General features: G+C 63.0%; 56 protein-coding genes and 4 pseudogenes (2 of these 60 cut by a window edge). 29 read left to right on the forward strand and 31 right to left on the reverse strand.

The window, feature by feature from the left end; translation table 11 throughout:
- Positions 1-160, forward strand: partial view of an NUDIX hydrolase gene (locus tag ETW23_RS13285; protein WP_129370267.1) — the end only. It extends 299 nt beyond the left edge of the window; only the last 160 of its 459 coding nucleotides appear in the window; the start codon falls outside the window, past its left edge; it ends in the stop codon at positions 158-160.
- A gap of 90 nt (positions 161-250) precedes the next feature.
- Positions 251-1732, forward strand: a complete 1482-nt coding sequence (locus ETW23_RS13290; protein ID WP_129370266.1) for an inorganic phosphate transporter — start codon at positions 251-253, stop codon at positions 1730-1732.
- A gap of 66 nt (positions 1733-1798) precedes the next feature.
- Here ETW23_RS13290 and ETW23_RS13295 read toward each other — a convergent pair whose 3' ends face one another.
- The 4 genes from ETW23_RS13295 to ETW23_RS13310 all read right to left on the reverse strand — a co-directional run bounded on the left by ETW23_RS13295 (position 1799) and on the right by ETW23_RS13310 (position 5588).
- Entirely contained in the window at positions 1799-2518 is a 720-nt protein-coding gene (locus ETW23_RS13295; RefSeq protein WP_134830262.1) for an SDR family NAD(P)-dependent oxidoreductase, read from the reverse strand.
- A 96-nt stretch (positions 2519-2614) separates the two neighbouring features.
- On the reverse strand, positions 2615-3190 hold the full coding sequence (locus tag ETW23_RS13300; RefSeq protein WP_134830263.1) for an isochorismatase family protein: 576 nt from the start codon (positions 3188-3190) through the stop codon (positions 2615-2617).
- Positions 3191-3406: 216 nt separating this feature from the next.
- Complete coding sequence (gene argF / locus ETW23_RS13305) at positions 3407-4333, reverse strand: ornithine carbamoyltransferase (RefSeq protein WP_134830264.1); 927 nt, start codon at positions 4331-4333, stop codon at positions 3407-3409.
- Between the two features lie 79 nt (positions 4334-4412).
- Positions 4413-5588, reverse strand: a complete 1176-nt coding sequence (locus ETW23_RS13310; RefSeq protein ID WP_134830265.1) for an aspartate aminotransferase family protein — start codon at positions 5586-5588, stop codon at positions 4413-4415.
- Between the two features lie 403 nt (positions 5589-5991).
- Here ETW23_RS13310 and ETW23_RS13315 point away from each other — a divergent pair.
- Together ETW23_RS13315 and ETW23_RS13320 are read left to right on the forward strand one after the other, a co-directional pair.
- A pseudogene (locus tag ETW23_RS13315) lies at positions 5992-6908 on the forward strand (DMT family transporter).
- Between the two features lie 124 nt (positions 6909-7032).
- Positions 7033-8271, forward strand: coding sequence for an MFS transporter (locus ETW23_RS13320; protein WP_134830266.1), 1239 nt, complete (start codon positions 7033-7035; stop codon positions 8269-8271).
- A 5-nt stretch (positions 8272-8276) separates the two neighbouring features.
- On the opposite strand, the gene ETW23_RS13325 is transcribed toward ETW23_RS13320, so the two are convergent.
- A complete protein-coding gene (locus ETW23_RS13325) occupies positions 8277-9089 on the reverse strand; it encodes an ABC transporter permease (protein ID WP_134830267.1) in 813 nt (270 codons plus the stop codon).
- Between the two features lie 160 nt (positions 9090-9249).
- Between ETW23_RS13325 and ETW23_RS13330 the strand changes: the two genes are divergently transcribed.
- Positions 9250-9849: a GcrA family cell cycle regulator gene (locus tag ETW23_RS13330; RefSeq protein ID WP_134830268.1), complete on the forward strand. Its 600-nt coding sequence runs from the start codon at positions 9250-9252 to the stop codon at positions 9847-9849.
- Positions 9850-9989: 140 nt separating this feature from the next.
- Here ETW23_RS13330 and ETW23_RS13335 read toward each other — a convergent pair whose 3' ends face one another.
- Positions 9990-10508, reverse strand: a complete 519-nt coding sequence (locus ETW23_RS13335; RefSeq protein WP_129370257.1) for a YHS domain-containing (seleno)protein — start codon at positions 10506-10508, stop codon at positions 9990-9992.
- A gap of 273 nt (positions 10509-10781) precedes the next feature.
- On the opposite strand from ETW23_RS13335, the gene yghU reads away from it, so the two are divergent.
- Positions 10782-11657 (forward strand): glutathione-dependent disulfide-bond oxidoreductase, encoded by an 876-nt coding sequence (yghU, locus tag ETW23_RS13340; RefSeq protein WP_129370256.1) that lies wholly within the window; start codon positions 10782-10784, stop codon positions 11655-11657.
- Positions 11658-11962: 305 nt separating this feature from the next.
- On the opposite strand, the gene ETW23_RS13345 is transcribed toward yghU, so the two are convergent.
- Both ETW23_RS13345 and ETW23_RS13350 read right to left on the reverse strand, forming a co-directional pair.
- Positions 11963-12754, reverse strand: a complete 792-nt coding sequence (locus ETW23_RS13345; RefSeq protein ID WP_134830269.1) for an SseB family protein — start codon at positions 12752-12754, stop codon at positions 11963-11965.
- Positions 12751-13344, reverse strand: coding sequence for a uracil-DNA glycosylase family protein (locus ETW23_RS13350; RefSeq protein ID WP_134831320.1), 594 nt, complete (start codon positions 13342-13344; stop codon positions 12751-12753). Before ETW23_RS13350 ends, ETW23_RS13345 begins: the two co-directional genes overlap by 4 nt.
- A gap of 266 nt (positions 13345-13610) precedes the next feature.
- Between ETW23_RS13350 and ETW23_RS13355 the strand changes: the two genes are divergently transcribed.
- From ETW23_RS13355 to ETW23_RS13370, 4 genes are read left to right on the forward strand one after another with little or no spacing between them, the layout of a single operon-like run.
- Positions 13611-14270, forward strand: a complete 660-nt coding sequence (locus tag ETW23_RS13355) for an ABC transporter ATP-binding protein (protein ID WP_129370254.1) — start codon at positions 13611-13613, stop codon at positions 14268-14270.
- Complete coding sequence (locus ETW23_RS13360; protein ID WP_134830270.1) at positions 14248-15975, forward strand: capsule biosynthesis protein; 1728 nt, start codon at positions 14248-14250, stop codon at positions 15973-15975. The genes ETW23_RS13355 and ETW23_RS13360 overlap by 23 nt, the downstream gene beginning before the upstream one ends.
- Before the next feature lie 15 nt (positions 15976-15990).
- Positions 15991-16824 (forward strand): 3-deoxy-8-phosphooctulonate synthase, encoded by an 834-nt coding sequence (gene kdsA / locus ETW23_RS13365; RefSeq protein ID WP_134830271.1) that lies wholly within the window; start codon positions 15991-15993, stop codon positions 16822-16824.
- A gap of 21 nt (positions 16825-16845) precedes the next feature.
- Positions 16846-18342: a phosphomannomutase/phosphoglucomutase gene (locus ETW23_RS13370; protein ID WP_134830272.1), complete on the forward strand. Its 1497-nt coding sequence runs from the start codon at positions 16846-16848 to the stop codon at positions 18340-18342.
- A 212-nt stretch (positions 18343-18554) separates the two neighbouring features.
- On the opposite strand, the gene ETW23_RS13375 is transcribed toward ETW23_RS13370, so the two are convergent.
- The gene (locus ETW23_RS13375; RefSeq protein ID WP_134830273.1) at positions 18555-20465 is read right to left on the reverse strand and encodes an AsmA family protein; all 1911 of its coding nucleotides are present in this window, start codon (positions 20463-20465) and stop codon (positions 18555-18557) included.
- 639 nt (positions 20466-21104) lie between these two features.
- Here ETW23_RS13375 and rimO point away from each other — a divergent pair.
- From rimO to ETW23_RS13395, 4 genes and pseudogenes are all read left to right on the forward strand, one after another.
- A pseudogene (gene rimO, locus ETW23_RS13380) lies at positions 21105-22522 on the forward strand (30S ribosomal protein S12 methylthiotransferase RimO).
- A 12-nt stretch (positions 22523-22534) separates the two neighbouring features.
- Entirely contained in the window at positions 22535-22948 is a 414-nt protein-coding gene (locus ETW23_RS13385; protein WP_134830274.1) for a hypothetical protein, read from the forward strand.
- Positions 22945-23475 (forward strand): ImmA/IrrE family metallo-endopeptidase, encoded by a 531-nt coding sequence (locus ETW23_RS13390; RefSeq protein ID WP_254695209.1) that lies wholly within the window; start codon positions 22945-22947, stop codon positions 23473-23475. The genes ETW23_RS13385 and ETW23_RS13390 overlap by 4 nt, the downstream gene beginning before the upstream one ends.
- Positions 23476-23566: 91 nt before the next feature.
- Positions 23567-23809: a CDGSH iron-sulfur domain-containing protein gene (locus ETW23_RS13395; RefSeq protein WP_129370247.1), complete on the forward strand. Its 243-nt coding sequence runs from the start codon at positions 23567-23569 to the stop codon at positions 23807-23809.
- 77 nt (positions 23810-23886) lie between these two features.
- Here ETW23_RS13395 and ETW23_RS13400 read toward each other — a convergent pair whose 3' ends face one another.
- The 5 genes from ETW23_RS13400 to ETW23_RS13420 all read right to left on the reverse strand — a co-directional run bounded on the left by ETW23_RS13400 (position 23887) and on the right by ETW23_RS13420 (position 25923).
- Positions 23887-24165, reverse strand: a complete 279-nt coding sequence (locus tag ETW23_RS13400; protein WP_134830276.1) for a DUF6455 family protein — start codon at positions 24163-24165, stop codon at positions 23887-23889.
- Entirely contained in the window at positions 24162-24422 is a 261-nt protein-coding gene (locus ETW23_RS13405; protein ID WP_129370245.1) for a DUF6455 family protein, read from the reverse strand. Before ETW23_RS13405 ends, ETW23_RS13400 begins: the two co-directional genes overlap by 4 nt.
- Before the next feature lie 40 nt (positions 24423-24462).
- Complete coding sequence (locus ETW23_RS13410; protein WP_027258172.1) at positions 24463-24726, reverse strand: DUF6455 family protein; 264 nt, start codon at positions 24724-24726, stop codon at positions 24463-24465.
- An 88-nt stretch (positions 24727-24814) separates the two neighbouring features.
- Entirely contained in the window at positions 24815-25207 is a 393-nt protein-coding gene (locus tag ETW23_RS13415; RefSeq protein ID WP_205879900.1) for a YigZ family protein, read from the reverse strand.
- A gap of 2 nt (positions 25208-25209) precedes the next feature.
- A complete protein-coding gene (locus ETW23_RS13420) occupies positions 25210-25923 on the reverse strand; it encodes a M48 family metalloprotease (RefSeq protein ID WP_134830277.1) in 714 nt (237 codons plus the stop codon).
- A gap of 149 nt (positions 25924-26072) precedes the next feature.
- Between ETW23_RS13420 and ETW23_RS13425 the strand changes: the two genes are divergently transcribed.
- Positions 26073-26312 carry a hypothetical protein gene (locus ETW23_RS13425; RefSeq protein WP_129370243.1) on the forward strand — a complete coding sequence of 80 codons (240 nt, stop codon included), beginning with the start codon at positions 26073-26075 and terminating at the stop codon, positions 26310-26312.
- A gap of 3 nt (positions 26313-26315) precedes the next feature.
- On the opposite strand, the gene ETW23_RS13430 is transcribed toward ETW23_RS13425, so the two are convergent.
- A complete protein-coding gene (locus ETW23_RS13430) occupies positions 26316-26597 on the reverse strand; it encodes a DUF167 domain-containing protein (protein WP_134830278.1) in 282 nt (93 codons plus the stop codon).
- Positions 26598-26795: 198 nt separating this feature from the next.
- On the opposite strand from ETW23_RS13430, the gene ETW23_RS13435 reads away from it, so the two are divergent.
- Positions 26796-27374, forward strand: a complete 579-nt coding sequence (locus tag ETW23_RS13435) for a nitroreductase family protein (RefSeq protein WP_134830279.1) — start codon at positions 26796-26798, stop codon at positions 27372-27374.
- On the forward strand, positions 27371-28060 hold the full coding sequence (locus ETW23_RS13440) for an EI24 domain-containing protein (RefSeq protein WP_129370240.1): 690 nt from the start codon (positions 27371-27373) through the stop codon (positions 28058-28060). The genes ETW23_RS13435 and ETW23_RS13440 overlap by 4 nt, the downstream gene beginning before the upstream one ends.
- Positions 28061-28380: 320 nt before the next feature.
- Here the strand turns inward: ETW23_RS13440 and ETW23_RS13445 are convergent, their stop codons facing one another.
- Both ETW23_RS13445 and mce read right to left on the reverse strand, forming a co-directional pair.
- Entirely contained in the window at positions 28381-28656 is a 276-nt protein-coding gene (locus ETW23_RS13445) for a DUF1467 family protein (RefSeq protein WP_129370239.1), read from the reverse strand.
- Between the two features lie 56 nt (positions 28657-28712).
- Positions 28713-29117, reverse strand: a complete 405-nt coding sequence (gene mce / locus ETW23_RS13450) for a methylmalonyl-CoA epimerase (protein ID WP_134830280.1) — start codon at positions 29115-29117, stop codon at positions 28713-28715.
- A gap of 176 nt (positions 29118-29293) precedes the next feature.
- Here mce and ETW23_RS13455 point away from each other — a divergent pair, with 176 nt between their 5' ends.
- Together ETW23_RS13455 and ETW23_RS25175 are read left to right on the forward strand one after the other, a co-directional pair.
- Positions 29294-30013: a response regulator gene (locus ETW23_RS13455; protein ID WP_134830281.1), complete on the forward strand. Its 720-nt coding sequence runs from the start codon at positions 29294-29296 to the stop codon at positions 30011-30013.
- Between the two features lies 1 nt (position 30014).
- Positions 30015-30155, forward strand: a complete 141-nt coding sequence (locus ETW23_RS25175; RefSeq protein ID WP_164982706.1) for a hypothetical protein — start codon at positions 30015-30017, stop codon at positions 30153-30155.
- A gap of 427 nt (positions 30156-30582) precedes the next feature.
- Here ETW23_RS25175 and ETW23_RS13460 read toward each other — a convergent pair whose 3' ends face one another.
- From ETW23_RS13460 to ETW23_RS13480, 5 genes and pseudogenes are all read right to left on the reverse strand, one after another.
- Positions 30583-31791, reverse strand: a complete 1209-nt coding sequence (locus ETW23_RS13460) for a DUF1501 domain-containing protein (protein ID WP_134830282.1) — start codon at positions 31789-31791, stop codon at positions 30583-30585.
- Positions 31792-31806: 15 nt separating this feature from the next.
- Positions 31807-33192, reverse strand: coding sequence for a DUF1800 family protein (locus tag ETW23_RS13465; protein WP_134830283.1), 1386 nt, complete (start codon positions 33190-33192; stop codon positions 31807-31809).
- Between the two features lie 234 nt (positions 33193-33426).
- Positions 33427-35280, reverse strand: a complete 1854-nt coding sequence (gene aspS / locus ETW23_RS13470; protein ID WP_129370234.1) for an aspartate--tRNA ligase — start codon at positions 35278-35280, stop codon at positions 33427-33429.
- A 373-nt stretch (positions 35281-35653) separates the two neighbouring features.
- Positions 35654-36307 carry an aminotransferase class IV family protein gene (locus ETW23_RS13475; protein WP_134830284.1) on the reverse strand — a complete coding sequence of 218 codons (654 nt, stop codon included), beginning with the start codon at positions 36305-36307 and terminating at the stop codon, positions 35654-35656.
- Positions 36250-37454: pseudogene (locus ETW23_RS13480) on the reverse strand (aminodeoxychorismate synthase component I). Before ETW23_RS13480 ends, ETW23_RS13475 begins: the two are co-directional and overlap by 58 nt.
- 199 nt (positions 37455-37653) lie before the next feature.
- On the opposite strand from ETW23_RS13480, the gene carB reads away from it, so the two are divergent.
- On the forward strand, positions 37654-41001 hold the full coding sequence (gene carB / locus ETW23_RS13485; protein WP_134830285.1) for a carbamoyl-phosphate synthase large subunit: 3348 nt from the start codon (positions 37654-37656) through the stop codon (positions 40999-41001).
- A gap of 181 nt (positions 41002-41182) precedes the next feature.
- Positions 41183-41758, forward strand: a complete 576-nt coding sequence (locus ETW23_RS13490) for a cytochrome P460 family protein (RefSeq protein ID WP_134830286.1) — start codon at positions 41183-41185, stop codon at positions 41756-41758.
- Between the two features lie 113 nt (positions 41759-41871).
- Here ETW23_RS13490 and ETW23_RS13495 read toward each other — a convergent pair whose 3' ends face one another.
- The 3 genes from ETW23_RS13495 to ETW23_RS13505 form a co-directional block, all read right to left on the reverse strand.
- The gene (locus ETW23_RS13495; RefSeq protein ID WP_129370229.1) at positions 41872-42582 is read right to left on the reverse strand and encodes a serine protease; all 711 of its coding nucleotides are present in this window, start codon (positions 42580-42582) and stop codon (positions 41872-41874) included.
- 584 nt (positions 42583-43166) lie between these two features.
- Positions 43167-43895, reverse strand: coding sequence for an arsenical resistance protein ArsH (gene arsH / locus ETW23_RS13500; RefSeq protein WP_134830287.1), 729 nt, complete (start codon positions 43893-43895; stop codon positions 43167-43169).
- Positions 43888-44352 (reverse strand): hypothetical protein, encoded by a 465-nt coding sequence (locus ETW23_RS13505; RefSeq protein ID WP_129370227.1) that lies wholly within the window; start codon positions 44350-44352, stop codon positions 43888-43890. Before ETW23_RS13505 ends, arsH begins: the two co-directional genes overlap by 8 nt.
- A 372-nt stretch (positions 44353-44724) precedes the next feature.
- On the opposite strand from ETW23_RS13505, the gene ETW23_RS13510 reads away from it, so the two are divergent.
- The gene (locus tag ETW23_RS13510; protein ID WP_134830288.1) at positions 44725-45327 is read left to right on the forward strand and encodes a thymidine kinase; all 603 of its coding nucleotides are present in this window, start codon (positions 44725-44727) and stop codon (positions 45325-45327) included.
- Between the two features lie 65 nt (positions 45328-45392).
- Positions 45393-45650 (forward strand): hypothetical protein, encoded by a 258-nt coding sequence (locus ETW23_RS13515; protein WP_237456217.1) that lies wholly within the window; start codon positions 45393-45395, stop codon positions 45648-45650.
- Positions 45651-45678: 28 nt separating this feature from the next.
- Here ETW23_RS13515 and ETW23_RS13520 read toward each other — a convergent pair whose 3' ends face one another.
- The 4 genes from ETW23_RS13520 to ETW23_RS13535 are packed head-to-tail and all read right to left on the reverse strand — an operon-like array spanning position 45679 to position 48320.
- On the reverse strand, positions 45679-46632 hold the full coding sequence (locus ETW23_RS13520; protein ID WP_134830289.1) for a D-glycerate dehydrogenase: 954 nt from the start codon (positions 46630-46632) through the stop codon (positions 45679-45681).
- Between the two features lies 1 nt (position 46633).
- Positions 46634-46972, reverse strand: a complete 339-nt coding sequence (locus tag ETW23_RS13525) for a tRNA-binding protein (RefSeq protein ID WP_134830290.1) — start codon at positions 46970-46972, stop codon at positions 46634-46636.
- Positions 46965-47780, reverse strand: coding sequence for a pyrroline-5-carboxylate reductase (proC, locus tag ETW23_RS13530; RefSeq protein WP_134830291.1), 816 nt, complete (start codon positions 47778-47780; stop codon positions 46965-46967). Before proC ends, ETW23_RS13525 begins: the two co-directional genes overlap by 8 nt.
- 39 nt (positions 47781-47819) lie before the next feature.
- Positions 47820-48320, reverse strand: coding sequence for a YbjN domain-containing protein (locus ETW23_RS13535; RefSeq protein ID WP_129370222.1), 501 nt, complete (start codon positions 48318-48320; stop codon positions 47820-47822).
- Positions 48321-48748: 428 nt separating this feature from the next.
- Between ETW23_RS13535 and ETW23_RS25180 the strand changes: the two genes are divergently transcribed.
- The gene (locus tag ETW23_RS25180) at positions 48749-48904 is read left to right on the forward strand and encodes a hypothetical protein (protein ID WP_164982705.1); all 156 of its coding nucleotides are present in this window, start codon (positions 48749-48751) and stop codon (positions 48902-48904) included.
- A 355-nt stretch (positions 48905-49259) separates the two neighbouring features.
- On the opposite strand, the gene ETW23_RS13540 is transcribed toward ETW23_RS25180, so the two are convergent.
- Positions 49260-49505, reverse strand: coding sequence for an accessory factor UbiK family protein (locus tag ETW23_RS13540; RefSeq protein WP_019296037.1), 246 nt, complete (start codon positions 49503-49505; stop codon positions 49260-49262).
- Positions 49506-49602: 97 nt separating this feature from the next.
- Here ETW23_RS13540 and lgt point away from each other — a divergent pair, with 97 nt between their 5' ends.
- The 5 genes and pseudogenes from lgt (at position 49603) to ETW23_RS13560 (ending at position 53861) form a co-directional block, all read left to right on the forward strand.
- Positions 49603-50502, forward strand: coding sequence for a prolipoprotein diacylglyceryl transferase (lgt, locus tag ETW23_RS13545; protein ID WP_134830292.1), 900 nt, complete (start codon positions 49603-49605; stop codon positions 50500-50502).
- Positions 50499-51565 (forward strand): annotated as a pseudogene (locus ETW23_RS13550) (class I SAM-dependent methyltransferase). The gene lgt and the pseudogene ETW23_RS13550 overlap by 4 nt, the downstream one beginning before the upstream one ends.
- Positions 51562-52317 (forward strand): peptidoglycan editing factor PgeF, encoded by a 756-nt coding sequence (gene pgeF / locus ETW23_RS13555; protein WP_134830293.1) that lies wholly within the window; start codon positions 51562-51564, stop codon positions 52315-52317. Before ETW23_RS13550 ends, pgeF begins: the two are co-directional and overlap by 4 nt.
- 289 nt (positions 52318-52606) lie before the next feature.
- A complete protein-coding gene (locus ETW23_RS25185; protein WP_167738116.1) occupies positions 52607-52753 on the forward strand; it encodes a hypothetical protein in 147 nt (48 codons plus the stop codon).
- Between the two features lie 328 nt (positions 52754-53081).
- Complete coding sequence (locus ETW23_RS13560; RefSeq protein WP_134830294.1) at positions 53082-53861, forward strand: Hint domain-containing protein; 780 nt, start codon at positions 53082-53084, stop codon at positions 53859-53861.
- A 92-nt stretch (positions 53862-53953) separates the two neighbouring features.
- Here the strand turns inward: ETW23_RS13560 and ETW23_RS13565 are convergent, their stop codons facing one another.
- Positions 53954-54326, reverse strand: partial view of an Lrp/AsnC family transcriptional regulator gene (locus ETW23_RS13565; protein ID WP_027258143.1) — the 3' portion only. It continues 128 nt past the right edge of the window; only the last 373 of its 501 coding nucleotides appear in the window; its start codon lies off the right edge, out of view; its stop codon occupies positions 53954-53956.

The raw sequence follows: 54326 nt of genomic DNA on the forward strand, positions 1-54326 counted from the left end.
CGAAGAACCGGTGACGACGCTGATTTTCTCCGCCGAGGTGGAGCAGCTGACCGACGACTACCCCGAATCCGCTGAACGCAACCGCCAATGGATGCGCCCGGAACAAGCCGCAACGCTGGTGCAGGAGCCGCAGCTGCAGGAGCTTTTGCGTCAATTGTAAAAGTTATGTGACATTTTCATGTCTAACGCTTGATCCGTGACCGGAGCAGCGTTAGGCGCGTGCGCAGACCTCGGAATCAGGAATGCGACGATGAGCGATCAAGATCAGCGCACGCAGTGGAACACGCTGGACAAGGATCTGAACAGGATCTCCCAGCTCGAACTGGCGACAGCCTATGCCTCCCGGCCTCTGGTGGGGCCCGGTATCGCACTGGCCTTTATCGTAGTGGCCGGCCTGGCGGCCGGCGTCTTCTTCGGCGGCTCGGCGATGAATATGGTGGTGATCGCCGCCGCCGCATTCGGCGCCTATATGGCGATCAACATCGGCGCCAATGACGTTGCCAACAACATGGGGCCGGCGGTGGGCGCCAATGCGCTGACCATGGGCGGCGCCATTGTGATTGCCGCCATTGCCGAAAGCGCCGGTGCGCTGCTGGCGGGCGGTGACGTGGTTTCAACCATCTCCAAGGGCATCATCGACCCCGCTGCGGTTTCCAGCAGCAGCGTGTTCATCTGGGCGATGATGGCAGCCCTCATTTCCTCGGCGCTGTGGGTAAACCTGGCCACCTGGGTCGGCGCGCCTGTGTCTACCACCCATTCGGTGGTTGGCGGCGTGCTGGGCGCCGGTGTGGCTGCCGCAGGCATTGCCGCGGTGAACTGGCCCACCATGGGCAAGATCGCCGCCAGCTGGGTGATTTCGCCCGTTTTGGGCGGGGTGGTTGCGGCACTGTTCCTGGCCTTCATCAAGGCCAAGATCATCTATCAGGACGACAAGATCGCCGCAGCCCGGCGCTGGGTGCCGGTGCTGGTGGGGATCATGGCAGGCGCCTTTGCCGCCTATCTGGCGCTGAAGGGCCTGAAGCGGATCGTCAAGATCGACCTGCAGACCGCACTGCTGATCGGTGCAGGCGCCGGGGCGCTGTCTTATGTGATCACCGCGCCGCTGATCAAGCGCCAGTCCGAAGGCATGGAAAACCGCAACAAGTCGCTGAAGGCGCTGTTCGGCCTGCCACTGGTGATTTCCGCCGCCCTTCTGTCCTTTGCCCATGGCGCCAATGATGTCGCCAATGCGGTCGGCCCGCTGGCGGCCATCGTGCATGCCACCGAATTCGGCGACTTCGCCTCCAAAGTCACCATTCCCACATGGGTGATGGTCATCGGCGCCTTTGGCATTTCGTTCGGCCTGTTCCTGTTCGGCCCCAAACTGATCCGCATGGTCGGCAGCCAGATCACCAAGCTGAACCCGATGCGCGCCTTCTGTGTATCGCTGTCTGCCGCCATCACCGTAATTGTGGCCAGCTGGCTGGGCCTGCCGGTCTCCTCCACCCATATCGCGGTGGGGGCGGTGTTCGGCGTCGGGTTTTTCCGCGAATGGCACATGGAGCGCCGCCTGAAGAAAACCGTCGAAGGGCGCCCGGCAGCCAAGCGTATCGCCCCCGAAGAACGCCGCCGCCGCAAGCTGGTGCGCCGCAGCCACTTTATGACCATCGTGGCTGCCTGGGTGATTACTGTGCCTGCTGCCGCGCTGCTGTCAGCGGTAATCTTCCTGCTGCTGAACGCCATCGTCGGCTGATCCGCACTGCCGCGGCATTTTACAGCCCCCGCGCCAGCCGGCTGCGGGGGCTTTTCTTTTCGCGGTTCAGAACCTCTCCACCCAGGGCCGCAGCACCAGCTCGTCGCTCCAGGCTGAGCGGTTCTGATTGATCAAGTGCATGTATTCGGCAGCGATGGCATCCGGATCCAGCATGCTGTCGGGATTGCCCGAGGCCTCGGTCCGTTCGGGCCGCGATGCATTGCGGATGCCGCCATCGATATTGACCCAGGCGACATGGATACCTTGCGGGTGCAGTTCCCGCGCCATGGCTTGCGCCAGGCCCCGCTGTGCAAATTTCCCCATCGCAAAAGGCGCCGACAAAGCAAACCCCTTCACACCCGCCGAGGCGCCGGTGAACAGGATGGTTCCGCGACGCCCGTTTGCGGGCTGCTGTGACAGCATCCGCCGCGCCGCCGCCTGCCCCAGCAGAAAGGCGCCGTAAGCCGTGACCTCCACCGCCTTGCGGACGGTTTCCGGGTCCAACTCCGTAAGCGGTCCGCGGACACGGGCGGAGGGGTTGTAGCAAGCCACCCGCAAATCCCCTCGCAGGCTCTCCACAAGCTGCCCGATCCCATCGCCATCAGTGCCATCCACCTGATGCAGCCGCGCGCCGGTTTCTGCGGCCAGATCTTCGAGGTTGCCAATGCTGCGCGCCGCAAGATGCAGCGCATAGCCGGCATCTGACAGCTGCCGGGCGAAAGAGGCGGACAAGCCCGTTCCCGCCCCCACGATCAGCGCAACCGGTTTCGATGATGTCTCTGCCATGCCGGAACCTCCCCTGTTGTGACACTGGAAAGCTGGTGGCAATTCCGCCCCGGTTCAAGGACCCGCAGCAACGGGCCCTTGCGTCACCTTTGTGGCTCAGGCAGGCGTGGCTGCCGGCAATTGCGCAAGGATCTCCGACGCAGGCAGCACCGTGCCAAAGCCGGCATGCAGCGCCGACAGCGTCACCTCCAGTACCTGCCCGGCGTCCAGCTCGCCGCCTTTGCGCGCAGGCAGCGAGAAAGCGATCAGCGCATCCTCAACAACCTGGATTTCAAACCCCAGGTTGGCTGCGGAACGGGCGGTCGAGTTGACGCAGAAGGCCGCAACCCCGCCTGCAATCACCAGCCGGGAGATGCCGCAGTCGCGCAGATGCTGTTCCAGCCCGGTGCCAACAAACCCGGAGGAGCCGGTTTTCCAGAACACCGCCTCGCCGTCCGCCGGCATGGCGCATTCCATAGGCTGGCCGCTGGGCAGATCGCGGCGAAACCCGCTTTCGGGGCGCGGGTCGTCATGCATCACATGCACAACCGGCAGGCCGGCTGCGCGGAAAGCGGCAGCCAGACCTGCGATCTTCTCCTCGGCCTGCGGATTGGCCCGCTGGCGGCCGGAGGCGGTCACATTTGCCATCTCCTGCTGCATGTCGACAATCAGCAAAGCTGTGGTCCGGTCCATGAAAAATCCCTCGCGCTTGAATACCGGCGCGAGGATTGCAGAGCTGAACAGCATAAGCCAGCGCAATTCCCTTTCCACCGGACCAGAAACGGACGGCCCGCGCAAAACGCACTGCGCCAGGCCAAAGGCCCGGCGCCACGCCCAACTGGCAAGGTTCATTCTATTGAATGCACCGCAGCAGGCGGGAGCACCCGCCCTCCGCGCAAACAGCAGAGGTCAGCCGCCGATGCACCAGCGCATGACAGCCTTTTGCGCATGCAGCCGGTTTTCCGCCTCGTCAAAGATCACCGATTGCGGGCCGTCCATCACGGCGCTTGTCACCTCTTCCTCGCGGTGGGCTGGCAGGCAGTGCATGAACAGCGCGTCCGGTTTGGCAGCGGCCATCAGATCGTCATTCACCTGATAGGGGCGCAGCATGTTGTGGCGGCGTTCCTTGGAGGACTGGCTGTCATGCATCGACACCCAGGTGTCGGCCACAATCAGATCGGCGCCCTCAACCGCTTTGAACGCGTCCCGCTCAACGGTCACCTTGGAGCCCGCCTTGCGCGCCAGACCGATGAACTCCTCCTCCGGATCCAATTGCGCCGGGCCGGTAAAAGTGAGGTCGAACCCGAACTGCCCGGCGGCATGCAGGAAGGAGGCACAGACGTTATTGCCGTCGCCGGCCCAGACCACTTTCCTGCCCTTGATCGACCCGCGGTGCTCCTCATAGGTCAGCACGTCGGCCATGATCTGGCAGGGGTGGGTGCGGTCCGTCAGGCCGTTGATAACCGGCACGTCCGAGTATTCCGCCATCTCGGTCAGCACAGTTTCGTCAAAGGTGCGGATCATGATCATGTCGACGTAGCGGCTGAGCACGCGGGCGGTGTCAGCAATGGTCTCGCCATGGCCCAGCTGCATGTCCTTGCCCGACAGCACCATGGTCTGGCCGCCCATCTGGCGCACCCCGGCGTCAAAGGACACTCGGGTCCGGGTCGAGGGTTTTTCAAAGATCAGCGCCACCATCCGGTCCTTCAGCGGCAGCTCATCATCCAAGGCGGCCTTGGGCTGGCCAAGGCGCGCCAGTTTGGTGGCCTTTGCCTGGTCGATGATCGCCCGCAGGTCGGATGGATCGGTTTTGTGGATGTCGAGAAAATGGTTCATCACTGTATCGCTTCTGGCTAGCGAAGGCCGGGGGCTGCCTGCCCCCGGACCCCCGGGAGTATTTATCCAAAGGTGAAGATCAGGCGGCTTCGACCTGGGCGGCGGTTTGTTCCAGGCGGTTGACCGCTTCGGTGATGTCCTCGTCGGTCAGGGTCAGCGGCGGCAGCAGGCGGATCACGTTGTCCGCTGCCGGGACGGTGATCAATTCGTTGCCGTAGCCCGCGTTAACCACGTCAATGTTGACCGCCTTGCACTTGAGGCCCAGCATCAGACCGGAGCCGCGCACCTCTTCAAACACCTCCGGGTGGTCGGCAACCAATCCTTCGAGCTTTTGCCGGAACAGACCCGACTTGCGTTTCACCTCGGCCAGAAACTCAGGCTCCGCGACATGATCCATCACCGCGCAGCCCACGGCGCAGCCCAACGGGTTGCCGCCATAGGTGGAGCCATGGGTGCCCGCAGTCATGCCGCTGGCGGCCTCTTCCGAAGCCAGCACCGCGCCCAACGGGAAGCCGCCGCCGATACCCTTGGCCACCATCATGATGTCCGGGGCGATGCCGGCCCATTCATGGGCAAACAGCTTGCCGGTCCGCCCGACGCCGCATTGCACCTCATCCAGGATCAGCAGCAGGCCGTGCTCATCACAGATTGCGCGCAACGCCTTCAGCTCCGCATCCGGCACCGGGCGGATGCCGCCCTCGCCCTGCACCGGCTCGATCAGAATCGCGGCAGTGTTGTCCGAAATGGCATTGGCCACGCCATCCAGGTCGCCAAAGGTCAGATGCACGAAGCCGGGCAGCAGCGGACCAAAGCCCTTGACCATCTTCTCAGACCCTGCGGCGGCGATGCCGGCCGAGGACCGGCCATGAAAGGAACCGTCAAAAGTGATGATTTCCACCCGTTCGGGCCGGCCCTTGTCATAGAAATACTTGCGCGCCATTTTCACTGCCAGTTCGCAGGCCTCGGTGCCGGAGTTGGTGAAGAATACGGTGTCGGCAAAGGTATGCTCCACCAGCTTGTCCGCCAGCGCCTGCTGCTGCGGGATGTGGTAGAGGTTAGAGACATGCCACAGGTTCTGCGCTTGGGTGGTCAGCGCCTCCACCAGCGCCGGATGGGCATGGCCCAGCGCGTTGACCGCGATGCCCGACCCCAGATCCAGAAAGCGTCGCCCGTCCGCCGTGGTCAGCCAGGCGCCTTCGCCTTTGACGAACTCAAGCGGTGCACGGTTATAGGTCGGCAGAACGGACGGGATCATCAGGATCATCCTTTTCAAAGGTTGAAGCCAAAGCTGTGCAACAGCTGGGGCCTTGGGTCAACGGTGGGTCAATGATTTTGGAAGGGGATGCGCCATGAAAGGGCACAATGGATCAAAGGGCCGGTCACGCCAGGCGGCGTCGGCGTCGCGAAACGGTGGTATTTGCGCGTTTGATCATGGGTGGGTTCCATAGTGGAGGATTGAGCGAAAGAAAACCCCTTTTGTACAACCCAGCCCGCCAATCCGCCGCAGCGCCCCGCTCGCCCCTTCACCTTTGCCGAAATATTCCGGGGTGAATTGGTCGCCAGGCCAAGAGGGGCAGCGCCCCTTGCTGCACAAGACTGCTGCCGATTGCAGAGCGTTTTCTCTTGCATCCCGCGGCGGCTTGCCGCACCGCTTTGCCATGACCCGTTACACCCCGCAGAACCCGGCTCTGGCCGCCGCCCTGATCCTTGCCGCGACAACCTTCATCGCAGGCACCACTCTGCTGGCCAAGGCATTGGGAACCGGTAGCCTGGGCGCACCGCTGCATCCGCTGCAAATCAGCCATGGGCGGTTCCTGTTTGCCTTCATGGGCATTTCAACTGCGGTGCTGATCCTGCGGCCCAGGTTCATCCGGCCGCATTGGGGCTATCACATCGGGCGCACCTCCTTCGGCTGGGCCGGGGTGACGCTGATGTTTGCCTCGGTCGCTTACATCCCGCTGGCCGATGCTACCGCGATCACCTTCCTGAACCCGGTGTTCGGCATGCTGCTGGCCATTCCGCTGCTGGGCGAGCGGGTCGGCCCCTGGCGCTGGGGGCGGCGTTGGTTGCCATGATCGGAGCGATGATCCTCTTGCGCCCTACCCCGGCCAGCTTCCAGCCCGCAGCCTTGCTGGCGCTGGGGGCCGCGGCGGTGATGGGGCTGGAGCTGATTTTCATCAAGAAGCTCGCGGGCCGCGAAGGGCCGCTGCAGGTGCTTTGGTTCAACAACCTGCTGGGCATGATAATCGCAAGCTGCGCCGTGGTGCCGGTCTGGCAAATGCCCAGCCTTGCGCAGTGGGGCGCGCTGGCCGCACTGGGGCTGCTGATGGCCTGTGCCCAGGCCTGTTTCATCAATGGCATGGCCCGCGCTGATGCCTCCTTTGCGGCGCCGTTCAGCTATGCGACGCTGGTCTTTGCAGCCCTTTATGACTTTATTGGCTTTGGCGTGGTGCCGGATGCCATTTCTTTCCTTGGCGCCTTTATCATTCTGGCGGGCGCCGCCATCCTTGCCTGGCGGGAAGGGCGGCCCAGTCCCCCGGCGGGCCGCGCGGCTGCTGCCGCGCACAAGCCTTAGCCGCCCGGCCATCACGAAAAGTTATTTCCGGCGCCAGGCCCGCATGCGACCCTTGCGTCGAAAAACGGCATTTTCCCTGCATCTTCCGCGCCACGCTGTCCTTTGACAGAACAGGAGGACGCAGATGCACGAGAGGCGGATTCCCGAATGGCTGCGCAATGCGCCAGTGCCTTCGGTGCGGGACTTTGGCATCCTGGCCGGGCTGGAAGCCGTGGTGCGCGGCATCCTGATCTCGGTCTTTCCCCTGATCATGTACCGGGCATTGGGCGATGCCGGGATGGTTTCTGTCTCATACTTTGCGGTCGGCATCCTGTCGCTGCTGGCCGGGTTGATGATCCCTGCCCTGATCCGGGTGGTGCCGCGCCGCTGGGCCTATTCGCTTGGGGCGCTGATGTTCGTCACCTCTGCCGGCTTTGCCATCGAGGGCAGCCCGGTTTCGGTGCTTGCCGCCCTTGCACTGAACACAGTGGCGGCGGTGACCACTTTCATCTGCTTCAACGCTTATGTGCTGGACTACATTTCCCGGATGGAACTTGGGCAATGCGAAACCTCGCGGATGTTCTATTCGGCCCTTGGCTGGACCGCAGGCCCGGTGGCCGGCGTGCTGCTGCTTGAGGTCTGGGCGCCCGCCCCGTTTGTGATATCCGGCAGCGCTGCGCTGGTGATGCTGGCGGCCTTCTGGTGGATGCGGATGGGCAACGGCAAGCAGATCGCCCGCGCCCGCGGCCCGGCCTCCAATCCCTTGACCTACCTGCCGCGCTTTCTGGCGCAGCCGCGTCTGGTCGCCGGCTGGCTGTTTGCGGTGATCCGCTCGGCCGGGTGGTGGATCTATGTGGTCTACCTGCCGATCTTTGCTATCGAAAAAGGCCTGGGAGAGGAGCTGGGCGGTATCTTGCTGTCCGTTACCAATGCCGCCCTGTTCGGCGCACCGCTGCTGCAGCGCTGGGTGCAACGGCATTCGATCCGGCTTGCGGTGCAGGCCGGTTTTTTGGGGGTGACCGCCTGTTTTGGCGCCGCCTGTGTTGCCCAGGGATGGCCTGCAGTGTCGATCACCTTGCTGGTGGCCGGTTCGGCCGCGCTGATTCTCCTGGATATCTGTGCGGGTCTGCCGTTTCTGATGGCGGTGAAGCCGTCCGAGCGCACTGAGATGTCGGCGGTCTATTCCAGCTACCGCGACATTTCCGGCATTCTGACCCCTGGCGTTGCCTGGCTGGTTCTGCTGGCGGCGCCGGTTGCGGGAATTTTTGCCGCAGGTGCGGCAGCCGCCGCGGGGGCGGTGCTGCTGGCCGGAAACCTGCACCCGCGGCTTGGCCGCCGGAAACAGATGCCGCCTTCAGGCGAAGATCCGGTCCCGGCAGAATAGCAGCGTCAGGGTTTCAACCGGTAGCCGGAGCGCAGCATGGCCCAGGCCAGCAGGCACACCGCAAAGGTGGCGCCGCTGCAGACCGCCAGCCCCAGCAGCGGCGGGCTGTCGGAAGTGCCGATCACTCCGAATCGCACGCCGTCGATCAGGTAGAAGACCGGGTTCAGATGTGAAATCGCTTTTAATACCGGCGGCAAAGCCTCAACCGAATAGAAGGTGCCGGACAGGAAGGCGAGCGGTGTCACGATGAAATTGGTGATTGCTGCCATCTGATCGAACTTGTCAGCATAGACCCCGGCCACGATACCCAGCCCGCCCAGGAAAGCCGCACCCAGAACGATGAACACCAGCGCTGTCAGCGGATGCGCCGGCACGATCTGCAGCACTGCCATCAGCCCCAGCCCGATGGCCAGTGCCACCAGCGTGCCGCGCGCCACCGCGCCCGCCAGATACCCCAGCAGGATCTCCAGCCCGGACAGAGGCGGCATCAGCGTGTCGACGATATTGCCCTGCACCTTGGCAATAACAATAGAAGACGACGTATTGGCAAAAGCGTTCTGGATCACCGTCATCATCATGATGCCCGGCGCCAGGAAGGTCAGGAACGGCACCCCCATCACATCGCCGCGCTGGGGACCGATGGCAATGTTGAAGATCATCAGAAACAGCGCCGCCGTCATCAGCGGCGCCAGCAGCGTCTGGGTCCAGACCGCCAGAAACCGCTTCACCTCGCGCCAGGCCAGCGCCTTGAGCCCCAGCCAGTTCACCCGTCCGAACCGGCGTGCGCCCAATTCAACCTGATACCCCTGATCCGCCATGCTGCCCCCGTTTTTCGCTGCTTTGCCTGCATAACGGCTGCGGCAAGGGGCGCAAGATGCCTTGTAACTCCGCCCGCAGTGATTAGAATAGGGCGATCACACGGAATATGATGGCGGCCGCAGAATCCCTGGGGCCGCTATTAGCTTGGAAAGGCAACAGATGTCCTGGACAGACGAGCGCGTCGAACTGCTCAAGAAAATGTGGGGCGAGGGCCAGTCGGCCAGCCAGATCGCCAAAGAACTGGGCGGCGTCACCCGCAACGCGGTGATCGGCAAGGTGCACCGCCTCGGCCTGTCCAACCGCAACAGCGGCACAACCAAGGCCGCCGAGCCCAAGGAAAAGCCCGCAGCAGCCCCCGCCGCTGCAGCGCCGAAACCTGCGGCCGCAGCCAAACCCAAGCCGCAGCCCAAGACCGAGCCGGCCCGCCCCGCAGCGGTCCAGCCGGCCTCAGCCGACGCCAAACCGGCGACGCCTGCACGCCGCCAGATCATCCCGGCCGGCCAGCCCTTGCCGCCGCAGCCGTCGGCCAATGAAATCAGCCCCGAAGCCCTGGCCAAGGTCAACGAGATCGAAAAGAAGGCCAAGAAGCTGAGCCTGATGGATCTGACCGAACGCACCTGCAAGTGGCCGGTTGGCGATCCCGCGACCGAGGACTTCTGGTTCTGCGGCCTGCCGTCTCAGCAAGGCAAACCTTATTGCGAAGCGCATGTGGGCGTGGCGTTCCAGCCGATGTCCTCGCGCCGCGACCGCCGCCGCTGAAGATCAGGCGGACGCTGCCAGTTTGCGAGCAACCCTTGAAACAAGCAAACCCGCGCCTTGCAGCGCGGGTTCTTCATTTCTGCGGTCCGTTTGCCCGGCGGACGGCTCAGAAGCAGGGCACCGGGCAACCCAGCGCTGAATCAGTTCGCCACCGGACCTTCGGAGGTGAACTTGGGGATCACACTGCCCGAGGCCGCGTCCGGCTCAATCCCCGGCCAGTTGCCTTCGGCCAGGTTGATGTTTTCCGGAATGTCCTCTTCCCAGAAACCGACGACAACGTCGGTGATGTTCAGATACAGCTTGTCATCCACAATGCGCCACAGGTTCGGATTGGCGGGCACCTTACCGCCGCGCGACACACCATAGGCGCAGTGGCCGTCATATTGCGGCGCATAATGGGCCGGATTTTCAAGGAACTTGTCGCGGTTCTCCGCCGAGGAGAACGCCCAGTCGGCTCCATTGTATTCTGCAGTGAACGCAGTGCTGCCGCGTACCGGAGCGGTCTGCGGGCTGCCGACCGGGTTCATGTCAAGACTGCGATAGGCCACCACGTCATAGCCCGAGACGGCAAATCCGGTGCCATCGACATATTGCTCGCCTGCAAAGGCCGGCAAGGCAAAGGACAGCGCTGCCACGGCAGCAAATGCAAAACGCTTCATGAAATCTTCCCTTTCATCGGTGATCGCTTCAATTCGGGCACCGGCATCTTATCCGGCTTCGTGTCAGACACTATAGGTCCCGGCGCAAATGCGAAGGGGGGTTCACGCGGCTGTGTGCGCAGACGAGACCCCGTGAGCATTTTGTAAAATTTCCGCGGCCTGTACCTTCCAGTCATTGGAATTTCCAATTCCCCTCTTATCTCTGTCACAGCCAATTGCCGCAGCGCGTGCGATTGACCGCAAACCGGAAACAATCAAAGCAAGGCCCGACAGATGAGCGACACCCCCTATACCCCGCCGAAAGTCTGGAAGTGGGAGCAAGAAAACGGCGGCGAGTTTGCCTCCACCAACCGCCCTATCGCCGGCGCGACGCATGACAAGGAACTGCCGGCGGGCAAGCACCCGCTGCAGCTTTACTCTCTGGCGACCCCGAACGGGGTAAAGGTCACGGTGATGCTGGAGGAACTTCTGGCCAAGGGCCATGCGGGCGCCGAATATGACGCCTGGATTATCAAGATCGGCGACGGCGACCAGTTCGGTTCCGGCTTTGTGGAGATCAACCCGAACTCCAAGATCCCGGCGCTGCTGGACCGCAGCGGCGATGAACCGGTGCGGGTATTCGAAAGCGGTTCGATCCTGATGCATCTGGCCGAGAAATTCGGGGAATTCCTGCCCAAGGAGGGCACTGCCCGCACCGAAACCCTGAACTGGCTGTTCTGGCAGATGGGCAGCGCCCCGTATCTCGGCGGCGGCTTTGGCCATTTTTACGCCTATGCGCCGGAGAAATGGCAGTACCCGATCGACCGTTTTTCGATGGAGAGCAAACGCCAGCTTGACGTGCTGGACCGGCAGCTGGCGGAGCGGAGCTATATCGCCGGTGAAGATTATACCATCGCCGACATGGCGATCTGGCCCTGGTACGGCCAGCTGGTTCTGGGCCGTCTTTATGATGCGGCGGAATTCCTGGATGCGGAAAGCTACAGCAATGTGGTCCGCTGGGCCAAGGCCATCGACGCCCGCCCGGCAGTGCAGCGCGGCCGCATGGTGAACCGCTCCTTCGGCGAGCTGGACACCCAGCTGCACGAGCGCCACGACGCGAGCGATTTCGACACCCGCACCCAGGACAAGCTGGAACCGGCAGCGGAATAACCGCCAGCCAAGCCCTCCCGCGCCCGCGAAAGCCCAGGCAAAGCCTGGGCTTCCTTTTGCGGCCTTGGGCCTGGCGCCGCGCTGTCGCGCGGCGCACCACCGATTGCAAGCAGCCTTCTACCCTTTGCCGGATCAAGGGCTGGCATACTCCCGAACAAACGCTTAATGGACAAAATTGCTCTGCAAGCGCGTCTCAGCAGAAAGAGCCGCGCTGCGCACAGCACAGCGCCACCCCCAACTGTGAGGCACATTTACAAAATGTGCCGGAGCAGGCGGGAGCGCCCCCTCCTCCCGATCCGGCCCGGCTACACCAGCCGCGGCGGCTTGTCCGGATTGCTGCCCGGGATCTCCGGCTGGAGGGCGTCCGGTTCCGGCGGCTGCGGCAGGTCGAACCGCAACCCGACCCGGGCCAGGCTGGCCGCGACCGGATCCTCGGCCTCAAAAAAGGCCACATCCATCGCCCCCGCCTCAACTCCGGAAAAGGTCAGCGCTTCGCCCGCGGCCTTGGCCAGCGACGGTTGCGCAGCCTCCTTGGCGCCGACAAATCCCAGCAGATGCCCCTGGCCGCCGCCGGCATACCGCACCCCCGCCAGATAGGCCGCTGCCGCCAACCCGCCGGCAGTAGCCAGCTTGGCGTCCAGCGACGTCAGCAGCACCTCCGGCATCCCGGTTGGCGGTGTAAACTCCGCAATGCCGGCTTCCACCTCGTCCGGGGTGTGGCCAAGGGTCTGATGCAGCCAGCCGACCGCGCCGGGCGGGATCAGAATGGCAGAGGGCGCCACCTCCAGGTTCAGGCCCAGCCCGATCCCCTGCCCGGCGAGCATCTGGGTGATGACGCGGCCGGAAAGCCCCGCATAAGGCACCGCCCGGCCCGCAAACTGCGCCAAGCGCTCCTCGCGGTCGAACACCAGCACAAAGGCGCCTTCAGGCGTCTCAAACAACTCAGGCGAGATCTGCCCGCCGGCGGCTTCTTCGGTCAGCATAAGGAACAGTTCGCTGTCAGCCAGCCGCTCGTAGAACCGCAGCCGGGCGGCATCATCCGCCGAGGCCGCCTCCATCGCCGCATGGGCCAGATCCAGCGGGGTTTCTTCTGTCATCGCATCAGCTCCTTCACCCGGGTCTGCAGCACCGGCAGCAGCTCGGCTTCGAACCAGGGGTTTTTCTTCAGCCATCCGGTATTACGCCAAGACGGGTGCGGCAAGGGGAAGACCTGCGGCGCATGATCCCTCCAGCCCTGAACCAGCGGTGTCAAAGGCCCCTTCACCCCCAGGTGATAGCGCTGCGCATGCGCGCCGACCAGCACTTTGAGGCGGACATCCGGCAGCTGCTCCATCACTTGGGCATGCCAGGTCTTGCAGCACACCGCAGGCGGCGGCAGATCCGCCTTTTTGCCGTTGTAGCCGGGAAAACAGAACCCCATCGGCACCACCGCCACCCGGTCCTTGTCATAGAACTCCGCCTCAGTGAGGCCCAGCCAGGCCCGCAGCCGGTCGCCGGACGGATCGGTAAAGGGGCGGCCGCTTTCATGCACCCGCGCACCCGGCGCCTGGCCGGCAATCAGGATCCGCGCTGAGGGGCGGAACCACACAACCGGGCGCGGCTCATGCGCAGTGGCGGTGGCGGCAAAGCGGTCTGCACAGATCCGGCAGCCACGAATCTCTGCCTTCAATTGCTGCCCGGCCTTCATTGTCCCGCACTTGGAAACAGTCATCTCTCGCCCCGCCTTGCCATCCCGCCGCCCAAAAACCCGTCCCGCACCCCGGATCGGGGCTGAATTGGTTAAAACTTCATTGAACATTTATGGTACTATTCGACATAATAAGGCCAAATTCGCGGCGTAGGCCATTAACACTCTTTTGATACCAAAGAGCCACGGGCGCGTCAGTGCGCCTTTGTGAACATGAGGCAGACAGAGCCCGCAAGAGGGCCGCACGAGCAGCACCGGAACCAGCAATGCTTGAGTTTGAAAACGTCAGCAAGTCCTTCTGGACAGGGACCCAGCGCAAGGTGATCCTTGACCGCGTGTCGTTCCGCGTCGAGCCGGGCAAGTCGCTGGGCGTGCTGGCGCCGAACGGCACCGGCAAGACCACGCTGATCAACATGATGGCCGGCCTGGAAAAACCGGATGAGGGCGAGATCCGCCGCAACTGCAAGATTTCCTTTCCGCTGGGGTTCATGGGCGGGGTGATCAGCCGCCTGTCCGCAATGGAAAACTGCCGCTATATCGCCAAACTGTATGGCCTGGATCCCGACTATGTGGAGGCCTATTGCCGCTGGCTGTGCGGCCTGGGCGAATATTTCGACCAGCCGATCGGCACCTATTCTTCGGGGATGCGGGCACGGTTCAGCTTCTCGCTGATGCTGGCGCTGGACTTCGACATCTACTTGATTGATGAAGGCATGCCCAGCACCACGGATGTGGAGTTCAACCGCAAGGCCGGCGAAATCCTGCAGGAGCGGCTGGAAACAACCACAATCATCATCGTCTCCCACCAAGCCAAGACGCTGGAGAAATTTGCCCGTTCAGCTGCGGTCCTGCTGCAGGGCCAGTTGCACATTTTTGACACTTTGGAAGAAGCGAAACAGCTCTATGACTACGAAACCGAGAGCTAAAAAGTTCCGCATCCGCCGCAGCCCCGCTGCAGCCGGAGCCAGCGGTGCCGGGGATCAGCCTCAGGCGGCCGGCGCAGCTGCAAGCCCGGCGGCCGGGCATTCCCAGCCGCGAACAGCTGCTGCCGCCGCCCGGCCCGCGGCGCCTGCAGCAGCATCGGCAGCCCAGGCAGCCCCGGCGAATCCGGGCGCAGCACATCCGGCTGAAACGCAGACCCGCGCCGCGCCGATGTCCGGCATGGTCAGCTCGGCCCGCGAGACCCAGCAGGAAACCGATATCAATGCGATCCGCCACGAAGGCCTGACCGGCCGCCAATTGCGCCTGGCCCGCCGGATGGCGCAGAAACACAATCTTGCCCCTACTTCGGATTTTGAAGCCGTGCAGATGCTGCGCGAACGCGGCATCGACCCGTTCAAGCGCGCCAATATGCTGGAACTGGTGGTGCCGCAAAACAAGGCGCAGCCCGCAGGCACCCCGCCTGCGCCCGGATCGGTCCAGCTGCCGCAGACAGTGCCCGCGGGCAAAACCACCCTGCCCTCGACCGAGCTGAGCCCGGCAGAGCGGCGCACCCGTGAAATCCAGGAAATTCAGCGCGACATCGCCCGCCGCCGCCGCCGCAAACTGACCTTGCTGGCAGCCCGGCTGGCCTTTTTCGTGCTGCTGCCGACGCTGGCCGCAGGGTTTTACTTCTATTCGGTGGCGACGCCGATGTATTCCTCCAAATCCGAATTCCTGGTGCTTAAGGCCGACAGCGCGGGCGGCGGCGTCGGCGGCCTGCTGTCGGGCACTCAATTCGCCACCAGTCAGGATTCGATTGCAGTGCAAAGCTACCTGATGTCCAAGGAGGCGATGCTGCGGCTGGACCGCGAGGCCGGCTTCAAGGCGCATTTCACCCAAGCCTGGCTGGACCCGATCCAGCGGCTGGAGAGCGGCCCGACAAACGAGGAAGCTTATGCCACCTACAGCCGCAACGTGAAGATCGGCTATGACCCGACCGAAGGCGTGGTGCGGATGGAAGTCTCTGCCGCCGATCCCGAAGCAGCGGCGGAATTTTCCCGCAAGCTGATTTCCTATGCGCAGGAGAAGGTGAACAACCTGTCGCAGCAAAAGCGCGCCGACCAGATGTCGGAAGCCGCATCCGCCCTGTCAGACGCCGAAGGGCAGCGCCGCGCCGCCCAGGAACAGCTTGTGCTGCTGCAGCAAAAAGGTTCGGTTCTGGACCCCGAAGGGGTCGTGGCCTCTCTGCGCCAGCAGATCAGCACCTTTGAAATCCAGCTGGAGGAAAAACGGCTGGAACTGGCCGCCCTTCAGGACAATGCCCGGCCCAACCGGGCAAAGGTGTCCGGCGCCGAGGCCGACATCCGGCGGCTCGAAGCGGTGATCGCAAGCCTCAACAACCGGATGGTCGACGCCTCGGCAGGCGAAAACTCGCTGGCCAATCTTCGGATCCAGATCCAGATGGCCCAGGCCGATCTTGCGACCCGCGATCTGATGCTGCAATCGGCCTTGCAGCAAGTGGAAACCACCCGTCTGGAGGCCAACCGCCAGGTCCGCTATCTGACTACCGCGGTGGAGCCTGTTCCCAGCCAGGAACCGTCTTATCCGCGCAAGTTCGAGAATACCGTTTTGGCTTTCCTGATCTTTTCCGGTATTTATCTGATGTGCTCGCTTACCGCGTCTATCCTGCGGGAACAGGTCTCATCATAAAGCTATCGGAAGCTCATGAAAAACATCGATATCGCCGGCCTCACTATCGGCAATGATTGTCCGCTGACATTCATCGCCGGCCCCTGCCAGCTGGAAACCGCAGACCACGCCCGGATGATTGCCGGGCAGCTGAAAGAGGCCTGCGACAAGGCCGGCGCCCAGTTTGTGTTCAAAGCCTCCTATGACAAGGCCAACCGGACTTCGCTGTCCGGCAAGCGCGGCCTGGGGCTTGACGAAGGGCTGAAGGTCCTGGACACCATCCGCCGCGAATTCGGCGTGCCAGTGCTGACCGACGTGCATACCGAGGCGCAATGCGCCGTGGCGGCAGAGGCGGTTGATATCCTGCAAATCCCCGCCTTTCTGTGCCGCCAGACCGACATGCTGCTGGCGGCAGGCAATACCGGCAAGGCGGTGAACATCAAAAAGGGCCAGTTCCTGGCGCCCTGGGACATGGCCAATGTGGTTGCCAAGGTGGAAAGCACCGGCAACTCCAATATCCTGCTGACCGAACGCGGCACCTCCTTTGGCTACAACACCCTGGTCGCCGACATGCGGTCGCTGCCGCAGATGGCGCAGGGCGGCTACCCGGTGGTGATGGACGCCACCCATTCGGTGCAGCAGCCCGGCGGCAAGGGCGGCTCCACCGGCGGCCAGCGCGAGTTTGCGCCGCTGATGGCACGTGCGGCTGTCTCTCTCGGTATTTCAGCGGTGTTCATCGAAACCCATGAGGACCCGGACACCGCGCCGTCCGACGGGCCGAACATGATCTACCTGGATCAGATGCCGCAGCTTATCGGCAGCCTGATGCGCTTTGATGCGCTGGCCAAGGCCGATCCCATCCGTATTTGAACCAGCAAAGAGATTTCAGAGATGACAAAACCCCAGTCCGAGGTGACCCCGAACACCTGGAGCTTTCTGCGCGATGCGATGATCAAGCCCACGGGTTTCCGCGAATACGACGCACGCTGGAAGTACCCCGAGGAGATCAACCTGCCCGGCATGACCGCCCTGGGCCTGGGGCTGGGCACCCAGATGCGCAAGCGCGGGATCGAGCCGGTGATTGCGGTCGGCAACGATTACCGGGATTATTCGCTGGCGATCAAAAACGCCCTGATGCTTGGCCTGATGCAGGCGGGTATCCAAGTGAAGGACATTGGACCCGCCGTGTCGCCAATGGCCTATTTCGCGCAGTTCCATTTGGATGTGCCTGCCGTCGCCATGGTCACCGCTTCGCACAACCCGAACGGCTGGACTGGCGTCAAGATGGGCTTTGACCGCCCGCTGACCCACGGCCCCGATGAGATGGGCGAGCTGCGTGACATCGTGCTGAACGGTGAAGGCCAGCCCGCTCCCGGCGGGTCATATGAGTTCGTGGACGGCGTGAAAGAGGCCTACCTTGATGATCTGGCGGGGGATTTCAAAATGTCCCGCCCGCTGAAGGTTGTCTGCGCCACCGGCAATGGTACCGCCTCGGCCTTTGCGCCGGAGCTGTTCAAGCGCATCGGCGTCGAGGTGGTCGAGAGCCACAACGAGCTGGACTACACCTTCCCGCATTACAACCCCAACCCCGAAGCCATGGAGATGCTGCACGACATGTCAGCATCGGTGAAGGCCTCCGGCGCCGATCTGGCGCTTGGCTTTGACGGCGACGGCGACCGCTGCGGCGTGGTGGATGACGAGGGCGAGGAGATCTTTGCCGACAAGGTGGGCGTGATCATGGCCCGCGACCTTTCCAAAATCTATCCGAACTCCACCTTTGTGGCGGATGTGAAATCCACCGGATTGTTTGCCTCTGACCCCGAGCTGCAAAAGAACGGTGTGACGGCGGATTACTGGAAAACCGGCCACAGCCACATGAAGCGGCGGGTCAAGGAAATCGGCGCGCTGGCGGGCTTTGAGAAATCCGGCCACTACTTCCTGGCTGAACCCATCGGCCGCGGCTATGACTGCGGTATGCGGGTGGCGGTTGAAGTCTGCAAGATGCTGGATCGCAATCCGGATCAATCGATGTCGGACCTGCGCAAGGCCCTGCCCAAGACCTGGTCCACCCCGACCATGTCGCCCTATTGCGCCGACACTGAAAAATACGGCGTTCTGGAGCGGCTGGTGCAAAAACTGGTGGCCAAGCATGAGGCGGGCGAAACCCTTGCCGGCCGGGCGATCAAAGAAGTTGTCACCGTGAACGGTGCGCGGGTGATCCTGGACAATGGCTCCTGGGGGCTGGTGCGCGCGTCGTCCAACACGCCGAACCTGGTGGTGGTCTGCGAAAGCTCCGAAAGCGAAGACGAGATGCGGGCTATTTTCGCAGATATCGACGCGGTGATCCGCACCGAGCCGCTGGTCGGCGATTACGACCAGACAATCTGATCCCAGCCCAAGAGGTATTTCGCCTGCTGACGCAGGCGATCCGCGCCCGCCTTCGGCGGGCGCTTTTTCTTTCTGCTGAGAAGCGTTCGAAAGGCAGGTCTGCCCCTAGCTGCGCCATACCAAGTGTACGGCGCCTGCAGCCGCGTCAAGGACACGCCGGGCTGCGCCCGGTGGCCTTCGGCCATCCTTCACCCGGCTTTCGGCTGGAGGGGTCAGTCGCCGCCCAGGAGTTTCAGCAACTGGTCCCGCGCTTCCTGTTCGATGCGCTGTTTCAGCACGTCGTTCAGGTCCTGCTCCGGCGCAATCTCTGTGTTCAGCTCTTCGCTCAGCTTCTGACGCACCCGGTCCTTGGCTTCCTGTTCGATCTCGTCGATTTTCGGCTGCAGCGCCTGGCTCAGGTCCGGGCGGATGTCCGGGTTTTCCCAAGGGCCGGTGATCCGCACCGGAATGGTCAGCACCTGATCTCTGCCTGCCCGCACCAGTTGGGGAATAAACAGGTAATCCAGATCCCGCGCGCCCAGCCCGATCCGGCCCTTGCCTTCGGCGCGGAACCCCTTGAGCAGAACCAGAAGATCCTGGTTGCGCAGGTTGCCGCCGTCAATTGTGTAACTGGCTGTCATCTGATCAAACACTGTGCTGCCGCCATTACCGCCCGAGCGCATCAGCTGCTCCAGATCGAAACCGGTAAAGAAGCCTTTGCCCGCTTCCAGCCAGCCCTTGCCGCTGAGCGAGCGCATGATTGCACCTACTGAGTTTCCGGCCCCCAGGAATTCCAGCTCCCCCAGCGCCTCGCCGTTCAGCCGGCTGTAGCCCGCGGTTTCGCCCAGGGCCCGCTCCAGCCTGATGCCGTTGAACGAGAGCTTGCCGCCCACCGACAGGCCATTGCGGTTGTTGGCAACCACCTGCCCCCGCACCTGGCCGCCGAACATGGAGGCCGGCAGGAAGTTTACCACCGCGCGGCTGCGCTCGACCGTCAGGTTCAGCGTGCTGGCTCCCAGGATCACACCGCCGGTGTTCAAGCTGTCAAAGGACAGGTCAACGACCGCATCAGCCAGCCCCAGCGCCGAGGCATCAATCGCGTCCTTGGGCCAGCCTGCCGCGGCTGCCCCGCCGCTGCCAGAGCTGCCCGCCCCGCCAACCAACGCAGAGAAATCCAGCGCGCCGCCGCGCAGTTGCGCAGTGAACTCCGGCCGCTTGTTGAATTCTGCATCCGCGGCGCCGGTCAGTTTGTTGCTGCCCAGCTCAACCGCCAGATCGCGCATCGACAGCCGCCTGTCGGCGGTATAGGTCACATCAGCGCCGAACACGGTCTTTTGCGCCAAAGCATCCGGCAGGACCAGCCCCAGCGCGACACCCGTTTGCAACGCATTATCAGCGCCAAAGGTCAGCCGCCCGCTGGCCTCGCCGTTGATATCGGCATGGCCGTCAAACCGACCCTTGCCGCCCGGTGCCGTCACCGTTGCCCCGATCGAGGACACCTCACCGGCCAGAAACGCTGCAAAGGTGCCGATCTCGGCATCCACCTCCACCGGCTCTCCCGCTGGGCGCAGGGTCGCCTTGGCGTTCACGGTGCCATCGGGTTCAGGCCACAGCAGGCTAAGGTCGATATTGTTCATCTCCACCGGCGCTTCGCCATATGCGGCGTAGCGCAGCGAGGCCCCGGTCAGATCGACCGCTTCGATCCTGAGCGGCAGCGCACCGCTGCTGCTTGCGGCCGTGCCGCCAGAGGCTGGCGCGCCGCTGCCAAAGACCCAGTTGCCGATGCCGTTTTCGTTGGTGGCCAGGTTCAGATGCGGCAGGATCGCCGAGATTTCCGTGACCCGCACATCGCCCTGCAACAGCTCTGCCGCCGCCACGCCGATGGTCAGACGCTCGGCCCGCAACATCGGCTCGGGACCCGCCCAGTCCGCATTGGACAGCGTCACCGCGTCCGCCTTGACCCCCAGCGTCGGCCAGAAGGTGAAGCGCACCTTGCCGCCGAACGCCAGCTTGCGGCCCGTCTGCGTCTCCAGCTGATCGGCCGCCAGCCGCGCGATTTTCTCGCCCGGCAGCAACAGCACCAGCCCCGCCAGTACAACCACCGTCAGCACCAGCGCGGTCACAACCCGGATTATCAGCTTCATCAGCCCACTCCTCATGTCTTGTCCCCTGTAGTCCAAGGGTCTTTTTGCCAGCTTACCGTCTGGTGGAGCGGGTGCAATGCAGGAAGCCACTTCCTGCATCAAAGCTTCGCGCGTTTTGACTGCAGGATAGCCGTATCCTGAGAACAGGCCGAACAGCAGATAGGGCAGCCGCTGCCAGATGGAGCCGGTCTTTCCGGCAAAATGCATTTCCCGGCGGAATGAAGAAGTGCTCGTCTTCGGGGAGACCTTGTTTGACGAGGATATGTCGGACAGTGGCGCAGGCTTCGCGCGCGGTTAGAGACCTCTGCTTGGCTTGAGGTGGCCAGTTCTTCGCCTCAGCGGTGAAGAGAGCAGCTTTGGCAACCACAGTTTCAGAAGATACCGGATATGCATCAGGACACACAAAACCCCGAAGACCGGCGGCACCTTCAAACGCTGCATTGCCGTTGCTGCAGAGTTTTGCGCCCGCAGGCTAAGGGCTTTGGCGCTCCACCTTCAAGAACTTACGAAGGGCAGCGCCTGACCTTGCGGCCGTGCAAAGGAAAAATAGCCGCCCGGTATCCAAGGGGGCACAGGGGGGGGTGCGCCTGCGCCCCCGTTTTCCTTGCCTCTTGCCGCATTCCTGATATACGCGCGCGAATGACCAGTACCCCGTCCAGCAACCCGCCCAGCCTTCGCCCCGACCTTGCCCCCCGCCCGCAGTTCGGTGATGCGCCGCGCCCGGACCAGCCGACCCTCGGCATGGTGTCGCTCGGCTGCCCCAAGGCGCTGGTGGACAGCGAGCGCATCCTGACCCGGCTGCGCGCCGAAGGCTATGGCATCTCGCCCGACTACGCCGGCGCCGACGCGGTCATCGTCAACACTTGCGGCTTCCTGGACAGCGCCAAGGCGGAAAGCCTTGAGGCCATCGGCGAAGCGCTTAAGGAAAACGGCAAAGTCATCGTCACCGGCTGCCTGGGCGCCGAGCCGGACTATATCCGCGAGCACCACCCGCGCATTCACGCGGTCACCGGCCCGCATCAGTACGAACAGGTGCTGGACGCGGTGCATTCCGCAGTGCCGCCCTCCCCGAACCCTTACGTGGACCTGCTGCCCGCGGCAGGCGTTAAACTGACCCCGCGGCACTTCAGCTATCTGAAGATTTCCGAGGGCTGCAACCACAAGTGCAAGTTCTGCATCATCCCCGACATGCGCGGCAAGCTGGCCTCGCGCCCCGTCCACGCGGTGCTGCGCGAGGCGGAAAAGCTGATCGGGGCCGGGGTGCGCGAATTGCTGGTGATCAGCCAGGACACCTCCGCCTACGGGCTGGACCGCAAATACTCCACCCATCCGTGGAAGGGCGAAGAGGTGCGCAGCCATATCCTTGACCTCAGCCGCGAGCTGGGCAGGCTGGCCCCGGCGGATGAGCTGTGGGTGCGGCTGCATTATGTCTACCCCTACCCCTTTGTGCGCGACCTGATCCCGCTGATGGCGGACCCGGACAACGCGCTGCTGCCCTATCTGGACATCCCCTTCCAGCACGCCCACCCGGACGTGCTGCGCCGCATGGCCCGCCCGGCGGCGGCGGCCAAGACGCTGGACGAGATCACCGCCTGGCGCGCGACCTGCCCCGATATTACCCTGCGCTCCACCTTCATCGTCGGCTTCCCCGGCGAGACCGAGGCGGAGTTCCAGCATCTGCTCGACTGGATGGATGAGGCGCAGCTGGACCGGGTCGGCTGCTTCAAATACGAAAACGTCGACGGCGCGCGGTCGAACGATCTGGCCGATCACGTGCCGGAAGAAGTGAAGCAGGAGCGCTGGGACCGGTTCATGGAGAAGGCGCAGGCGATCTCCGAGGCGAAACTTGAGGCGAAAGTCGGCCGGACGATGCAGGTCATTGTCGATGACATCGACGAAGACGGCATCGCCACCTGCCGCACCAAATCGGATGCGCCGGAGATCGACGGCAACCTGTTCATTGATGAGGGAACGGACGGGTTGCAGGCGGGTGATCTGGTGACCGTTGAAGTTGATGAAGCCGGGAGTATGACTTGTGGGGATGTATAACAGGCTAGTGACACGGCTCCATGCAGGAACATAACAATAATTTCTCTTACTACATTAGCGGAGCAGCGTTTTTTGTTGCTATAGCGGCATTTACCTTTGCATGCTGGAGCGTCCAAACCGAAACCCTTAACGATGGGCAACGCAACGAAATTGCCATTGTTCTTACAACTGTTGAAATCGTAATAGTTATTGCCGCGATCTTTGGGTTCTGGACCATCAGGGAAAGCGTCGCTCGACAGACACGTGACATTGCGAAGGCCGAAGCCGGAGAGATTGTCACAAAATTTCTCGAGCAAAATGGCAGCGATCTAATCAAGGAAGCCTTTAAAGACACTGAGTTAGTGTCTCGACTGGAAGCAGCCTTCCAAGACTCAATGATTGATAGTAGCGCTGATGCTGACTATGTAGATGATGACCCAGATTGGAAGCCATGATGAACAAGCGTCCGATTGACATTGTCAAGGAGCGTCTCGACACTGTTCCAGTTAACGTGGGAGCAATTCTGCGAGCACTGGATGTTGACGTGCGAAAAGACGCTGAACTTGGCGAAGACATCTCCGGCGAGATTAGGCGGGATGGCGAAAGGTATATCGTCTCCACAAGTGGTGATGAGCATGCATTTCGGCAGCGGTTTACGCTGGCGCATGAACTTGGCCACTTTGTTCTGCACAAGAGCCTTATCGGGACTGGCTTGGACGACAGCAAGATGTACCGGAGCACAGAGGCTGGTGATTTTTACAACACTGCCATCAAGCTTGCTCATGAGAGACAAGCAAACAGTTTCGCGGCGAAAGTCCTGATGCCAAAGCCCCTTCTTAAGCAAAAAATTGAGGAAATGTCTGAGGGTGACTCTAAACCGCATATTTCTGAGCTCTGTGATCTTTTTCAAGTATCGTATTCAGCGATGAAGTGGCGTTTGGTGAACTTGGGATGGGCACATAAGGTAGAGGGTATCGTGTAGGCTCTAGCCTGGCATTGGTTTTCCCTCCCCTCGCCCCATTTCCCTGCTACGCTCTCCTCCAACCGCAACCAGCCAGGGAGAGCGCCCAGCCATGACAGACACTCCGGAAATCGCCCAGAAAGCCCCCTTCCCCGTCGAGGTGACTGAGGGAAAGACCTATTTCTGGTGCGCCTGCGGCAAGTCGCAAAAGCAGCCGTTCTGCGATGGCTCGCACAAGGGCACGGCCTTCGAGCCGGTGAAATACAAAGCAGAGAAGGACGGCAAGCTGTTCTTTTGCGGCTGCAAGCACTCTGGCAAAAAGCCCTTATGCGACGGCAGCCACTCCAAACTCTAGCAGACCATCCCGCACGCCAAACCGCCAGGCCTGCCAAGCCCGCCGAGCAGGTCACACTGGGCAGGCAATGCGCCGGCCTAAGGCATCAGCCGTTTAAAGACAGCTGCAGCTGGACAGAATTCCGGAACAGCGGGGGTGCCGCCGCCGCGGCGGGCGGAAATCCACAGCGCGCAGGACTGGCTGCAGCCCGCACCGCGGCAGGAGGTCACCATCCGGGCATAGTCCAAACCGTTGAGCTGCCCGGTTTTCACCGCATGATCCAGATCGACGCCCGCAGCCCCGGCCACGGCGCGCAGCAGCCATAGGTGACGGAAGATATTGCCGAGGCTCTGGGCCTCCGCAGCCATGTCCCTCATGCACTGCGGTCCTTCAATTGCATCAGTGCATCTGCATTGCGGCAACCCGGCATCGGCGCCCTGGTGTGGTCATTGGCGGACAGGAAAGCCTCGCATTGCCCTCGTGCTTCGCAGCCGCGGCAGCGGGTGATCATCGCAGCCCAGTCCGCGTGGCTGATATCCCCCGCGGCAAAGGCAGATGTAAGATCCGCCCCCGCAGCCTGGCCCATCCGGGTCATCAGCCGCAGATGATACAGAGGGTCCCCCAATGGCTGCATGTTCGAACTCCCTAAAGAGACCGGAAGAATTCCGGGGCCATCAGGCCTGCTGCTCGTTCAAATAGCCAAGCAGGTCGCGGTTGCGGCAGAAATCAGGCGCCTCGGCACCTGGGCGCGGCCCTTCGGCCAGCCACTTGCGGCAAGCCCCGACACCGCCGCAACGGCTGCAGCGCAGCACTGCCTCGGCGATCTCGTCAAAGCGCAAAGTTCCGGCAACGGCCTCTTCCTCAAGATCCAGCCCGACGGTGCCGGCCATCCGGTCAAACAGTTCGGCGTGCTTTTTCAGATCGGCATGGGTGGTCATCGCGCAGTCCCCCGGATTCATTCATTTCGGGTATAGCTTAGCGGCAGGGCGCAGGCGCCGATTTGATGCAGGTCAAACGGGACCGGGTTCAGGCGGATTTCCCGCCCAGGTGGCCGAGATACGCCCGCACCGCATCCTGCACCCGGCGGAACCGGTCGCCGCCCAGTTTCTTGCCGCCATACCAGCGGGTGACGATGATCACGTGATCCTTCAGGCCCTCGCGCTCCATCATCCGCAGGATCACCATGCCCGCGCCGCTCTCGCCGTCATCAGCCTTAAGCCCGCCCGCAGGCAGCATCGCAGCCCAGGTGTTGTGGGTCGCCTTGGCATAGGCGCGGTCAGACTTCAGCTTAGCCAGCACAGCGTCGACCTCCGCGCGTGAGGCGACCCGCGCGCCCGTCACTGCATAGCGCGAGCCGCGGTCGGTCAGCACCACACCCAGCATCTCCAGCGCGGGCGCAGCCTGATCCTTGGCAGTCATGCTCAGTTCAGCCCGTGGCGGTCGATGGTGGCCTGCACCACCCGCACCCGGTCCGGGTTGGCAGGATGGGTGCCCAGGAAACGGTCGCCGGGATCCGGCAGCCGGTTGAAGAAGCGCACGCCGATGCTGGGCCGGTAACCGGACTGATGGGTGATAAGGGTGCCCAGCTCATCCGCCTCCAGCTCAAAATCCTTGGAATAGGTGCGCGCGCCGACATAGCCGCCCACATCCTGTGCGGTGGAAACTGTTGCGGCGCTGCCGCCCGCAAGGGCTGTGATCAGCCCTGCACCGGCGCTGACCAGCGCCGAGTTCTGCGCCTGCCGCGCCAGATGGCCGCGAATATGGTGGGCGGCTTCATGCGACATTACAAAGGCCAGCTCGTCCTGGTTGGCGATCTGCCCCAGCATCCGCTGCGTGAAGGTGATGATAGGGCGGCCGGAACGGTCGAGGCTTTGATAAGCATTGGGAGCCGCGTTGGGATTCGGATCGATGCGGATCAGAAAATCGCAGTTCAGCCCCTGGGTCCGGCTGCGGCACGCGCGTTCAGCCACCGGCTCCACCCGCCGGGACACCGACGCAAAGGCGGTGCGCGCCTCCCCCGGTGCCATCCCCTGCACCCGGGGTGTCCGCGCAACCGGCGCAGATTGCGGCGCAGGCTCAATCGCTACATCACAGGCGCCGACGGCAAGAGCAATGAGACACAGAAAACGGCGCATGGCACTTCCTTTTGCAGTTCCGGGCCACTTTATCGCGCATGGGTGGCGGAAGGCAATCGCCCGGCAGCGGAACCTTGCTGCCAGATCCATGTGATAGTCTGTGATTGCAAGGCCTTGCCAGCAGCCGGGCGGCAGTGCAGGCTGGTCTTATGTTTACCATAGAGCATGAATTCGACTCGACGGTTATTACCCTGGTGGATGAGGACGGAACCCCGCTCACCGAGGATGTGACCATCAATTCCTTCACCGAATGCGTGACGGTCGAACAATACGACCCGCGCACCGACAAAGTGCAGACAATCACCTTGTCCCATTTGCAGGTGCGGGATCTGGCCGCAGCGCTGGACCTGCCGGAGGGCGTCTACAGGCTTGTGCCAGGTGATGACTAGGCGTCAGGCCGGGCCGTTGTAGACAAAAACCTTGTTACGCGAGGTTGCACCGCGGTGCAGGACCAGATTGGACGCCGCGGTGCCCATTGCCGCGGCCAGAAGGCTGCGGACGGCATCGTTGGCCTTGCCGTTCTCCGGCGCCGCGGTAACCGAAATCTTAAGCACGCCCTCTGCCGGCACAATCGCATTGCGCGCCGCCCTGGGCGCGGCCCGCACCGCGATTTCCATCCCCGGAACACACAGTTGGCTCAGGTCCGGCAGGTCTTTCTTCTTCGGCTTTCCCATAGCACCACACTTGCCCTGTGCGGGCAGCAAAAACCATAGACTTTACCGCCGCCCCGCAGCTACCAACGGGTCAACGAAGCCCAGCCCCGCCGCCTGCTGCCTTTGCAGCACAGGTGCAGCACGCAAGACCCGTTGGCTCTTGAAAAATCGCCAGTGCTTGCCGAAATAGGCGGCAACAGATGTAAATAGGTTTCACATATGCCTGCACGCAATGACGCCGCCCTTGAATTCCTGCTGTCGCGCCGCTCACGCCCGGCCAAAACGCTGGTGGCGCCTGCGCCGTCGCGCGAAGAGCTGCTGCCGATCCTGACCGCCGCCGCCCGCACGCCTGATCATGGCAAGCTGGAACCCTGGCGCTTCATCGTGGTGGAGAAGTCCGCCATGGCCCGGCTGGCCGCCCTGACCGAAGCGGCAGGCGCGCACTTGGGCAAAACTGCGGAGGACATCGCCAAGGGCCGCAGCCAATTCGACCAGGGCCAGCTAGCGGTGGTGGTGGTTGAGGTGCAAAAACACAGCCCCAAGATCCCGGCGCGGGAACAGATCTACTCCGCCGGTGCTGTCTGCCTGGCGCTGCTGAATGCCGCCCTGGCTTCGGGTTGGGGTGCCAACTGGCTCAGCGGCTGGGCCAGCCATGACCGCGGTTTCTGCCAGGCGGCTTTTGATCTGGCGGAAAACGAGCACATCGCCGGCATCATCCATATCGCCACCGAAAGCTCCGCCCCGCCCGAGCGCCCGCGCCCGGACCTGGATGCCATTACAACCTGGGTGACCGCATGATCTTCACCGCCTTTTTCAAGACGCTTGGCCAGACCGGCGACCCGCGCTTCCGCAAGGTGCTGTTTCTGGGGCTTGGCCTCACCATTGCCCTGCTGATTGCTGCCTATGCAGGCTTTTTGATGCTGATCCAATGGCTGGTTGGTCCCGAAGCCACCCTGCCGCTGCTGGGTGACGTCACCTGGGTCGATGACCTTTTGTCTATCGGCTCGCTGTTCTTCATGCTGGTGCTGTCGGTGTTCCTGATGGTGCCGGTGGCCTCGGCCATCACCTCGATGTTCCTGGAGGAGGTCGCCCAGGCGGTAGAGGACAAACACTACCCCGCCCTGCCCCCCGCGGCCAAGGTGCCGTTCTGGGATGCGGTCAAGGACACGGTGAACTTTCTCGGCCTGCTGATTGCCGCCAACATCCTGGCGCTGTTTCTTTATGTGCTGTTCCCGCCCGCAGCGCTGTTCATCTTCTGGGGCCTCAACGGGTTCCTCTTGGGCCGCGAATACTTTACCCTCGCCGCCGCCCGCCGCATTGGCACGGCGGAGGCCAAGAAACTGCATCGCAAACATGCCACCACGATCTGGGCCGCCGGCACGCTGATGGCGATGCCGCTGTCGGTGCCGCTGGTGAACCTGGTGATCCCGATCCTGGGCGCCGCCACTTTCACCCATATCTACCACGCGCTGTCCCGTAGATAGACAGCCGCCCCCGCGGCAGCCGGGTCAAGGCCGACGCAGCCGCCGCGCGGCAGCGCGGTTCAGCCTTGATGCGGTTGCCGCGGGTTGAAAAATGGAAATGGCGTTTTGAAAGGCAGACCTGCCTTTCAAGCGCTTCTCAGCAAAAACACTTCCTGTTATCATTTCCTATTTTCGCAATGCGTTGCGGCCTGCTCCAGCCCGGCAAGGGCTGGCCGCCGCGCCGCGCATCAGCGCGGCGCCATGCCCAACGGGCTGCGGCGCATTTCAATGCGTCCCAGCCGGGCGGGAGAGCCTGTGCTGCTGAAACAATTGCCCGCGGTTCAGTCCCGCTCAGGCAGCATTCCCATCCAGTCAAAATCACGCACGCTGATCAGTTCGGACAAGATAATCCCGGCAGTAATGCCCCAGATCACCGCAGCCACGCCGGTGGTGATCCAGGCCTTCTGCTTCAGAAAGTGCTTTTCCGGCGCGCCCGCGTGGGTACCGGGCAGCACATCGCCCTTGTCGCCCTGGGTCTCCAGCCGGATCGGGATGATCACCAGAAAGGTCAGGAACCAGATTACTGCATAAAGCACGATTGCAGATGTAACGCCCATAGCTCCGGCCTTCCGTTTTTGCCCTGCCCCGGATCCGGGGCAGGGTGCTCATAACGTCAAACTTCTTCGAGTTCCACCAGGCAGCCGTTGAAATCCTTGGGATGCAGGAACAGCACCGGCTTGCCGTGGGCGCCGGTCTTCGGCTCGCCTGACCCCAGCACCCGGGCGCCTTCGGCCAGCAGGTGGTCACGCGCCGCCAGGATGTCCTCCACCTCATAGCAGACATGGTGGATGCCGCCGGCCGGGTTCTTCTCCAGGAAGCCGTTGATCGGCGAGTTCTCCCCCAAGGGATACAGCAGCTCGATCTTGGTATTGGGCAATTCGATAAACACCACAGTGACGCCGTGATCCGGCTCGTCCTGCGGCTCGCCCACTTTGGCGCCCAGCGCATTGCGGTACTGGGCGGATGCGGCCTCCAGATCGGGGACGGCAATGGCAACATGGTTCAAGCGGCCAATCATATCGGATGTGCTCCTCTCACAGACATTCCTCCGCCCCGCTTATGGGATGGGTGCTGCGCCGCGGCAAGTGCGCCAATCCGCACGGCAGCCTTCCACAACGGCAGAGCACGCGCTGTTAACGAGTAATTAGCCTCGAATCCCTAGCGTCGGAGCATATCCCGCAAGGAGGATACGTTATGGACGATTCGGAACTGTTTGCTGCCGCTCAACGCCTGCCCACCACCCGGCGCCCGCTATTGGGGCTGACTATCCTGGTGGTCGAGGACAGCCGCTTTGCCTGCGAGGCTTTGCGCCTGCTCTGTCTGCGCAGCGGTGCCCGCATCCGCAGGGCAGACTGCCTGAAATCCGCCCGCCGCCATCTGCAGGTCTACCGCCCGTCGGTGCTGATTGCCGATGTCGGCCTGCCGGACGGTTCCGGCCTCGATCTGATCCGCGAACTGTCAGAGGCCAGCCCGCGCCCCGGCGTGATCCTGGCCACCTCGGGCGATCCAACGCTTGAAGAGGCCGCGCTTGAAGCAGGGGCTGGCGGTTTTCTGGAGAAACCGATTACCTCGCTTGCAGCCTTCCAGGAAAAAATTCTGTCAAATCTGCCACCCGACCGCCAATTGTCCGGTCCGCGCGCGCTGGAAGACGAAACAGTGGAACCCGATTTCCTTGCCTACCGCGATGACATGGCCCATGCTGCCGATGTGCTGAACATGAACCAGGAAGAAAAAACCCTGGCTTATCTGGCGCAGTTTCTGGGCGGCGTTGCCCGCAGCGCCGGCGACAACCCGCTTGCCGAGGCCGCCGACCGCCTGGCCCGTTCCCGGCGCAAGGGAAAACCGCTGACCCAGGATGCTGCAACCTTGGCCGGCCTTGTACAGGAGCGGCTGGAACGCCGCGCGGCGATCTGACATGGCCGAAGCTTTTCTCATCGCCCTCGCCACACTCGTCATTGTGCTTTACGGCCAAACCCGCCTGGAAGCCCGCGCCATCCGCCGCAATCGCGGGGGCACTGACAGCCGCGCATTGATCCTTTCATCACGCAATCAGTGACCCCTGCGCGCCGCCATAGCCGCCTGCCGGTTTTGGCCGCATCTGCTGGGACAGGGTGACCTGCCACTGGTGTCATAACCGTCTGCACTCCTTCTGCGGAAAGCTGGCGGTACCCTGATTGTCCGGCTGGGCCCAGCCAGAAGATATGTTCCTCCCGACGGGCAACAACGCTCCGTTTGCAAATTGGGCACGGCCAGCCTGCTAACGTCTGCGGACCAGCCAGGCGGCAATCGGCGTATTTCCAAGCCGGATCATCATAACTTTCCCTATCCGCACTTTCTTCGGGCGTTCTCCCGCGCCCGCAGCTCAGCGACTTGCGCCGCAGCGCTTGGCGGCCTTGGGCCCGGCACCGCCTTTCAGGCGGTGCCGGGCCCAACGGCTCAGACCGTTCCCTGAACGGGTTGAGCGGGCGGGAGAACCACGGCTCTTACAATAGCAAACCGGGATCCTCTGCCATGGCCAGCCCCGGAAACACACTAGTTTCCAGATCACTTTTCCGGGCATCTGCCAATCCATGCAACAGCCAAGCAAGATGCTGGCGCACATCCGCTGTCGGCATCAGATCCCGGCGGTCATAAAGATCAGCCTCCGCCAGTCCCGGCCAGCGCCCCAGCACCCTGCCGCCGCGGATCGCCCCGCCTGCCAGCAGCATCGCACCGCCGGTGCCATGATCGGTGCCGCCAGTGCCGTTCTCGCGCACGGTGCGCCCGAACTCGGTCACAGCCGTCACCGCCGTCTTGCCCCAGATCCCGTCCCCCAGGCCGCTGCGCAGTTTCAGGACGGTCTCCGACAGCCGCCCCAGCGCGGACTTCAAGCCGTTTGCCTGGCGGTAATGCGTATCCCAGCCATTGATCGAAAACGCCGCAATCCTGGTATCGCCGCGCAGCTGCTCCGCAGCATAAGCGGCAATCTCGGTATGCGCTCTCCCCTTCGGCGCCGCCTGCATCATGCCGCTGTCCCCGCTGCCGGTTTCTTCGGATCCCAAAGACAGATCCTGCCGGGTCAGCTCCAGCGCCTCATTCAATGCCCTGTGGAACAGCGGATCCTCTTCCATCAGCAAGCCCGCCAGCCGCTCGGCCTGCGGGCTTAGCGCCAGCCCCGCCCCCGGCGCCCATTGCGAGACCGGCGCTGCCCCGTCCAGCAGCAGCATCCGCTCCTGACCGATAGCAAAAGCGGTGCGTGCCTCCACTCCGGGCATCTGCTGCAGCAATCGGTTCAGCCAGCCGCCTCTTGCGTCGCCCAATGCCGCGGTGCCCGCTTCCAGCAGGTCCTGGCCGTCAAAATGGCTGCGCCGGTCGCGGTAGGGGGTAGATACCGCCTGCACAAACCCCAATTCGCCTGCACGCCACAGCGGCAGCAACGGTGCCAAGCCTGGATGCAGGGCATAGAACCCGTCAAGATCGGCCGCCCCGGCCTGCGGTCCGCCCGACAGGGTCTGCCGCAAGCCGGCCAATGCGGGGTCGCCGTAAGGCTGCACCGCATCCAGCGCATCCATGCCGCCGCGCAGAATGATCACCACCAGCCGCGTGTCCCAGGGGGCCGCGGCAAAGCTGACCGGCGTGACCAGCGGGCTGGCCGCCAGAGAACAGCCCAGCATGGCAGAACGGGTCAGCAAGGATCGGCGTGTCAACTGCATGAAGCAAACCTCCTGTTAGCGGCGCTGAAAGGCCGGAGAGGTCAGGATCAGCCCGACCGCCTCTGACTGGGTTTCGGCGGCGCGGGCTGCAAACCGGACCCGTTCATTGGCAAATCGGCCCAGCGCCGCAGTGGCAAAGACACGCGGATCCGGCAGCGGCTGCGCCAGCCGCCGCGGCGCGGCCATCGCCCAGCGCAGACGCGCAGCCAGAGCTTGCGGCGTGATCCAGGACGTATCCTCTTCGGGCCAGCCATCCGGCCCGCCGGAGAATTCCCAGCGTTGACCCATCGGCGTCAGCGGTGCCAGCAGCAGCCGGTTCAGCTGCCCTGGCTTCAATGCGGAAAACCGCGCCTCAGGCACCGCAAGTGCGCGGCAGGCAGAGGCCACATAGTCAAACGGCGGTTTAACATTCTGCAAATCCGGCCGCCAGGCCGCGGGGTGTTCCAGCAGCGCTGAATAGACCTGCATCAGATCGCCGCCGCTGTCCTGATAGCGGGCCGCCAGATGCGACACCAACCCCGGCTCCGGCTGGTCAGAGGTGAAATGCACCGCAAGCTTCCACGCCAGATGCTGCGCAGTGGCAGGATGGCGTGCCAGATCACGCAACACCGACAGCACCTGGCCCAGCTCCGGCTTGCCGCCGCCATAGGTTTGCCCAAGCACGGTTTCCGCCCCCGGTTCAGCCATTCCAGGGCGGAACACAAAACCCTTGTCCTGCGCGGCGGTCAAGCCGGTGAACAGCTCGGCCAATTGCCGCACATCCGCCTGGCCATATGGCCCATCCACGCCCAGCGTATGCAGTTCCAGCACTTCACGGGCGAGATTTTCATTCAGCCCGCTCAGCCGCTTGCGCCGCTTCGCCGCCCGGCTGCCCGGCCCGGCCGAGCGGTTCTGATCCAGGTAATGCAGCATCAAGGGGCTGGTGGCTGCGGCGATCAGCATATCCTCGAAACGGCCCGCCACAAGCGGCCGGATGACGCTCTCGGCATAGGGTGCGGCCAGAATGCGCAGCGCTCCGTTTTTGCCTTGCGCGGTAAAATGATCGGCCCAGAACAGCACCAGCCGTTCGCGAAAGGCATCGCGGGTAAAGACGTGGCGCAGCAACCTTTGGCCGTGCCACCTGAACCGCGCCGCATTATGCCCGCGGCGGTAGGCTTTAAAGGCCTTGTCCGCGGCCTCGTACCCTTGCCCGCCTTCCTGCCGCTTGCGGTCCCGCCTCAGCCGCCGGAATTCCTTGGCGCGCGCAAAGGCTTCGTCAAAACCGCTGAGAGGAAATCTGAGAGCCATTTCATCGGCGCCTTGCAGGCGGCTCAGCATTGCCTCTGCCGAAACCGGAGGCCGCACCAGCGGCGACAGCCCTGCCCCAAAGCGGATCTCCGCCAAATCTCCGTCAAACTGCATCGCCCTGTTCTCCCTGGACGGCCTGATCTCCCTGGACGGCCTGGCTTTACTGCAGATTAGAGCATCCACGCCCGGGTCCACAGCTGATTTTCATGTGATACGCAGATCTCCGCGCGTTCCGTCGCCTGTTCTGCAGATTTTCGGACCACCGTTGCCCGGCAAAAATTCCGCCTTGGCCCCAACGAAAAAAGCCCGGACAGTCGCCCGGGCCTTCTTTCGACATCTAAATGCGGTTTACTGATCCTGCGGGATCACGCGCAGACCCAGTTCCATCAGCTGATCGCTCATCGGCTCGGAGGGGGCCGACATCATCAGGTCCTCGGCGCGCTGGTTCATCGGGAACATGATGACCTCGCGGATGTTGGCCTCATCGGCCAACAGCATCACCATACGGTCGATGCCGGCCGCGCAGCCGCCGTGCGGCGGGGCGCCGTACTGGAACGCATTGACCATGCCGCCGAACCGCTTCTCGACCTCATCCTTGCCATAGCCGGCAATTTCAAACGCCTTGAACATGATCTCCGGCTTGTGGTTCCGGATCGCGCCCGAGACCAGCTCGTAACCGTTGCAGGCCAGATCGTACTGGTAGCCCTTGACCGCCAGCGGATCGCTCAGCAGCGCGTCCATGCCGCCCTGCGGCATCGAGAAGGGGTTGTGCTCGAAATCGATCTTGCCGGTTTCCTCGTCCTTCTCGTAGATCGGGAAATCCACGATCCAGCAGAAGGCAAAGCGGTCCTTGTCGGTCAGGCCCAGCTCTTCGCCGATCACCGTGCGGGCGCGGCCTGCAACGCTTTCGAACGCCTTCGGCTTGCCGCCTAGGAAGAAGGCCGCGTCGCCCACATCCAGGCCCAGCTGCTGGCGGATCGCTTCAGTGCGCTCGGGGCCAATGTTTTTGGCCAGCGGGCCCGCCGCCTCATTGCCAAGGACAATCTCACCCGATTTGATCATGGCGTTGACGTCTTTAACGGTGATCCCGCGCTCCTGTGCGATGGAATCCGCCGATTGCTTGCGCCAGAAAATATAGCCCATGCCCGGCAGGCCTTCGCCCTGGGCAAACTTGTTCATCCGGTCGCAGAACTTGCGGCTGCCGCCGGTCGGCGCCGGGATGGCGCGGATTTCGGTGCCTTCGTTTTCCAGCAAGCTGGCGAAGATGGCAAAGCCGGAGCCGCGGAAATGCTCGGAGCAATCCTGCATCTTGATCGGGTTGCGCAGGTCCGGCTTGTCGGTGCCGTACCATTTGGCGGCATCCTTATAGGAGATCTGCGGCCATTCGCTGTCAACTTTGCGCCCCTTGCCGAATTCCTCGAACACACCCTGCATCACCGGCTGGATTGTGTCGAAAACATCCTGCTGGGTGACAAAGGACATCTCCAGGTCGAGCTGGTAGAAATCGGTGGGTGAGCGGTCGGCGCGCGGGTCTTCGTCGCGGAAACAGGGCGCGATCTGGAAATATTTGTCAAAGCCCGAGACCATCATCAGCTGTTTGAACTGCTGCGGCGCTTGCGGCAGGGCATAGAACTTGCCCGGATGCAGACGCGAGGGCACCAGGAAGTCGCGCGCGCCTTCGGGGGAGGAGGCGGTGATGATCGGGGTCTGGTATTCGTTAAAGCCCTTGTCCCACATGCGCTTACGGATCGATTGGACCATGTTTGAGCGCAGCAGCATATTGCGCTGCATCTTCTCGCGGCGCAGGTCCAGATAGCGGTAGCGCAGGCGGGTTTCTTCCGGGTATTCCTGCTCGCCGAAGACCATCAGCGGCAGCTCTTCGGATTTGCCCAGCACTTCGATATCACGGATGAAGACTTCGATCTCGCCGGTGGGGATTTTGGCGTTCACCAGGGCCTCATCGCGCGCCTTGACGTTACCGTCAATGCGGATGCACCATTCCGAGCGGACTTTCTCGATCTCGGCAAAGACCGGGCTGTCCGGGTCGGCCATAACTTGCGTGACGCCGTAGTGGTCGCGCAGGTCGATGAACAGCAATCCGCCGTGGTCGCGCACACGGTGAACCCAGCCCGACAGGCGGACGGTGTCACCGACATTGGATTTGTTCAGTTCGGCGCAGGTATGGCTGCGATAGGCGTGCATGGCGGGACCTTTCGTGTCTCGGGTCGTCTGTCCGGGTGGACCGTCATTCTGGAGATGCGCCGGACCGGCGCCTGAATTCGTCCGGGGTGGTACACAAGTTTGCGGCGTGGTTGTCAAGCAAACAGGGCAATTTCAGCGCTTCCCACCTTCCCTTTCCGCAGGCTGCACCCTGTGCAGACAGGCTCCCGCCCCTTCCGCATCCCATCGCTGACGCGACAGGGCGGTAAGCGTTGGGCCTGGCGCCCCGCCGTTGGCGTGGCGCGGGCGGCGTCCGGACGCCGCCGCAGCGCACCAATGGTGCGCTGCCGGGCCCAAAGAGCAATGGCCCGCTGGCGCCAGCCAGGAGGCTCTTGTCTGCGGGAGCGCTCCCCCCTCAGACCAGCCTTGCCGGGATCAAACCGCGCAGCGAATTGCCCATGCGGACGGCCTGCGCCTCTTGCAGATCCTGCAAGCCAAGAACCGCCTCGCAGCAATCACCCCGCTCCAGCATCACCTGCCGCAGGATGCCCGGCAGCAGGCCGCAGGTCAGCGGCGGCGTCACCACCTGCCCGTCCGGGCGGGTCACAAACAGATTGGTAATGGTGCCCTCGCACAGCTCCCCGCGCTGGTTCAGAAACAGCAGCTCATCCACACCCTCCGGCAGCTTTGCCCGTGCGGCATCATACACCGCGCGGCGGGTGGTCTTGTGCTGCAGCCAGACATCGGCCGGATCCAGCCTTGTTTCAGCGATGCCCAACCGCCATTCCGCAGGGCTGCTTCCCAGCGGCGGCGCCGTCAGCTCCAGTTGCCCGCCCGCGTCCAAAGTAAGACGGCAGCGCAGCGGCATGCCGCCGGCAGCCTCCGCCAGCACACGCCGCGCCTGCTCCGGCTCAAAGGGAATGCCAAATTCAGCCGCACTGCGCACCATCCGGGCCAGATGCTGCTCGAGATGCCGGAAGCCTTCGCCGGGGTGCCAGCCCAGCGTCTCGATCAGGCGGAAAGCGGGATCGTTCTGGATGGCGTCACGCGGGCAAACCGGGCTTTCCATAGCGCTTCCTCATACTCAGACTCTGCGGTGCTGTCCCAGACCACGCCGCCGCCTACGTTGAGCGTCGCGCTGCCCTTTTCCAGCATCAGCGTGCGGATCGCCACGTTGAATTCCGACGACCCGTCCGGTGCCGCCCAGCCGATGGTGCCGCAATAGATGTCACGCGCCCAGGGTTCCAGATCCGCGAGGATCTCCATTGAGCGGATTTTGGGCGCGCCGGTTATGGAGCCGCAGGGAAACAGCGCCGCAAAAACCTCTGCCAGCCCGGCATCAGGCCGCAGCTTTGCCCGCACCGTGGAAACCATCTGGTGCACCGTGGCATAGCTTTCGACCGCAAACAGCTCCGGCACATGCACCGAGCCGGTCTGCGCCACGCGGGAGATGTCGTTACGCAACAGATCCACGATCATCAGGTTTTCAGCGCGGTTTTTCTCATCCTGGCGCAGGAAATCGCGACGGCGGGCGTCCTCGACCGGATCATCGCTGCGCGGCTGGGTGCCTTTCATCGGGCGGGTCTCAATCATGCCCTCAGCATCGGTGCGGAAGAACAGCTCCGGCGAGCGCGACAGAAGGTCCGGCAGGCCGTCCTGCTGGACCAATGCGCCGTGGCCCACCGCCTGCTTGGCCTGCAGTGCGGCGTACAGCTCCTCAGCAGAACCATAGGCCTCTGCATCAATCGGGAAGGTCAGGTTGGCCTGATAGATGTCGCCCTTGCCGATATTGCGGTTCACCTCAGTGAACGCCTTAGCGTAGCGCTCATAGGTCCAGCGGGGCGCTATGCCTTCCAAACCTGCTCCGTCCGGCTGAAGGCCGGGCAGCACCCGACCCTCCCCACGGGAGGGCGCTTCCGCCCCTCCCAAGTCCGGGCGCTGCCCTCAGCGTTCTGCGGCAGTGGCTGCTCATACACTCCGAAATTCATCAGCGGCAGCCGCCGCTCCTTTGGCATCCGCCCTGCCAGCCTTGGCTCCAGCGCGTAGCCCAGCTCATAAGACGCATATCCCGCCAGCCAATGCCCCTCGGCGCGTGCCGCATCCAGCGCTGCAAGTGCAGCGGGCACGTCCTCCGGCACGTCCGCACGGATCACGCGCAGCGGCTGGTCGAAACATGTGCCGGCCCCCTTAGGGCCCTGATCAAAGCGAATCCGCACCGGAATTGACTCCCCAAGGTCTTGGCCCCCACATATAAACGTTCGCTATGCGAACAAAAGGGGTGGATGCGGCATTTCCAATTCCGTTTCCGATCCCCCTTGAACCTTTCAGCGCGGTCCCTATAACGCAGGACAATTTGGGCACTTGCCAGTGCCCCTGATTCAAAGCTGCCCGCACGTCAACCAAAGGAATATGGCCATGCCTAAAAGAACCGACATCCAGTCGATCATGATCATCGGAGCCGGTCCGATCGTCATCGGGCAGGCCTGCGAGTTCGACTACTCCGGTGCCCAGGCGTGCAAAGCTTTGCGCGAAGAGGGTTACCGGGTGATCCTGGTGAACTCCAACCCCGCCACCATTATGACCGACCCCGGCCTGGCCGACGCCACCTATATCGAACCGATCACCCCGGAAGTGGTCGCCAAGATCATCGAGAAAGAGCGCCCCGACGCGCTGCTGCCGACCATGGGCGGGCAGACCGGGCTCAACACCTCGCTGGCGCTGGAAGAAATGGGCGTGCTCGAGAAATTCGGTGTCGAGATGATCGGCGCTACCCGCGATGCCATTGAAATGGCTGAAGACCGCAAACTGTTCCGCGAAGCGATGGACCGCCTCGGCATTGAGAACCCGCGCGCCACCATCGTCACCGCACCCAAGCTGGAGGACGGCAAGGCAGATCTGGACGAAGGCATCCGCATCGCGCTGGAAGCATTGGACGACATCGGCCTGCCCGCGATCATCCGCCCGGCCTTTACCATGGGCGGCACCGGCGGCGGCGTCGCGTACAACCGCGAAGACTACATCCACTTCTGCCGCACCGGCATGGACGCGTCCCCGGTGAACCAGATCCTGGTGGATGAAAGCCTGCTGGGCTGGAAAGAGTTCGAAATGGAAGTGGTCCGCGACAAGGCGGACAATGCGATCATCGTCTGCTCGATCGAGAACATCGACCCGATGGGCGTCCACACCGGCGATTCGATCACCGTGGCCCCGGCGCTGACGCTGACCGACAAAGAATATCAGATCATGCGCACCCACTCGATCAACGTGCTGCGCGAGATCGGCGTGGAAACCGGCGGCTCCAACGTGCAATGGGCGGTGAACCCCGCCGATGGCCGTATGGTGGTGATCGAGATGAACCCGCGGGTGTCGCGCTCCTCGGCACTGGCGTCCAAGGCGACCGGCTTCCCGATTGCCAAGATCGCCGCCAAGCTGGCGGTGGGTTACACTCTGGACGAGCTGGACAACGACATCACCAAGGTGACCCCGGCATCGTTCGAACCGAGCATCGACTATGTCGTGACAAAAATCCCGAAATTCGCGTTTGAGAAATTCCCCGGCTCCGAGCCGTATCTGACCACCGCGATGAAATCGGTGGGCGAGGCCATGGCGATCGGCCGCACCATTCATGAATCATTGCAAAAAGCGCTGGCGTCGATGGAATCCGGCCTCACCGGTTTTGACGAAGTGGATATCCCCGGTGCGCCGGACAAAGCGGCGGTGTTCAAGGCGATCAGCCTGCAGACCCCGGACCGGATGCGCACCATCGCCCAGGCGATGCGCCACGGGCTGACGGATGATGAAATTTTTGGCGTCACCAAATTCGACCCCTGGTTCCTGGCCCGTATCCGCGAAATCGTCGAGGCCGAAGATGAAGTCCGCGACGGCGGCCTGCCGACGGACGAAAAAGGCCTGCGCGCGCTCAAGATGCTGGGCTTCACCGACGCCCGCCTTGCCAAGCTGACCGGCCAGACCGAGGCTGAGGTCCGCAAGGCCCGCCGCGCGGCCGGCGTCAACGCCGTGTTCAAGCGGATCGACACCTGCGCCGCCGAATTCGAAGCGCAGACACCCTACATGTACTCGACCTATGAAGCGCCCGCCTTTGGCGACGTCGAATGCGAGGCACGCCCCTCTGACCGCAAGAAAGTGGTCATCCTCGGCGGCGGCCCGAACCGGATCGGCCAGGGCATCGAGTTCGATTACTGCTGCTGCCACGCCTGTTTTGCGCTGACCGACGCGGGCTATGAGACCATCATGATCAACTGTAACCCCGAGACCGTGTCGACCGACTATGACACCTCGGACCGGCTGTATTTCGAACCGCTGACGTTTGAGCATGTGATGGAAATCCTGCGGGTAGAGCAGGACAACGGCACCCTGCACGGCGTCATCGTGCAGTTCGGCGGCCAGACCCCGCTGAAACTGGCAAACGCGCTGGAAGAGGAAGGCATCCCGATCCTCGGCACCTCGCCCGACGCCATCGACCTGGCCGAAGACCGCGAACGGTTCCAGACGCTGGTCAACAACCTGGGCCTCAAGCAGCCGAACAACGGCATCGCCTCCACGGACGAGCAAGCGCTGGAAATCGCAGAAAAAATCGGCTTCCCGCTGGTGATCCGCCCGTCTTATGTGCTGGGTGGCCGGGCGATGGAAATCGTCCGCGACATGGACCAGCTGAAACGCTACATCGCCGAGGCGGTGGTGGTTTCCGGCGACAGCCCGGTGCTGCTCGACAGCTACCTGGCCGGCGCGGTTGAACTGGATGTGGACGCGATCTGCGACGGCAAAGACGTGCATGTGGCAGGCATCATGCAGCACATCGAAGAGGCCGGCGTGCACTCGGGCGACAGTGCCTGCAGCTTGCCGCCCTACTCGCTTGGCAAGCCGGTGATCGAACAGATCAAGGAACAGACATTCGCATTGGCCAAAGCGCTGAATGTGGTTGGCCTGATGAACATCCAGTTCGCGATCAAACCCAATGACGCCGGCGAAGAGGAAATCTATCTGATTGAGGTGAACCCGCGCGCGTCGCGCACGGTGCCGTTTGTCGCCAAGGCAACCGACAGCGCCATTGCCTCGATCTCGGCCCGTGTGATGGCAGGTGAGCCGCTGTCGAACTTCCCGATGCGCGCGCCCTATAAGCCGGACGCGGGCTATGACGTGAACACCCCGATGGCCGATCCGATGACCCTGGCCGACCCGGATATGCCCTGGTTCTCGGTCAAGGAAGCGGTGCTGCCCTTTGCCCGCTTCCCCGGCGTCGATACCATCCTTGGCCCCGAAATGCGCTCCACCGGTGAAGTCATGGGCTGGGACCGTTCCTTTGCCCGCGCCTTCCTCAAGGCGCAGATGGGGGCCGGCATGGTGCTGCCGTCCTCGGGCCGCGCCTTCGTCTCGATCAAGGATGCCGACAAGGGCCGGCTGATGCTGGAAGCGGCGCAGATCCTGGTGGAGCAGGGCTTTACCCTGGTCGCCACCCGCGGCACCCAGACCTGGCTCGAAGGCCAGGGCGTGGCGTGCGAGCTGGTGAACAAGGTCTATGAAGGCCGCCCCCACGTTGTGGACATGCTCAAGGACGGCGGCGTCCAGCTGCTGATGAACACGACTGAGGGCGCGCAAGCCGTTGAGGACAGCAAGGAAATGCGCTCGGTCGCGCTTTATGACAAGATCCCCTACTTCACCACCGCAGCCGGCGCCAATGCCGCTGCACGGGCGATCAAGGCCCAGGCCGAAGGGGACGTCGAAGTGAAGTCGCTGCAGGGCTAGGCACCCTCTGCCCGGACGCTTCAACGTTATGTTTTTAAAGCCCCGGCAACGCCCGGGGCTTTTCCTTTGCGTGCTGTGCTTTCACACAGCCGTGTAGAGTTGTGACCCGGTAAATCCCTGAACTGTGCGACCGTGAACAGCACAACACGACCCGCAGCATTACAACTCAGGGAGAAAGGCCATGAACTTACCGACAAAGATTGCCGCAGGACTTTTGGCACTTGTACCGGCCGGCGCAATTGCCCAGGACTGCCCTGTGGATGGCGACCCCTCGGAACTTGAAGCAGAGGCCGTTGTTAAGATCTACGAATGCATCGAGGCCAAAATGGCCGAAGGCTACGCCAAGAACGGCGATCCGGTCGGCGCTGACTTCCGCTCCTGGCAGGTGACGTCAACCCGGCCGGCCCTTGCCGGCCCGCATGGCGAGCGGTTCCTGCAGACCTTTGCAAACGGCATTGCCGCTGAACAATATCTGAAGTTCGCCGAAGAAGGCTTTGTGATGCCCGCGGGGTCGGTTCTGGCCAAGGAAAGCTTCAAGGTCAAGAAGGGCAACGCCGTTCCCGGTCCGCTGTTCATCATGACCAAGCTGGCCGATGGCGGTGCGCCCGAGGCCGGTGACTGGCTTTATGCAGCCCTCCTGCCCAGCGGCAAGGAAATGAAGATCAAGCAAAGCTTCTGCGCAGGCTGCCACATGAATTGGGAGGATCAGGACAGCCTGGCCTATCCATTGGAAGAGGTCCGCCTCAGCAGCCAGTAACCGCAGGACGGCGTGCTGCAAAAGGAAACAGCCCCGGGGAACCAAACGGGGCTGCTTCGCGTCCTGCCGCTCTTATTCAGCAGCAGGCTATTGGGCCGCAGCGGCGGCTGCGGTCACCCCGCCTGCCGCATCAGCGCCTGCAGCGCATCCCCCAGCGGTGCGGCCAGCGACACCCCCCTGCCCCCCATCCGGGCCTTGGAAGAGATCACCGAGACCAGCTGCGGCGCCCTGCCCGGACGCTTTTGCAGCACGGGTGAACCGGACGCCCCGAAATCGACCCGGCATGTGGTGATCAGCGAGCTTTGCCGCGCCGCAATCACCTGGCAGGCGCTTTGCAGCCGGGGCGAGGTCGCATTGCGGTGCGAATAAGACATCACATCCACCCGCATGCCGCGCTCCGGCGCTGCGGCCAGCACCAGCGGGCGGATCACATTTGCACTGATCGGGCTGTCCAGACGCAGCACAGCAATGTCTGTTCCGGTTTGAAACTGGCCGGTCCGGCCATGCCGGTAGCCCGGATGGACAACAGCCTTGACCACTTGGCGCGACGCCTTGGCGCGGCGGCCGTTCAGACCTGCCTCAAATTTGATACTCCGCGGGTTCACGGCCCGGCCACTACGGATGTCATACATGCAATGGGCCGCCGTCAGCACCATATCCGGCGCGATCAGGCTGGCCGTGCACATGGCTTTGCCACCGATGTTCAGGCGCCCCACGGCCTCCCAACCCGGCACAGATTGCACCCGGGCCGCCTGCCCGGCCACGGCCGCTGCAGTACTGAAACCTATCAAGACTGCGGCGGCAATTCCCAGTAATTGTCTCATGACCCACTCCATTTTCCCACATCGCTATGGTCGGTGAGCCCTGAGGCTGGAATGCGGCTTGCTGCGGTGCCGCGCGGGCAGAAATATGCGCAGAATGAGACAGAATTAACAAAACCTTAACGCGCTGTCTCTGTGCCGGGACCGAAGCTCCCGAACCCCTTATTTACTTAACGGGCGCCTGCGATTTTTATAAAAACCCCTAAAAACAAGGGAAAATCCGCTGGGTTTCGTTAGGAAGAAAATTCAGGTTTTCCCCCGTTTCCATGCGGTTTCCAGCGCAGGCGGTAACTTCACGGCCCGATTGCGGCGGAAATGAGCCTTAACAATTGCCTAAACGCCAGGGGGAAGGCCGCCCAATTGCTTAACCGCACACCACACTAAATGCGGGAATAAGGTTTCCAAGCCACCGCAATGCCTGTGCCGTTCGCTTACCCGCTTGCCCGTTTGCCTGTCTGCCTGTCTGCCTGTCTGCCTGTCTGCCATCCTGCGACGTGCCGGTGATACCGGTCATCTGAAACAATAAAGCCCCGGCAGCAGAGCCGGGGCTTAGGTTTGTCTGCAGACAAGGGCATACTGCCCGCAGGCTACTTCTGCGAGACCCGCTGATGCACCTCTTGAGCGCTCTCCAGCCGCTCCGAATAGCGGTCGGTCAGGTAATCCTTGCGGCCCCGCACCAGCCAGGTGAATTTCACCAGCTCTTCCATCACATCCACCAGACGGCGGTAGAACGGGCCTTCCGGCAGGCGCTCTCCCTCCCCGAACTCCAGCCATGCCTTGGGGATCGAGCTTTGGTTCGGGATGGTCAGCATCCGCATCCAGCGGCCCAGGATGCGCATCTGGTTGACTGCGTTAAAGCTTTGCGAGCCGCCCGAGACCTGCATAACCGCCAGCGTCTTGCCCTGCGTGGTGCGGATGCCGCCCTGCAGCGACAGCGGCAGCCAGTCGATCTGCAGCTTCATGATACCGGTCATCGCGCCATGGCGCTCCGGGCTGGACCAGACCATCCCCTCGGACCAGACTGCCAGATCGCGCAGCTCTGCCACCTTGGGGTGCTCCGCCGCACCCGCATCATCCGGCAGCGGCAGACCGGAAGGGTCGAAAATCCGCGTCTCGCAGCCCAAGGCCTGCAGCACCCGCGCAGCCTCCTCAGCCGCCTTGCGGGAATAGCTCACCGCGCGCAGGGAGCCGTACAGCAGCAGAATGCGCGGCGCGTGGCGCGGATCGCCAGGTGCCACCAGCGCGTCCACGTCAATCGGATGCAGCTCACTTTCCGCAATGGCAGGCAGGCTGCCCCCGTCACCGGTCTCAGGCACTGTCTTCCTCCAGGTGCAGCTTCATATCCAGCAGAACCTGCTGCAACAGCACCGTTTCCCTGAGCAGCCGCTTGGCCTCGTTCACGGTGATAATGCCATCTTCCATCGCTTCCTGGTATTCGCTCATCAGCTGGGCAAACCGCTGGCTCAGCGCAATCACATCCGCATTCACACCGCCGCTGCGCCCGGTCTCCTCGGCAGAGCCGTTGCCGTTGTAAGACAGGGTGATGTTCTTCAGCTCCGCCAGCGCCGAGGTCACATGCGGATAAGACGCAGCACTTTCCAGCTTGGCCACTGCATCCACCGGCATGAACCGGTCTGTGTGTTCGGCATTGTCCGAGTAATAGCGCCCCAGTGTTGCCTTGGACTTCCCCGTGATCTGGCAGGCGGCTTCGATGCCGACATCCTTTACCAAAGCTTCGGTGTGTTTCTTCAGATACGACCCGATTTCAGCCATTTAAATCCTACCTGGCTTGACCGCCGCCCCCATGGGGAACGAACCGGTTAATTTCCCATTTCTGTCTTGTAGAGGAATTGCGATACCTTATCCATCCCTCAGGTTTTCAGGGATTTAGCGAGTGGGTTGATGCAATTGGCATCAGTTGTTCAGTGCAAAGCGGAACGGGGTGAGTGACGTTCCGCTGTTAGGGTAATTGGTCTGCCCGGTACTTGGGCTCTCCGGGGCATTCGGCTTGGCCGTTTTAGGGATTTGTTCCTCCCTGGCCATACCCGCCCCGGTGAGCCTTCCCGCCACGGCGTTACATCCACCCCTAAAAACCGGCACGAATCCGGTTTTCCCCGCAAGCCGGGACGGGTAAACCCCGGCCCCATGGCCAAGCTCTATTTCAACTACTCCACCATGAACGCGGGTAAATCGACGGTGCTGTTGCAGGCGTCGCATAACTACCGCGAAAACCATATGGATACCTACCTGCTGACCGCCCGGCTGGATGACCGCGCCGGCGAGGGTAGAATCGCCTCGCGCATCGGCATCGGCGAAGCAGCGGATATGTTTGCCGCGGGCGACGACCTTTACACCCGCATTGAACAGCGTCTGGCACGCGGCCCGGTGGCGGCGATCTTTGTCGATGAAGCGCAGTTCCTGACGCCCGATCAGGTCTGGCAGCTGGCCCGCGTTGTCGATGATCTGCGGGTGCCGGTGCTGGCCTACGGCCTCAGGGTGGATTTCCAGGGCAAGCTGTTCCCCGGCTCCGCCACCCTGCTGGCGCTGGCGGATGAAATGCGCGAGGTGCGCACCATCTGCCACTGTGGCAAAAAAGCCACTATGGTGGTCCGCCAGGACAATCAGGGCCGGGTGCTGACCGAGGGCGACCAGGTGCAGATCGGCGGCAATGAGACCTATGTTTCGCTGTGCCGCCGCCACTGGCGCGAGGCGGCGGGCGATCTGCGCAGCGGCAAAACGGCCGAGTAAGCCGCCCGAAACAATCTGCCGCGATCTGTGCTATACTCTTTGGACCATTTCCAAAGGAGGCCGTCATGACAAACCACGCCCCTCTGGGCGACCCGCTGGCCGGCAAGCTGCGCTTTCACCTGTCCATCATGATTGGCGCCTGCATCGCCGGGGCAGCCGTCATCACCGCATTTGTGCTGGGGTACTACTCAGTCAGGGCCATTCTGGTCTGCGCCGCCATCGGTGCCATCCTGGCCTGGCCGGCAGGCACCTATGCCACCCGCAGGATCAAGCGTGACGATCCCGCCTGGGACCACCGCCGGGACAAGCCCAAAGACGCCTGAGCCGGAACGCGGCTCAGGCAGACATGTTTCAGACCCGGTTGGGCAGCGCCGCGCCATTCAGATAGGCTGCGACATTGTCCAGCGCCATATGGCCCATATCGCTGCGCACCTCTTCGGTGGCGGTGCCCAGATGCGGCAGCAGAGTGGCGTTATCCAGATCGATCAGCGCCTGCGGCACCTTGGGTTCGAACTCATAGACATCCAGCCCGGCACCGCCGATTTGGCGGTTCTGCAGCGCGTCGATCAGCGCCGCCTCCTCGACCACTTCACCACGGGCGATGTTGATCAGATGGGCGTGGGACTGCATCGCGCCCAGAACCTCGGCGTTGATCAGATGCGTGGTCTCAGCGCCGCCCGGCACCGCCACAACCAGAAAATCCACCTGCCCCGCCAGATCAATCAGGCTGCCGGCGCGGTCTGCCGGGAAGTCCAGATCCTTCGCCGAACGCGCCACGTAGGACACATCCATGCCAAAGCCGAAATGGCAGCGCCGCGCAATTGCCTGGCCGATGCGGCCCATACCGGCGATGCCGACGCGCTTGCCAGTCGCGTGCAGCCCCAGCATCTGGGTCGGATGCCAGCCCGCCCAATCACCCTTGCGCAGCATCCGCTCGCCCTCCGAGGCACGGCGCGCAGACATCAGGATCAGCGTCATCGCAATATCGGCGGTGGCATCAGTCACTGCCCCCGGCGTGTTGGTCACCTCGACCCCTGCCGCGCGGGCGGCCTCCACGTCGATATGGTTGTAGCCAACACCGAAATTGGCCAAGAGCTTGCAGCGGGGCGTGCCCGCCTTGGCAAAGATCTCAGCCGTGAACTTGTCGCCCAGCGTCGGCACGACGATGTCGAATTCCGCCAGGGCGCGCAGCATCTCTGCCTCATTCATCACCGCGTTGGTTTCACGGATTTCCAGATCACCAAACGCCTCCCGCGCCCGTGCCGTGACCGCTGCCGTCATCGGCCGCGCAATCCAGATTTTCATCTCAGTGCATCCTCCCGCCCAGCGGGACCTTTCCATCAGGCCCGGCCAGGAATATCTCTCCGTTTTCATCCGGCAGGCCCAGAACCAGGATCTCTGACATGAACGTGCCGATCTGCCGCGGCGGGAAGTTTACGACGGCCAGAACCTGCTTGCCCACCAGCGTTTCCGGCATGTAATGCGCCGTAATCTGCGCTGAGCTCTTTTTTACGCCAATATCCGGCCCGAAATCGACCCAAAGCTTGATTGCCGGCTTGCGCGCCTCGGGAAACGGCTCGGCACGGATGATTTCACCGGCGCGGACGTCGACCTTCAGAAACTCGTCAAAAGTGATCTCAGCCACGCGACAACTCCTTTGAACGTTCCGTGGCCGCAGCCACAGCCCGGTTCAGCAGCGCCGGGAAACCGTCGTCATCATCCATCAGCACCTCCAAAGCTGCCTGGGTGGTGCCGTTCGGGCTGGTCACATTGATGCGCAGCTGGCTGGGGCTTTCCTCTGCCGCCTCCGCCAGCGCGCCGGCGCCCGCAACAGTCGCCTTGGCCAGCTTCATCGCCAGGTCCGCCGGCAGCCCCTGTGCCTCGCCCGCGACTGCCAAAGTCTCAATCAGGTGGAACACATAGGCGGGGCCCGAGCCGCTGACGCCGGTGACGGCATCCATTTGGCCCTCATTCTCTAGCCGCACAACCTGCCCGACGGCTTGCAGCAGCCCCTCGGCACGGTCCAGATCCGCATTATTGGTGTGTGCATTGCCGATAATCGCGGTGATTCCGCGCCCGACAGCTGCAGGTGTATTCGGCATCGCCCGCACGATCGGCGACTGCGCCCCCAGAACGTCCTCAAAGGTGGCAATCGAGGTGCCCGCGGCAACGGAAATGAACAGGGTTGCGCCGTTGCCGTAGCTTTGCAGCACCGGCAGCGCGGCGCCCATCATCTGCGGCTTGACGGCAATCAGCACGATGCCCGGCGCCGTGGGCAGCTCTGCGTTGATGTGCACCCCAGTGCCCTGCAGCCAGTCCGAGGGGTGCGGGTCAATCACCCAGACCGACGCCGCGGGCAATCCGCCCTCCAGCCATCCGGCCAGCATCGCCGATCCCATCTTGCCGCAGCCCAGCAGTACCAGCCCGCGCGCGGCGATCTCTTGCATATCCATCTTAAGCCCCTCCCCTAAATCCCAGGTTCAGGGCAAGGTTTACGCCCGCCCGTATGCCTCTGCAATGGCGACCTGCATCGCGTCCTGGGTGCTGCGCTTTCCCCAGACTGCCAGCTGGATTGCCGGGTAATAGCGCTCGGCATTGGCCACCGCGGCTTTCAGCATTGCATCAATCTGCTGCGGGCTGGCCATCTGGCCGCCGGACAGCATCAGCCCATAGCGGAACAGCATCAGCTTGTGATCCGCCCAATAGGTAAAGGAGCCTTCCCAGCACTGGTCGTTCATGCTGTTGATCAGCTCATAGAGCCGCGGCAGCTCGGCCTCCGGGGGTTCCATTTCAAAGCTGCAGACCAGCCGCAGGCATTCCTCATAGCCCGACCAGGCCAGCGTCAGCGAATAGGTGCGCCACTGCCCCTCGACCGACATGGCAATCTGGTCATCACCAACCCGGTCAAAGTCCCAATCATGGTGCGACGCCAAATGCTCGACGATGTCTATGGGGTGGATGTCTTCTTCCAAGTGAAGCTCGGATAGTGCCATTTTGCCACCTCTCTCTTTGCCTAGCTTACCGGGCACAGAGTTTCCCTATAGCTAGTTTATTCTGCTACGGGCCGGGGACGCATCCCCGCTCCCATACAAGATATGGTGGGGTTGAATTGATGATCTGGCAACCCTTATTTTGGGGATATCTGCAATAACTTGTGGATGAACTATCCACAGCCCCCTAGATGCCGGCCTCTGCGTAGCATTTAAAATCCAGAATTGAAACTGCTTCCTGTACGGTCTCCGGCCGGATCACGCACCGGACAATTCCACCCGGCCCAGCATCACCCCGGCTGATTGCTCTCTTGCAAAACCATGCGTGCGTTCGACCGGCCTCCCGCTGCACAAATTAAGCATTTACAATGCGTATTTATTCTTTTAGGTGTTTCTTTATTCACCGCGCTTACCCATTAAGGAGCCGCCCCATGACACTGTCCGAAGCATTTCTGTGGCCTGGAACCAAAGTCTGTGAACGCCTGGGCGTCGACCCGGAGGGCGAAGCCGGCCTCATCCGCTGGATGGTCAACACGCTTGTCTATCTGACCGTAAGCTTGATTGCCGTTTGGATCATTTCGGTCTGACCGCAGCCGGCACGGTCCATCGCGAGCACAGCCCCGAAGTTCTGCATCGCGAACAAACCGGGCCACAAGGCATGAAGCTTCAGCGACTGCTTCACCCGCGGCCCGGCCGAACGCTTATCGGAACGCGGCCCCCGCACAGTTCGTGATCCCGGACCCGGCCAACCAGCCGTGCTTCGCTGTCCAGCTCGCGCCGCACCTTCCGCAAAGGCGGTGCGGTTTCCGGCCCAGCATGCGTAAAGCGGCGCATGCCCCCCCTGCGTCACCGCAGATCTGCTATGCGCGTTCACCATGGCACAAAAAAGCCCGCCGCAGCATCTCGCCGCAGCAGGCTCATTCTCAGGCCAGCACCGCCCGGTTATTTCTGCGCGGCCTCCAGCGCATCCAGCCGCGCCTTCAGCGCCTCATTCTCCTCGCGCGCTTTCTGTGCCATGGCGCGCACCGCGTCAAACTCCTCGCGGGTGACGAAATCACGGTCGGCCAGCCAGCGGTCGATCATGCTTTTCAGCGCGGTGTCCGCCTCGTCCTTGGCGCCCTGGGCCACGCCCATCGCATTGGTCATCAGCTGGGAAATATCGTCCAGGATCTTGTTGCGGGTCTGCATGCTCTTCTCCGTCTCAGGGCTGACTCCTATATGGGGAAGCGGGCGCGCGGCTGCAAGCCGTTGACTTCCCCCGAAGACCAGAGGCATTCAGACGCATATGCAGGCCATGATCCAATTCCCCGACCTTTCGCCCGAGATTTTCTCGATCTCCCTCGGCTCATTTGAGTTCGCCCTGCGCTGGTATGCGCTGGCCTATATCACCGGGATCGTCATTGCCTGGCGGCTGGCCGTCGCGGCCCTGCGCCGTCCTGGGCTGTGGCCCGCGCAGCAGCCGCCGATGAAGCCGCAGCAGGTCGAGGATCTGCTGACCTGGATCATCCTCGGCGTGATCCTGGGCGGGCGCCTGGGTTTTGTGCTGTTCTACCAGCCCGCCTATTACCTGGCGCATCCGGCTGAGATCCTGAAGATCTGGCTGGGCGGCATGGCCTTTCACGGCGGCCTGCTCGGCGTGGTTCTGGCGACGCTGATCTATGCCGCGCGCCACAACATCCCGAAACTGCAGATCGCCGATCTGGTTGCCCATACCGTGGCACCGGGCCTGCTGCTGGGACGGCTGGCCAACTTCATCAATGCGGAGCTTTGGGGGCGCCCCACCGATCTGCCTTGGGGCGTCGCCTTCCCCGGCCCCGCCGCGCAGGACTGCGGCCAGGCGCTGGGTCAGCTTTGCGCCCGCCACCCTTCGCAGCTGTATGAGGCAGGGATGGAGGGGCTGATCCTCGGCGCCCTGCTCTTGTACCTCGCCTGGCGCCGCAATGCGTTTCACACCCCGGGCCGCCTGCTGGGCGTGTTCCTCGCGGGCTACGGCCTCGCCCGTTTCATAGTTGAGTTCTTCCGCCAGCCGGATGCGCAGTTCGTCTCTCCCGGCAATCCGCTGGGGTTGGCCTGGCATATCGACGGCTTCGGGATCACCCAGGGCCAGGCGCTGTCGCTGCCGATGATCGCCATCGGCCTCTGGTTCCTGCTGCGCGCCGGCCATGCCGCCCGGAGCCCGGCATGAGCCTGGCAGATCACCTTGCCGCCCGCATCCAGGCGGATGGCCCGATGTCTGTTGCCGCCTATATGGGGGAGTGCCTGCTGCACCCGCAGTATGGCTATTACACCACCCGTGACCCCTTGGGCGCCAAGGGAGACTTCACCACCGCGCCGGAAATCAGCCAGATGTACGGCGAACTGATCGGCCTCGCCCTGGCCCAATGCTGGCTTGACCAAGGCGCCCCGGCCCCCTTCACGCTTGCCGAACTGGGACCGGGCCGCGGCACCCTGATGGCGGACCTCTTGCGCGCCACCCGCGGCGTGCCGGGGTTCCATGCGGCGATGCAGATCAAACTGATCGAGGCCTCCCCGAAACTGCGCAGCACCCAAGCCAGGACGCTGGAGGCATACGCCCCGAATGGCTGAACTCTGCGGACGCCCTGCCGGACCAGCCGCTACTGCTGGTAGCCAACGAATTCTTTGATGCCCTGCCCATCCGCCAATTCATCCGCAGCGGCGGTAGCTGGAGCGAACGGCGCATCGGCCTGACAGACGGCAGGCTGGCCTTCGGCCTCAGCCCCGCCGCGCCGCAGCCCGCCCTGGATCACCGCCTGCAAGACACCCAGGAGGGCGATTTGGTTGAAATTTGCGACGCCGCCGCCCCCGTCACCCAGGCCATCGCATCCCGAATCGCTGCCCATGGCGGCGCGGCTCTGATCGTGGATTATGGCGACTGGCGCGCCCTTGGCGATACCCTGCAAGCCTTGCGCGCGCATAAACCCGCTGATCCGCTGCTGGCTCCCGGCGAGGCCGACCTGACCGCCCATGTGGATTTCGAGGCGCTGGCAATAGCCGCCAAAACCGCCGGTTGCGCCTATACTCGCCTCACCCCGCAGGGAGTGTTTCTGGAGCGTCTCGGCATCACTGACCGCGCCCGCGCCCTGGCCGCGCCGCTGCAGGGTGAGCCGCTGGACTCCCTGATCGCCGCACATCGGCGGTTGACGCACCCCGATGAAATGGGAAACCTGTTCAAAGTGCTCGGCCTCTATCCCTCGACGGCCGCTCCTTTGCCAGGATTGAACCCATGACGCTTGAAATTCTCACGTCCGATCTGCTTGGCCCGGTGCGGCACGGCTTTTTCACCCGCAGGGGCGGCGCCTCCTCGGGCATCTACCACGGGCTGAACTGCGGCCTGGGCTCCACCGATCAGCGCGAAGCAGTGCAGATCAACCGCGCCCGCGTGGCCGCCGCGATGGAGGTGCCGCCCGAGAACCTCAGCGCCGTGCATCAGGTCCACAGCGCCGATGTGCTGGTGGTCACAGAACCCTCGCAGGACCGCCCCCGCGCCGATGCCATGGTCACCAATATACCTGGTTTGGCGCTGTCGATACTGACCGCCGACTGCCAGCCGGTGCTGTTTTGCGACCCCGAGGCCGGCGTCATCGGCGCCGCCCATGCGGGCTGGCGTGGCACTCTGGACGGGGTGCTGGAGGCCACGCTGGAAGCAATGGAGGGCCTCGGCGCCCGGCGCGAGGACACGGCGGCAGTGATCGGCCCCGCGATCTCGCAGCGCGCCTATGAGGTCGGCCCTGAGTTCTTTGAAAATTTCGTGATGCAGGACGACGGCTACGCCCGGTTCTTTGCCAATGGCGAAGGCGGCCGCTACCTGTTCGACCTGCCGGGCCTGGGCTTGCACAAACTGCGCCAGGCCGGTGCAGGCATGGCCGAATGGACCCGTCACTGCACCTACTCCGAGCCTGAGAAATTCTACTCCTACCGCCGCGCGACCCACGCGAAAGAGGCCGACTACGGCCGCCTGATCTCCTGCATCAGGCTTTAAGGCTCCGTTAACCAGGGAAATTGTGGCGAATTTTATTAAATTTCGCCGCATTCCTTACCTTCCGCTGCGGCACCCCCGCAGCAAGATGGTAATTTCTTATTCCTCTCCAGCACCTTAACCACAACCTCACCAGGCGGACTGATACCGTGCGCCGCTGCGGCGCACGGGTGAAATTGCCCGTATCCGGTCATATTCGCGGCGCAAAGGTTACTCATAAAAAGGTCAGAACAACACTAGCAGCAGCCGCCCCGCATCCAGGCCGGCTGCCCGGCGAAGGACAGACCAGACCATGAAGATGAACAAGCGTTTTGTTGCCTCCATCATCCGCTCCGCCAAGAGCGAGACCGTGACTCTGCCTTGGGCCGCCGCGCGCCGCCGCGATGGCCAGACTTGCAGCCAGCCCCGCAGCCGGGCCGCAAAGCAGAAACTGGGTTAACGCCGGGGACGGGTGCCCTGCCGGCGGCCTCCCCTGGCGCAAACGCGCCAGCCCGGCCAGCCGCCGTCAGGGCACCCAACCGGTCTAAGCAAACGCCGGCGGTCGCTTGACGCTTCCTTAGCCGAATCGTCTTAACTCCGCTCCGGCCTGCCGCCGGAACCCGCCCGCAACGGTGTAAGGACCGGCCTGATGTTAACCAGTTTGCTTCAGATTTTTTGACAATTAGAATTAAATCCCGCCATTTAGAGCACATACATAACGTTCAAGCACGTCTGTGTTGCCGGTGGGGGCCGATGCAAGCGGGCAGTTTGAAAGGAAAGGTGGCAGCATGACCATCGCCCACTCGCTGCAGAAAGCTGCAGCCAATGCAATTGAAGCCAATGCGTGCCTGCAGGATCCGGCAGCGCTGCGCAGTGCAACCAAGCCGCAATTGCGGCGCTATGAGGTCAGCAGCCTCCTGCCCAGCGGTGCGATTTCCGAAACCCGCCACATTGCGCCTGCCCTGCCGCTGTTCGAAGACGCCTTTTGCGCATTTTCCCGCGGCTCATTGGTGGAAACCGCCAACGGCCCGGTTGCCATCGAAGACCTGTTGCCCGGCGATGACATCCTGACCAGCGGCGGCGGCAGCCAGCCGCTTGTCTGGATCGGCCACACCAGCATTCTGCCCGCACGCCCCGGAAGCCGCGGCCGCAGCCACCGCCTGACCAGCTTCATGGCCGACAGCCTGGGCCTGCAAAAACCGGCTTCCAGCCTTGTTGCCGGACCTGCGGCACGGCTGCTGCGCACCCCGCCGCATCTGCAGAGCGCGGACAGCGGACAGCTGCTGACCCCGGTTGCGGAGTTCCAGGACGGAATGAGCATCTTTGAAACCGCCCCGCCGACGCCGGTGGACATGTACCACCTCTGCCTGCCGCATCACGCAGCAATCACCATAGGCGGGCTGGAATTTGAGACCTACCATCCGGGGCCGGATGCGCTGAAACTGGCCAGTTACGCGATCAAGACACTGTTTCTGAACATGTTTGCCCATGCCGACAGCATCCGGGACTTTGGCCCGCTGGCTTATTCCAGGGCCGGCAGCAACAGATCCAGCCCGGCCGTTCTGTAAGCTGAAGGGGCACCTGACGGCCCCGCAATACACAACAAAGCCGGGCACGCTGCTGCCCGGCTTTTCATGTCAGACCGCTGCGTGTTCGCACCTTATGCCTCGCGGGCCAGCCGCTCTTCCAGCACCTCAAACGGCACACCCGGTTCATCCTTGGCGCCGCGGATCACCAGCGAGGTCTTGACGCTGGCCACATTCGGCGTGGTCAGCAGATCGCCGGTCAGGAAGCTTTGGAAGGTGCTGAGATCCGGTGAGACGCATTTCAGAATGAAATCCACCTCGCCGTTCAGCATGTGGCACTCGCGCACCAAGGGCCAGCTGCGGCATTTCTCCTCAAAGGCGCTCAGCTCCACCTCGGCCTGGCTTTCCAGCCCCACCATGGCAAAAACCTGCACCTCGAACCCCAGCTCGCGGGAATTCACATCGGCGTGGTAGCCGTGAATCAGACCGGCCTCCTCCAATGCGCGC

Origin of the sequence: Leisingera sp. NJS201, assembly GCF_004535885.1 — a bacterium.
In the GTDB taxonomy this organism is placed as follows: Bacteria; Pseudomonadota; Alphaproteobacteria; order Rhodobacterales; family Rhodobacteraceae; genus Leisingera.

What these genes read in the sequence shown, in the direction of transcription:
- ETW23_RS13290 (WP_129370266.1), top strand. Translation starts at nt 251, where the DNA reads ATGAGCGATCAAGATCAGCGCACGCAGTGGAACACGCTGGACAAGGAT.
- ETW23_RS13295 (WP_134830262.1), bottom strand. Translation starts at nt 2,518, where the DNA reads ATGGCAGAGACATCATCGAAACCGGTTGCGCTGATCGTGGGGGCGGGA.
- ETW23_RS13300 (WP_134830263.1), bottom strand. Translation starts at nt 3,190, where the DNA reads ATGGACCGGACCACAGCTTTGCTGATTGTCGACATGCAGCAGGAGATG.
- argF (WP_134830264.1), bottom strand. Translation starts at nt 4,333, where the DNA reads ATGAACCATTTTCTCGACATCCACAAAACCGATCCATCCGACCTGCGG.
- ETW23_RS13310 (WP_134830265.1), bottom strand. Translation starts at nt 5,588, where the DNA reads ATGATCCCGTCCGTTCTGCCGACCTATAACCGTGCACCGCTTGAGTTC.
- ETW23_RS13320 (WP_134830266.1), top strand. Translation starts at nt 7,033, where the DNA reads ATGCACGAGAGGCGGATTCCCGAATGGCTGCGCAATGCGCCAGTGCCT.
- ETW23_RS13325 (WP_134830267.1), bottom strand. Translation starts at nt 9,089, where the DNA reads ATGGCGGATCAGGGGTATCAGGTTGAATTGGGCGCACGCCGGTTCGGA.
- ETW23_RS13330 (WP_134830268.1), top strand. Translation starts at nt 9,250, where the DNA reads ATGTCCTGGACAGACGAGCGCGTCGAACTGCTCAAGAAAATGTGGGGC.
- ETW23_RS13335 (WP_129370257.1), bottom strand. Translation starts at nt 10,508, where the DNA reads ATGAAGCGTTTTGCATTTGCTGCCGTGGCAGCGCTGTCCTTTGCCTTG.
- yghU (WP_129370256.1), top strand. Translation starts at nt 10,782, where the DNA reads ATGAGCGACACCCCCTATACCCCGCCGAAAGTCTGGAAGTGGGAGCAA.
- ETW23_RS13345 (WP_134830269.1), bottom strand. Translation starts at nt 12,754, where the DNA reads ATGACAGAAGAAACCCCGCTGGATCTGGCCCATGCGGCGATGGAGGCG.
- ETW23_RS13350 (WP_134831320.1), bottom strand. Translation starts at nt 13,344, where the DNA reads ATGAAGGCCGGGCAGCAATTGAAGGCAGAGATTCGTGGCTGCCGGATC.
- ETW23_RS13355 (WP_129370254.1), top strand. Translation starts at nt 13,611, where the DNA reads ATGCTTGAGTTTGAAAACGTCAGCAAGTCCTTCTGGACAGGGACCCAG.
- ETW23_RS13360 (WP_134830270.1), top strand. Translation starts at nt 14,248, where the DNA reads ATGACTACGAAACCGAGAGCTAAAAAGTTCCGCATCCGCCGCAGCCCC.
- kdsA (WP_134830271.1), top strand. Translation starts at nt 15,991, where the DNA reads ATGAAAAACATCGATATCGCCGGCCTCACTATCGGCAATGATTGTCCG.
- ETW23_RS13370 (WP_134830272.1), top strand. Translation starts at nt 16,846, where the DNA reads ATGACAAAACCCCAGTCCGAGGTGACCCCGAACACCTGGAGCTTTCTG.
- ETW23_RS13375 (WP_134830273.1), bottom strand. Translation starts at nt 20,465, where the DNA reads ATGAAGCTGATAATCCGGGTTGTGACCGCGCTGGTGCTGACGGTGGTT.
- ETW23_RS13385 (WP_134830274.1), top strand. Translation starts at nt 22,535, where the DNA reads ATGCAGGAACATAACAATAATTTCTCTTACTACATTAGCGGAGCAGCG.
- ETW23_RS13390 (WP_254695209.1), top strand. Translation starts at nt 22,945, where the DNA reads ATGATGAACAAGCGTCCGATTGACATTGTCAAGGAGCGTCTCGACACT.
- ETW23_RS13395 (WP_129370247.1), top strand. Translation starts at nt 23,567, where the DNA reads ATGACAGACACTCCGGAAATCGCCCAGAAAGCCCCCTTCCCCGTCGAG.
- ETW23_RS13400 (WP_134830276.1), bottom strand. Translation starts at nt 24,165, where the DNA reads ATGAGGGACATGGCTGCGGAGGCCCAGAGCCTCGGCAATATCTTCCGT.
- ETW23_RS13405 (WP_129370245.1), bottom strand. Translation starts at nt 24,422, where the DNA reads ATGCAGCCATTGGGGGACCCTCTGTATCATCTGCGGCTGATGACCCGG.
- ETW23_RS13410 (WP_027258172.1), bottom strand. Translation starts at nt 24,726, where the DNA reads ATGACCACCCATGCCGATCTGAAAAAGCACGCCGAACTGTTTGACCGG.
- ETW23_RS13415 (WP_205879900.1), bottom strand. Translation starts at nt 25,207, where the DNA reads ATGACTGCCAAGGATCAGGCTGCGCCCGCGCTGGAGATGCTGGGTGTG.
- ETW23_RS13420 (WP_134830277.1), bottom strand. Translation starts at nt 25,923, where the DNA reads ATGCGCCGTTTTCTGTGTCTCATTGCTCTTGCCGTCGGCGCCTGTGAT.
- ETW23_RS13425 (WP_129370243.1), top strand. Translation starts at nt 26,073, where the DNA reads ATGTTTACCATAGAGCATGAATTCGACTCGACGGTTATTACCCTGGTG.
- ETW23_RS13430 (WP_134830278.1), bottom strand. Translation starts at nt 26,597, where the DNA reads ATGGGAAAGCCGAAGAAGAAAGACCTGCCGGACCTGAGCCAACTGTGT.
- ETW23_RS13435 (WP_134830279.1), top strand. Translation starts at nt 26,796, where the DNA reads ATGCCTGCACGCAATGACGCCGCCCTTGAATTCCTGCTGTCGCGCCGC.
- ETW23_RS13440 (WP_129370240.1), top strand. Translation starts at nt 27,371, where the DNA reads ATGATCTTCACCGCCTTTTTCAAGACGCTTGGCCAGACCGGCGACCCG.
- ETW23_RS13445 (WP_129370239.1), bottom strand. Translation starts at nt 28,656, where the DNA reads ATGGGCGTTACATCTGCAATCGTGCTTTATGCAGTAATCTGGTTCCTG.
- mce (WP_134830280.1), bottom strand. Translation starts at nt 29,117, where the DNA reads ATGATTGGCCGCTTGAACCATGTTGCCATTGCCGTCCCCGATCTGGAG.
- ETW23_RS13455 (WP_134830281.1), top strand. Translation starts at nt 29,294, where the DNA reads ATGGACGATTCGGAACTGTTTGCTGCCGCTCAACGCCTGCCCACCACC.
- ETW23_RS25175 (WP_164982706.1), top strand. Translation starts at nt 30,015, where the DNA reads ATGGCCGAAGCTTTTCTCATCGCCCTCGCCACACTCGTCATTGTGCTT.
- ETW23_RS13460 (WP_134830282.1), bottom strand. Translation starts at nt 31,791, where the DNA reads ATGCAGTTGACACGCCGATCCTTGCTGACCCGTTCTGCCATGCTGGGC.
- ETW23_RS13465 (WP_134830283.1), bottom strand. Translation starts at nt 33,192, where the DNA reads ATGCAGTTTGACGGAGATTTGGCGGAGATCCGCTTTGGGGCAGGGCTG.
- aspS (WP_129370234.1), bottom strand. Translation starts at nt 35,280, where the DNA reads ATGCACGCCTATCGCAGCCATACCTGCGCCGAACTGAACAAATCCAAT.
- ETW23_RS13475 (WP_134830284.1), bottom strand. Translation starts at nt 36,307, where the DNA reads ATGGAAAGCCCGGTTTGCCCGCGTGACGCCATCCAGAACGATCCCGCT.
- carB (WP_134830285.1), top strand. Translation starts at nt 37,654, where the DNA reads ATGCCTAAAAGAACCGACATCCAGTCGATCATGATCATCGGAGCCGGT.
- ETW23_RS13490 (WP_134830286.1), top strand. Translation starts at nt 41,183, where the DNA reads ATGAACTTACCGACAAAGATTGCCGCAGGACTTTTGGCACTTGTACCG.
- ETW23_RS13495 (WP_129370229.1), bottom strand. Translation starts at nt 42,582, where the DNA reads ATGAGACAATTACTGGGAATTGCCGCCGCAGTCTTGATAGGTTTCAGT.
- ETW23_RS13505 (WP_129370227.1), bottom strand. Translation starts at nt 44,352, where the DNA reads ATGGCTGAAATCGGGTCGTATCTGAAGAAACACACCGAAGCTTTGGTA.
- ETW23_RS13510 (WP_134830288.1), top strand. Translation starts at nt 44,725, where the DNA reads ATGGCCAAGCTCTATTTCAACTACTCCACCATGAACGCGGGTAAATCG.
- ETW23_RS13515 (WP_237456217.1), top strand. Translation starts at nt 45,393, where the DNA reads ATGACAAACCACGCCCCTCTGGGCGACCCGCTGGCCGGCAAGCTGCGC.
- ETW23_RS13520 (WP_134830289.1), bottom strand. Translation starts at nt 46,632, where the DNA reads ATGAAAATCTGGATTGCGCGGCCGATGACGGCAGCGGTCACGGCACGG.
- proC (WP_134830291.1), bottom strand. Translation starts at nt 47,780, where the DNA reads ATGGATATGCAAGAGATCGCCGCGCGCGGGCTGGTACTGCTGGGCTGC.
- ETW23_RS13535 (WP_129370222.1), bottom strand. Translation starts at nt 48,320, where the DNA reads ATGGCACTATCCGAGCTTCACTTGGAAGAAGACATCCACCCCATAGAC.
- ETW23_RS25180 (WP_164982705.1), top strand. Translation starts at nt 48,749, where the DNA reads ATGACACTGTCCGAAGCATTTCTGTGGCCTGGAACCAAAGTCTGTGAA.
- ETW23_RS13540 (WP_019296037.1), bottom strand. Translation starts at nt 49,505, where the DNA reads ATGCAGACCCGCAACAAGATCCTGGACGATATTTCCCAGCTGATGACC.
- lgt (WP_134830292.1), top strand. Translation starts at nt 49,603, where the DNA reads ATGCAGGCCATGATCCAATTCCCCGACCTTTCGCCCGAGATTTTCTCG.
- pgeF (WP_134830293.1), top strand. Translation starts at nt 51,562, where the DNA reads ATGACGCTTGAAATTCTCACGTCCGATCTGCTTGGCCCGGTGCGGCAC.
- ETW23_RS25185 (WP_167738116.1), top strand. Translation starts at nt 52,607, where the DNA reads ATGAAGATGAACAAGCGTTTTGTTGCCTCCATCATCCGCTCCGCCAAG.
- ETW23_RS13560 (WP_134830294.1), top strand. Translation starts at nt 53,082, where the DNA reads ATGACCATCGCCCACTCGCTGCAGAAAGCTGCAGCCAATGCAATTGAA.